The sequence below is a fragment of the Alishewanella aestuarii B11 genome (assembly GCF_000280055.1).
GTDB lineage: Bacteria > Pseudomonadota > Gammaproteobacteria > Enterobacterales > Alteromonadaceae > Alishewanella > Alishewanella aestuarii.
On sequence record NZ_ALAB01000010.1, the window covers coordinates 1 to 57,671 of the forward strand.

Genomic DNA, 57,671 nt, shown 5'->3' on the forward strand with positions numbered 1-57,671 from the left:
TTGTAGACAAGATGAGCCTGAAATTACTGCTGAACTTCAGGCCTACGGGGTGTAAGAGTGCTAACAAGGCAATCAAAAAGAAATTTGCTGCGGTGCTGCCCACGCGGTTTATCGCAACGTTAACGACCGCTTTTCGCTCATTCTCGCCAGTAGATCTCGGCTGCCTGGCGGCTAAGTGCCATTTTCGGTCGTTGGTGTTTGGTAGTTTGGATGGCAGCTTTTTAGGTAAAGCGGGCTTTGGGTGGTAAAGCAATTCGGATCCGCTTCGGACAATTTTGGGGTATGTAAAGCTGGTATAAAAGGCAGAATTAGCTAAGTGAAATGCGGGATTATGGTTGGCTTGATAACTTGAGATTACTTTTTTTATCTGTATAAATAATATGTAGACACTATCAAGGAAATACATCCAATGCGAAAGTCATGGCTAGAAATGCAAACAGATGAAGAAGTATGGAATAAAGCGCATCAGTTTGCTACAGAAAGTCGCAATGCCATTCATAATGGTATTGGAGAGTTCTGGGCTGACACCATTAAAAAGTATCACGATGACCCAGACAAGCGCCTTACAATAGCTCTCGATAACCTACCCTTACCGGGCGCTTTTCGCGAGGCAAAGATTGCTCTCAGAGCCACGATACGTAGTAAACGGAAGTCAAAGCAAGACTACGCCGACGAACTAGAACTAATTTATCGGTTAGCCGTAATTGAATCATTTAGTATCCCTTACAGTAAACGTTTAAAAATGCCCGGTTATAATGTCATTGAGCATACACCGGGAGGAAAATTAAATTCTCTCCCGTTTAACTACCAGAACACTGGATATAACAAACTAGATCTCACTAAAACAGACATCAAGTGGATTGTAGAGCAATGGGGTGAACCCAAGCGACACTCAACACTTCACAAGGATTATCATGACCTTTGGGTGGAGCAGGAAGATAAATTCTCTTCTAACTTTGATCGAAAGCTAAAAGAGCTTTCAGTGTTGGCAGGGTTTGCCAAATAGCTTTTTAAAAAGAGTACACCTTCTTAGAAGCATTGCCTTTAATGGATAAAAAGTATGGCAAAAAAACGTGATCAGCACATCGTGCCGAGGTGCTACCTAAAACACTTCGTAGATAGCTCTTCCTCTGTAAATAACAAAAAATATGAAGCTGGTGTATACGTAAACACTTCTGCTCTTGATAGAGCTTGGAAAATGAAAGGACTAAGAAACAATATCTTTACTAAAACTAGATTTTATAACTTAAAATCTGATGATCCTGATAAGCCCTTAGTCGAAGAACATCTTGCCAAAATAGAAAGCTTTTACAGTAAGGGGATTACAAAACTACTTAATGGAGAGTTTTCAAATGAGATTCTTTCGATATTCACACTTTTTGTAGTTACTCAATTTTTTAGAACCGAGAAAGTCCTTAAAACCCACCAAAAATCATGGGATAGAGTGGCATTGTATGCAGACATGTTTGAAGGAGGGAATAGCAACAGAAATATTTATGATGAAATATCAAAACAGCAGATTTTGTATTTAGCTACACCTGAGGCTCTAAACCCAATTCATAGAAAATCTGGGATAATTATTAACTGCACTCAAATCCCCTTTCTTACATCTGACAAGCCCGTAATAAAGGAGTTTTTTAATCAAGAAGACATATCGAGAATTTTTCACCCATTACAGCAAAAAAAATATATAGATGATCATTTTGAATCACTTTTCTACTTTATGCCTTTAACTCCGTGGCTAGCATATGTATCTCATAGTAGTTTTGAAGGTGAAACGAAAGGATACGAATGTTCACACGAAAGCGTAATTTCGCAGTTAAATAACATGATGCTATTAAATGCCAGTGAACATATATACTCCTCTATGGATAATCCCGTCACTAGCCTACCAGTCAAAATTAAACAGGAAGGTAATCTTAACTTTCTTGCCAAGATTTTTACCGGTTCGAGAAGGCTAATTTTAACGGTGAAAAGTTATCATCGCGATAACTCACTACTAACGTTGACTAGCGAAGATGTATGTGTGAGCGATGAACTTTTTGAAAAGCAGAAAGTGCATTCCGTTGAAGTGTTTGACACAAATTTTAGCAATATTATTGGGGTTGTCCGTAGCAGAGACTGCACTGTCAAAGCCATCGATAAATTAAGTGGAAAGATTGTTTTTGAAACTAAACATGGCTTATAGCTGGGATGTCCGCTGTTTGTCTGTAGCGGACTATTCCGAGCTAACTATCAGATATCCGCAAATCGCTCATTCCCGACAGTAGACCTCGGTTGCCAGGCAGCTAAGTGCCAAAAGCAGACGTTTGTTGTGTTCGATTTTATGTTGTATTGGTTGATTTCTCATCTGTTACACCACATATCGGTTATTTTGAACTGGTATTTATTTTCTTAGTGGCTCAAGTGAGTCTAACGTTTGAACGCAATTAAGGGCGACATTTTGAGCGACGAAAAGAAGCCTAGAAGCGAGATTATAACCTTTGAAACTAAAGGTACGGTGTCTAAAATAACTGTTGTTTATGACTCGGTGCATGGAGTATTTCATTTTCCAGAAGCTGAACCAAAATCCCTTTTCTTGGAAAGAAGTTACCAAAGAAACTCAGGAAAGCCTAAAGTGTTAACCTCTATGGCCGCGCGCAGTAACAACGCATCGTTTGATCCTGATAAATTTTTGCAAAATAATTACGACTACGCGATTAGCATTGATACTAATACCAAACAATATAAGGGACATAAGATCAGTATATGTACGTGCTATCACGTCCCCAAAAGATTGAGTGCGTATGGTAGTGATATACCGTTCTCTCATTTGGTGAGTTATGTAATTTTATCACCAATAGATGGAGTTAACCCGGAGCAGATAGGATGGTCTTTAGTTATCGAAAATAATATTCGACCTGCCAAGAATCCTTCTAGAATAGCCGTGATTGTAGATAGCGAGAAAGACGCGTTGCCCAACTATAATCTTCGAGAAAAGCCATATTTTGCTGAATATTATTTGCCTGACAATACAACAATGCATTATGCCTCGGATAAAGACAGAGATTCCTTGGCAGGTCAGATGTTGAAGATGTGTCACAATGCTGCGAATCAATTACATAACTACATGTTAGTTAATGAACTTTCAATGCCATTGTTACAAAATGCTTGTGAATACCATAAAGGCTACTTTCGAGTGAGGGTAAGTCAATATAAATAACATCTACTAGCTCACAAAAGCGCATAGCTGAATGCTTTTAGTTGTTGAGCCTGAATTTAAACGTTGTGGTGCGAAATAATTGCAACGAGTGGTAAGGTCGGCCACAAAACTAGTCATAAATGTGGATGATCTTATACAGCTAAGGTTAAAATATAATGTTTTAGCCCAGGGTAAGATTACGAGTGGTCATTTAATAACCACGCTCATTCCAGCTTCAAGCACCGCATCCAGATAAGCCTCATTCATCAATGCCTGACGCTGCTTTCTTCTGATACTCATTTTTCGCTTCTCAGCGCGTAACATATTCAAACCAAAGTGTCGCATCGTGGCAAGATTAGTCGCTGCATTACCACGATATATCTGGCACGCATCCTCACCTAAACTCACATCCAGCACCCAGTGTAACTGGTTTTCGATACTCCAATGCTCGCGAACTGCGCTGGATAGCCGCTCGGCACTAAGCGCGGCTGAGCTGATAAAATAACGTTGTTCTAATACTGCTCGCTTGTCCTTTTCCACCCGATAGGTGGTTGCCATGCCCAAGGTTGTCAGCGCAGGCCACGCAGCTTTGAGTTTTTCCGGTAATTCACTGGCATCACATACCTGGAATTCTCGGTACTCCAAGCGCCCACGGTTCTTTTCCAGTGACTGCGCTGCAGTGTCTTTGTGCGCTTTACCCGCAAAGACTTGTTTTACTGCATCATGCAACTGCCCTTGGTTGCCTTTAACCGTCAACAGGTAGTCAGCTTCTTTATCTACTATCTGCTGCGCTATCTCTTTCTGGCATCCCATGGCATCCAAACTGACCAAGCATCCTTTAAGCTCCAGCAAGTTAAGTAGCTGAGGTATCGCCGTAATTTCGTTGCTCTTCTCGTCCGTTTTAACCTGGCCCATTACCACGCCATTGGCACTGGCAAAAGCGCTAACCATATGAATAGAAGAGCAGCGGTCTTCGCGGTTGTAAGAGCTGCGCAACGTTTTGCCGTCAATCGCTACCACCTGACCATCAGTAAGCTCTGTACAAGCCTGCATCCAACTGGCAAAGCAACGCTGTAAAGCTTCGCTGTCCAGCAATGACATCACCCGTGCGATAGTGTCGTGTACCGGCAAGCCCAGTTTGAAAAAACCATGTTCTTGCAACCAGTCAAAGCGGTTTTCACCGAAATCTTCAATATCTTCCCAGCCCTCACAGCCTGCGATAACGGCACACAGCGTTAAAAATACCACGTCAAACAAGGGGTAAACGACCTTAGATGCTTGCCTTGGGTCTTCTAATTCTGAAAAGTGCTCTGCAAAAATATCGATGTTCATAAACTGGCTCCGCGTAAAAGCCAGTATCTGATCACAACGGAAGATCGCGGTCAATCAGTTATGTTAAAGTGCGCGTTAAATGTTCGTGATCTTGCCCTGTGTTTTAGCCCTCGATCAGCGTTCACTAAAATGCTTCAAAACTTTGTAAGTGATTTCCGTATTTGTTGCACTGATTACTTCCAAACGAGCTCCAGCATAACCTATGATGTTACTTTCGTTTAGGTCATATTCGACATCGGTACTAAAAGCAGCTCTAGCCATATCATTGCTAAATTCGCGGTAGCTGATTTTTAGTTTATTACCGACTTTTCCGCTGTATAAAAGTGTTCGCCTGAAACTATCATTTGTGAAAACGGTTTCTTTTGAGCGTGTGAAGTTTACTTTCCCGCAAACTGTTATGTCGGCAGGCCTATTAACGCAGAATTCGCCTGTATTTTTCTTAATTTGAACTGTAGCGTGAGGTTGAGGTGTGACCGCTATTAGTCCAGCATGAATAACATATCCGGCAAGTAGGTCTTGAACGAAGAACTCGGATTTTTCATCTTCGCCAATTTTAGATAGCTTTCCCTTTTTAATATCATAAGCAGAAATTTCTGCCTCTTCAGTCACTTCAATTATATCTCTTTTAACAACTCGGCCCTGATCCATTAAGGGTTCACCTAATCCTACCGACACAACAGTTTCTGGTTCTGGTATCGAGAAGCGGCTAGACTCAGGAGTGTAGTTATATTTTACAGTGCTACAAGAAGTTAAGGTTAAACAAAATAGTAGACCGATGTATTTCATCGTAATTCCTTTTAAAACATGTTGCCAATTTCGTGTATGTGGTTTTTAACCTGAATGACCCAAAATTTGGAACGAGATAGGTTAGTCTAGAAGAATTTCTGATCAATTGCATTTTATTTACCATCTGATTGCAGCAACTGCTTACCACCAGCAGCAAATCTATGTCTCCAATGGTGGTAAAGGACTTACCAGAGAATAGTTATCCTCAGTTCGTAGCTCTGGGCAAAATCTAGGGCTGATCCTGCTGTGTGCGTTATGTCCGCTTTTCGCTCAAAGCGGCTATTTAGCTTTCGGTAAATCCACCCAACTGGTCGTGTACAGCGGTGATAGCATACCGCGTTTCATTGACCAGTCTTGCTTTATACCTTGGCTAGCAAACCAGATCTTGCCTTTGCCACTGCCGTTTAGTTTATCGATTACAGTCATCAGCGCTTTGCTTTGATAGCTTGGCGGTTCAGGTTCAAACAGGCAGCCTTGATGCACACCTTCATCATAAAAATCTGACAGCATCACTCCGGCCTTGGCGTAGCGATATCCGTCACGCCAGATCTTATCAAGTAGGTTGATTGCAAGACTGATGAAATCACGAGTGTCAGCGCTTGGCGTTACAAGCGAGGTACTTATACTATTTGAATAGTACGGGTCACGTTCTTTATCGCTAAATGGGCTGGTTCGTAGAAAAACACTCAATTGCTTGGCTACTTGTTGCTCTTTACGCAATTTTTGGCAAGCACGACTAACATACTCACTTATGGCCTCCTGCATCTGCTGTTTGCAGGTGATCCTTTCACCGAATGAGCGAGAACTCACAATCTCTTTTTTGGTTGGTGCTACCTGTTCCAGCTCCAGGCACGACTCGCCATTGAGCTCCTGCACAATACGCGATACCACTATAGAAAATTGCTGGCGCATAAAAGCAGGTTCTGCATCAGCTAGGTCAAGAGCAGTATTGATCCCGAGTTTGTTAAGTTTTGCCGTTAATTTGCCACCAATTCCCCATACTTCACTAACAGGCAGCAAGCTCATTAACTTGCGTTGTCGTTCTTTATTTGTCAGATCAACAACACCGCCTGCTTTAGTCCATTTCTTAGCTGCATGATTTGCTAACTTAGCCAGTGTTTTAGTCGGTGCGATGCCAACACATACGGTAATGCCGAGCCACTTTTGGATTTTACTGCGTACTTGCTGACCAAATTGAGTTAGGTCAAGACAATGACTCACGCCCGTTAGATCAAGAAATGCTTCATCAATAGAGTAAACTTCAACAGCTGGCGCGAGTTGCTCTAGTGTTGTCATCACTCGCGCTGATAAATCAGCATACAGTGCGTAGTTAGAGGAGAAAGCCAGCAACTTACCGTTCTCTATGAGCTCACGTATCTGAAAAGCGGGGACACCCATTTTAATGCCGAGTGCTTTAGCTTCTTTTGAACGCGCTACAACACAGCCATCATTATTCGATAGCACTACAACAGCAGCATCTTTAATGTCCGGTCGGAATAGCTTCTCGCAGCTGGCGTAAAAGTTATTGCAGTCAACAAGAGCGAAAGTTTTCGTTGTCATGGCCTTCGTATTTTTCGTACCACGTTAGTCACCACACCAAAAATTTCTAACTCGTTATCTGAGGTAATCTCAATCGCTTGATACTTCGGGTTGTGTGGTAACAATCTGATAGTCGGTTTTAAGCATAATTCTTTAACTGTGAACTCATTGCTCAGTGCAGCGACGACAATATCTCCATGTTTAGCCTCAAGGGCACGATCCACTACCAGAATATCACTGTCATATATACCGGCGTTCTGCATCGAATCGCCACTAACCTTAACGAAAAACGTAGCCGCAGGATGCCTAACACAAAGCTCGTTTAGGTCTAGCGTTTTCTCAACGTAATCTTGTGCTGGAGAAGGGAACCCAGCTGACACCCGATTGTTGAAAAGTGGCAGCAGAATAGCATTGCATAACGATGCTTGACCGAGTACTTCAACTGTCATATCACACCTCGTCATATGTATATATATACAGTATATAGCCGATAAAACAAAAGCGGTAGTGTAAGTGTTATTTGGATTATCGTTTGAAAAGTAGGTTAGATTTATCTACATTTATGTAACGTAAAATTTAAGGTGGGTTCTTAGTATGGAAACGTTAGAGGTTAATGAAGCGCAATTTAGGCAGCAGCTGTGGAGATGGAAATCTGTCGGTCGAACTCTCTTCAACCTTCCGAAAATTGAAATACGAAATCACAAACTTAGAATTTCTGTTGTTAGCGTCGACAATATAGCGTGCTACACACTTAAGAAATCGTTTGATAGTTATCAGCAGTTACTGAACTGGTATGGGAGTTTGCTCGATGAATTGGAGCCGTGTTAGCTTCCAGTAGCCATTCGGTGTAACAACGCAACGAAATGGCGTTTAACACTAGCCCAGTTAGGAAATTCAGCACTCCCATAGTGAATCAGTTGCCCTTGAAAATCCTCCTGACCAAATCCTGCAGTTTTATCGTCAATCAAATAGTCGCCCCTGGAAAGACCTTTGTGAGCGCTGATAATCAGCCGGTGGCAATGTTCAAATCCAAAATGGCGCTCAACCCAGAGCCGTTTTTCGGTATAGCAGAGCGGGTTATGTACTGACGGCGCGGTTAGCAGCAACACCAAAAACTCAGGTTGCTCAAACAACCAACTAGCAGTCTCGATCGCATACTCATAGGGTGGTAGATTCAGAAAAAATCCCTCCTGACTCTGAGGATAGAGAATATCTGGCCTCAAGCTCCTAGCCGCATCGTAACTACTTTTGTAATCGCACAGTGTATCGTCTAAATCAATGTAAATTATGTGTTTCACTTTCAATTTGCCCGAATTTCAGTTCACCTCAATCAGTTTAGCTAATTTAATCGACGTGAACCACCGGAGGTAAGGTACTGTTATGGTGTGTATACGATGCATTTCACACTAATTCAAAGTTGGGCTATGCTCAACTCTGCCGGGGCGTATTCGGGAGGACGCATGAGTTATCGGGTAAAAATTGGTCGTCATAATGAGGTAGAACTGCCAGATACCCTGTGCCAGGAATTAGGGGTTAAAATCGGTGATATTATGGTTTTCGAGGCATCACCTGATTCTCAGGCACTCACAATAACCAAACACAATGATCAAACGCTTACCGATGATCAAATTGCGGCTGCAAGAAATCTCTCGCGGATAATCCCGTACCCTCTAGAGCACGAATAACATGAGCAGACCACCAATAGCAAATGATCAAGAACTTGAAGAAGTGCTAAGTGCCATCGAATTGTTGTTAGAAGCCGAGCCTGGCACACCAGAAGATGATGAATTACAGGCTTTAAGCATATTAGTCGATGAATACGAGGATATTCATTACCCAATGGGCTAATCATTAAAAGTCACAAAGGCATCGCCTGGTTGTTCAAGTTACCCATATTTCGATCGTCCTCATCTTATAGTTGTATCATAGAGATAGGCGTTTCTAAAGTTTTAGGGAAGGTCTAGGGCATGAACCGATATACTAAGGATTTGAGAAAATTTTTATGGAAAGAGTTCCATAAAAATCCTAAATATTTTAACGATTTAGCTAAAAAATATAAAGACTATACATTAGGTAAGTGGCCTAAAAAGTTTGTTGATTGCGTTTTCCAATATGACTTCCACCATTTTGTAGATATTTTTGATATTTACATACTAGCTTATATTACAACGCTGTTAAGGCATCCAAATCGTAAGCTAGCGGTTTTTCAATTGCCCGTAGGGGCAGAGCCGTATCCAGACAAAGAAATAGAGTTAAACCAACAGCAGCTAAACATGTTAAAAGAACCCTTTAGCGGAGAATTTTGGGGGGGAAAGCAAGGTGAAGATGGCTATGTAAAGTGGTCTAGACCTATTCACTGTTTAGCACGCGAAAACGAGGGTCAGCTTGCATGGGTGGTTATTGAGGCTAATAAAGCACCACTTGAAGTTGGATATAACGATAGCGGTAAATTTTATCGGTATTTGATCGAAAATGGTATCTGCGCTCGTTGGCCTTATGGGCAGTCTTACATAACAGTATTTGTTAACCTTGAATTAATTAAATTTTACTCTACTAATTCAAACAACTTTAAAGAAGTATTAGAGAGATCTGGTGAATCTATCGAAGTTTGTCTTGAGTTAGAACGAAACCCATTAGAAAACTGGAAAATCTAGTACTTGAAATATTTGTAAGCTAGTGGGCTGTAAAATGTAAAAATAACTAAATCCATAATGCTGCGCATTTCTTTCCTCGATTGTGAAACGATAGCAGCCTATACATAGGCATTGCCTACTAAACAGGGCATTTTAGTAGCCCACTAAAAATTAGTTTAATCTTGGGCAGTTTTTCACAAACACCCTAAATGCATAACTATGCTCAAAAAAACGATGCACTGAATATGCACCATATAGCTAGAATACATTATTTTATAAAAATTTACGGTGCACAGTAGGTGCATCGAAAAAAGTTGTTGCACAACTTAAAGAGAATAAGTAAAGTGCGCACCACTTAAGGGATGAGAGCGGACTGGCTAGTCACTCACTCACTCACTTAGTATAAATCAGCCTGATATAAAGGTTCGAATCCTATCGGGCGCGCCATTTGGCGAAAAGTTTCTAAAATGTGGTGGTTGTAGCTCAGTTGGTAGAGCCCCGGATTGTGATTCCGGTTGTCGTGGGTTCGAGCCCCATCATCCACCCCATCCCCCTTTAAGTCGGTGATTGGCGCAGCTTGGTAGCGCACTTGGTTTGGGTCCAAGGGGTCGCAGGTTCAAATCCTGCATCACCGACCACTTTATCTTCCCACAGCATTACTAAATCTACAGTTAGCTCAGAGCATTATTGAATCGTCGCATTCGTTTTATTGCCGTTTATAAAATTTAAATTCCGTATTTCCAGTGTCCGGATGCACCGAGTTAGGTATGCGTAACGATGAGCAATAGTAGCGTTGAGATTGGGGCAGCGCCCTTAGCAGGGTAGTAATTTTCTCCACCGGCTTCAAGGATCACATCCCTGTGCCCTTTCAGCCTCCGCAGCATCCCTGCTGCTGTTACGAAAATTCTACCGCAGCTAAGGGCTTAAAGAGCATCGGTTAGGCATCACGACAATATACTATTGGCGGCACGATCGTGAACGAGGCGGTAAATGCAGAGTACACTTTTCTGGGGACGTCTTTCGCATGGATGCGAAAGGGGAGCCCCCAGGGATGGGTTCACGGCGTGCCCCAGGAAAGTTGTACGGCGCGTTTAGCCGACGGATGCACCGAGATAGAACCTGCGTAACGATGAGCACCAGTAGCGTTGAGATTGGGGCAGCGCACTTAGCTGGGTAGCAATTTTCTCCACCGGCTTCAAGGATCACATATATGTACACCTCAAAAAAGTCCACCGTTTGGCATGCAATTTTAATGTATTAACGGATTAAGCTGCCTACGTATATCCGGCCTTTTTATTGAAGATATCTTTAGCTCTTCTGGCCCAAATGAGAACCGCGCCTCTGCTGCTTATCGTCCCTACGGAGTTTAAACTCCTGCGTGATCATCAGCGTTTGCAAAGGCCGGTTTAACCTGTTAATTCATTTTCATTACTTGCCTGGTGGTGTGAACTCGTTTGTTTTAGCCTGGTTGATACTCTTGCTGGTGATAAAGTACGGACCAGATAATTCGAGCGAGCTTGTTGGCTATAGCAACAACTGCTTTGTGCTTACCGCGACGTTCAGTTACTCTTCTCGCCCAGCTTGATAGCCTATCGTTATTGTTGTCGGCATTACGCAGAACGCTCCAGGCCCCTTGAATCAGCATATTGCGTAAATAGGCATTACCACGTTTGGTTATGCCTGCCAATTTTTGCTTCCCTCCGCTGGAGTGCTCTTTAGGGACTAATCCAAGATTAGCCGAAAAGTGCCGACCATTTTTGTAAGCTTTACCATCACCCGCAAATGCGAGAGCTGTCGTAGCCGTCTTTTCACCTACACCACGAATGGTCATCAATCTCTTGGCATTGGGGTTGGTTTGGGCCTGAGTTTTAATATGTTTATCTAACCGGTCAATAACCGCATCTAGTGATGCCCATTCTTGTTGGATATCACAGATAAGTGCTCGTGCCGCGCTAGTAAGGCCATTTTCTGCATCTTCCAATAAATCAGACAACGCATTTTTTAACGACGTTCTGTCGGTTGCGAAGATAATGCCATATTCATTTAACAAGCCGCGCAGTTGATTTATCAAAGCCGTGCGAGCATCCACCCGACGTTTCCGGAGTTTATGCACTATCATCATATCGGTTTGCTCAAGACTACGGGGTCTGACGAAGTGCATATTGGGGCGCCTTGCCGCTTCAGTAATCGCGAAAGCATCATTACGGTCATTTTTGTTGCCTTTGACAAAAGGCTTTACATGAATAGGCGGGATAAGTAACACCTTAAAGCCAAGCGCTTCTAAAGTGCGCCCCCAGTAATTTGAACCAGAGCAGGCTTCCATTGCAAAGGTTGCATCTGGGTAATCAGCTAATAAGGCCAGCAAATCCTTACGTTTAATCGTACGATTAAAAACGGCTTTACCTGCCTGATTGACGCCACAGAGCTGAAAAATACTTTTTGCTAAATCGATTCCAATTAGTGTAACTTTCATGTTGGACACCTCATGTAAACTTATTGACGGTTAACACATCAATAATGGCGCATTGTGACGCCGATTTCACTTGAGGTGTCCATCTCATCATCCCTGTGCCCTTTCAGCCTCCGCAGCATCCCTGCTGCTGTTACGAAAATTCTACCGCAGCTAAGGGCTTAACTAATATCGGTGAGTCATGACGACTCTCAGAAATCGAACGAGGTGGTAAGCATTCCGTTGATCCACACCGCTATACCCAACATTTCGCAAATCAATACCAGACTAAGCTGCCCACCGATCCTAGGCGGCACTCAAGCCGCAACATAGCCACTAAATTTGTAATTTAATTACAGTTTTCGCTATTTTTTATCGTCTATTAAAGCAGCAAGGTTTTTGTGGTTTGATGCTAAATTTATGAATAATAATGCTTATGTTGAAACGTGAACGCGATGCAAATTGTAACCAAGGTGGTGCCGGGTTACAGTTTTTGCTAGAATAGCCAGCGGAACAACCAATGGAGGAGTTATGCTTAAGCCATCCTGGCGCAGGGTAGTACTGAAAGTCGGCAGTGCCCTGATTGCGCCGGACCAAGATGGATGCAGCGAAAGATATTTGCGTCCTATTGCCGAATTTATTCAACAATGTCGTCAACTTAACCGGGAAGTGATCCTGGTTTCTTCAGGTAGCGTCGCTGCCGGTCGCCATCATTTTCAGTTTCAACATCAGCGGGTGCCAATCGCACTGAAACGGGCTATGGCTGCTGTTGGTCAAACCGAAATGATGAATTTCTGGAGCCGCTGCTTCGATTTCCCCTGTGCCCAGGTATTACTGACCCATGGCGATCTCAGTGATCGGGTGCGGCATATTAATGTTAAAAATACCCTGAAGCGGCTGTTAGATCATGGTGTTTTACCGATCGTTAATGAAAACGATACTATCGCTACCGATGAGCTGAAAGTCGGTGATAACGATAACCTGGCTGCGATGGTCGCCAGTGTGGTTCAGGCTGATGCCTTAATTATTTGCTCAGATGTGAATGGTTTATATACCGCCGATCCAAACAAAGATCCCGCCGCCAAACTGATCCCGGAAGTAAGGCAAATTACCCCGGAGATCTATGCGTTGGCAGGTGGCGCCAGCTCGCGGGTCGGTACCGGCGGTATGCGCACCAAAATTGAAGCGGCAGAAAAGGCCACCGCTCAGGGGGTGGATACTCTGATTGTCGATGGTCATCAGGCAGCAACCTTTCAGTGTCTTTTAGCGGGTAACAATCCGGGCACTATTTTCTATGGTCAGAAAATACCCTTACCGGCTAAAAAACATTGGGTTAGACATACCCTGCGTGCCAAAGGCGAAATTTGGGTTGATGACGGCTGTGTTGATGCGTTGTGCCAGCATGGCGCTTCATTATTGAGCAGTGGTATAGTGCGGGTGACGGGCGATTTCGCGCCGGGCGATGCAGTGATTGTGCGTTGTTCAGTTAGCAAGCGCTCGATTGCCAAAGGGGTTAGCCGTTTTAGTGCCAGCCAGTTATTTTCGATCAAAGGCCAGCACAGTGAAAAAATTGCCTCTTGCCTGGGTTTTTGCCCCAATGGCAGTAATGCGGTGATCCACCGCAGTGAAATGATGTTACTGGAGAAATTATGATTAGCGATGTTGCGGCCAGTTTAGCCGCCGGTGCCGCTCAGGCCGCCAAAGCGGTTGCGACCTTGAGCACCGCTGAAAAAAATACGGTATTACAAGCTTTTGCCGACAAGATCCGCCTGGCTACGCCTACCATTCTGGCAGAAAACCGGGCTGAAGTTGCCGAAGCGGCGGCGAATGGCACCAGTGCAGCCATGCTGGACCGTCTGACCTTGACCGCAGAACGTATTGAAGCCATGGCGGCGGCCATTGAGCAAATTATTCAGTTGCCGGACCCGGTCGGGCAAAGCCGCTTTATCGAGCAGCGGCCAAATGGTATTCAGATTAGTAAGCGCCGTATTCCGCTGGGCGTAATTTGTATGATTTATGAAGCCCGGCCGAATGTCACGGCCGATGCCGGGGCCTTGTGCTTTAAAGCCGGTAATGCGGTGATCCTGCGTTGTGGCCGTGAGGCGATTAAAACCAGTCTGGCGATTGCCGGTGCGATGCGTCAGGCATTAACCGAGCATCAGTTGCCGCCCGAGGTGTTGACGATAGTGCCGGATCCAGATCGTAACCTGCTGTTAGCCTTGTTAAAGCAGGAAGAGTATATCGATTTAGTGATCCCGCGCGGTGGTGAGGGCCTGATCCGCTTTGTTACCGAGCAGAGCCGCATTCCGGTGATCCAACATTTTAAAGGTGTCTGTCATCTGTATGTTGATAAGGCCGCCGATCCGGCCATGGCGCTGAAACTGCTGTTAAACGGCAAGGTGCAACGTCCCGGCGTCTGTAATGCGCTTGAGGGGTTGTTAGTGCATCAGGCGATTGCGGCCGACTTCTTACCATTGGCTGCGCAGGCACTGGCCGAACATCAGGTTAAGGTGCATGCCTGTCAGCGCAGTTTGCCTTACTTTAATGGTGCTTCGCCGATTGCTGATGACGAATTTGGTCAGGAGTATCTGGCACCGGAGATTGCAGTACGGGTAGTGGATGATTTGACTGCGGCTCTGGCACATATTGATCGCTTTGGCAGTCAGCATACTGAAGTGATTTGCACCGCTGATCAGGCCGCAGCTGACCGCTTCCTCGCCAGTGTAGATACTGCTGTAGTCATGCATAATGCGTCGTCGCGTTTTTCTGATGGTGGTGAGCTGGGGCTGGGCGCAGAGATTGGCATCTCTACCAGTAAATTACATGCCTATGGCCCGATGGGACTGGAAGCCTTGACCACTGAAAAATTTGTGGTCCAGGGGGAGGGGCAGACGCGCGGCTAACGGATCGAAATAAATCTGACTTGTTGTCGCAAAAAATGCAGAAAAAACGGGCTTTTCGTTTAACGAAAGCCCGTTTTTTATTAGCTCTTACAAACACTTAAAGACTGTAAATTGAAGGGCTCGACTCGCGGCTTCTAGCCCGCTATAATGCCGCGTCCAATTATTAACAGGTCAGGTTCATCCTAAGTTTGTCGACACCCGGCCAAGACAAAACGGCGTATCCAAGGCGCCTGACATTGAATTTGAGGTAAAACGATGCAAGTTTCTGTTGAAACCACCCAGGGTTTAGAGCGCCGTGTAAATATTACTGTGCCGGCTGCAACATTAGATAACGAAGTAAAAAGCCGCCTGCGTGACGTAGCAAAACGTCAGCGTATCGATGGCTTCCGTCCTGGTAAAGCGCCTATTTCAATCATCCAAAAACGTTTTGGCCTAGCGGTACTGCAGGAAGTGGCGTCTGAGCAAATGCAGCGCGCTTTTTACGAAGCCATTATCGAACACAAATTAACCCCAGCTGGCGCGCCAACCTTTGCACCAGAAGCGCTGGAAAGCGGTAAAGATTTGGCTTTCACTGCCACCTTCGAAGTGTATCCGGAAGTGACTGTTGCTGCACTGGATAAAGTGGAAGTGACTAAGCCAGTGGTTGAGATCTCTGAAGACGATCTGAGCAAGATGCTGGAAACGCTGCGCAAGCAACACGCCAAGTGGGAAGCCTCTGACGCCGCTGCTGCTGCCGGTGATCGCGTAACGATTGATTTCGTTGGTTCTATCGACGGTGAAGAGTTTGAAGGCGGTAAGGCCTCTAACTTCGTACTGGAGTTAGGTCAGGGCCGGATGATTCCAGGCTTTGAAGATGACATCATCGGCAAAAAAGCCGGTGAAGCGGTAACTGTTAACGTGACTTTCCCAGAAGAGTACCACGCTGAAAACCTGAAAGGTAAAGCTGCCAGCTTCGCCGTAACGGTAAACAAAGTTGAGCAACAAGTACTGCCTGAACTGAACGACGAGTTCGCAGCGCTGTTTGGTTTAACTGAAGCCACTGTTGACGCACTGAAAGCTGAAGTGCGTAAAAACATGGAACGCGAGCTGAAGCAAACCATCAAAGGTAAAGTGAAAGAGCAAGTTATCAAAGGCTTACTGGCAACTAACGAAGTTGAAGTACCAAAAGCCCTGATCGCCAGCGAAGTTGACGTACTGCGTCAGCAAGCGATGCAGCGTTTTGGTCAGAATGTAAATCCAAAGCAATTACCAGAGCTGCCCGCTTCTCTGTTCGAAGAGCAGGCGAAAGATCGCGTTAAAGTCGGTCTGTTATTGGGCGAAATCATCAAGACTAACAGCCTGAAAGTTGACGAAGCTAAGGTACAAGAGCTGATCGATAACGTCGCTTCTGCCTACGAAGATCCGGCTGAAGTTGTGGCTTACTACAAAGGCAACAAAGAGCTGATGCAAAGCATGCGTAACGTGGCTTTAGAAGAGCAGGCGATCGAAGTGGTGCTGGCAGCTGCTAAAGTAACTGAACAAGCTGCTGCTTTCGATGAGATTATGAACCCGAAGGCCGCTAACTAAGATTGACTTCTTAGGCTGGCACGGTTTTAATGGCTCGGACACCTGTTCGGGCCATTTTATTTTGTGGCACCGCTATTTTCGACACCTTACAGCTTTAGAGAAGGGATCCCAGATTATGCCAATGTCTCGTGACATGAATGAGATTGTCAACGCCTTAGTACCCATCGTCATTGAACAAACCGCCAAGGGTGAACGCTCTTTTGATATTTACTCGCGTCTGTTAAAAGAGCGGGTAATATTCCTGACTGGTCAGGTTGAAGACCATATGGCGAATCTGATTGTCGCCCAATTATTGTTCCTTGAATCTGAAAATCCGGAAAAAGACATCTATATTTATATCAATTCACCGGGCGGTTCGGTCACGGCGGGTTTATCGATTTATGATACGATGCGTTATATCAAGCCGGATATCGCTACTGTGTGTGTTGGTCAGGCAGCCAGTATGGGCGCTTTCCTGTTATCCGGTGGTACCAAGGGTAAACGTTACTGTTTACCTAATGCCCGGGTGATGATTCACCAGCCGTTAGGGGGCTTCCAGGGCCAGGCAACGGATTTTGAGATCCATGCCCGGGAGATTTTAAGTATCAAAGAGAAGCTAAACCGCTTAATGGCGGAACACTCAGGCAAGAGCTATGAGCAAGTGTGCAAGGATACCGAGCGCGATAACTTCTTAAGCGCGCAGCAAGCCTTGGACTATGGCCTGATCGATGCCATATTAACGCAGCGGGATGCGAAATAATTTAAAGCAGGCCGGGTTTTGGCCCGGCTGGTTGAACAAGAGGTAGTTACATGTCTGATCACCGCACTGACGGCGATAAGAGCGGCAAATTACTGTACTGCTCTTTTTGTGGCAAATCACAGCATGAAGTGCGTAAGTTGATCGCAGGGCCACAAGTTTATATTTGTGATGAATGCGTTGACCTATGCAACGATATCATTCGGGAAGAGATTAAAGATATCTCGCCGAAGCGTGATACCGAGAAGTTGCCGACGCCGCGCGAGATCCGCAAACATCTGGACGATTATGTGATCGGTCAGGAGCATGCGAAGAAAGTTCTGGCGGTAGCGGTTTATAACCACTACAAACGCCTGCGTAGCATCCAGCAAAAGCAGGATGTGGAACTGGGTAAGAGTAATATTCTATTGATCGGTCCTACCGGTAGCGGTAAAACGCTGCTGGCTGAAACCCTGGCGCGTTTACTGGATGTGCCTTTTACCATGGCCGACGCCACCACATTAACCGAAGCTGGTTATGTTGGTGAAGACGTGGAAAATATCATTCAGAAACTGCTGCAAAAATGCGATTACGACGTCGAAAAAGCGCAGCGCGGTATTGTCTATATCGATGAAATCGACAAGATCTCCCGCAAGTCTGATAACCCGTCTATTACCCGTGATGTGTCCGGTGAGGGGGTACAGCAGGCGCTGTTAAAGCTGATTGAAGGCACCATTGCTTCGGTACCACCACAAGGTGGTCGTAAGCACCCACAGCAGGAGTTTTTGCAGGTTGATACCTCTAAAATTCTGTTTATCTGCGGTGGCGCTTTCGCAGGTCTGGATAAAGTGATTGAACAACGGTTAGCTAAAGGCTCAGGTATTGGTTTTGGCGCTGAAGTGAAAAGCAAAGAAAGTAGCCGCAGCCTGACCGAAAGCTTCCGCGATGTAGAACCGGAAGACTTAGTGAAATACGGCCTGATCCCGGAATTTATTGGCCGTCTGCCGGTAGTTGCTACATTGACCGAGCTGGACCTGGATGCGCTGATGCAGATCCTGAGTCAGCCAAAGAATGCGCTGATCAAGCAGTTTGCTGCCTTGTTCGCGATGGAAGAGGTCGATCTGGAGTTTCGCGATGATGCCTTAAAAGCCATCGCGCAAAAAGCCATGGACCGTAAGACCGGCGCCCGGGGTTTACGCTCTATCGTCGAAGGCGTGTTGCTGGATACCATGTACGAATTACCGTCGATGCAGGATGTCAGCAAGGTTGTTATCGACGAGACAGTGATCCGCGGTGAGAGTCAGCCCATACTTATCTACGAGAGCAGTGAGCCGGCGGTAGCCGAATCGCATTAAAAAAGGGAGCTGCAAAGCTCCTTTTTTATCTGATGAATTGAAGTTTCCGGAAAAAGCCCCATATACTGGCTTATATCGCCTGCAGTTATTAATTTCGAGAGCTATTTCATGACCACAGAACACCAAGAAACCTTGCATATGCCGGTATTGGCATTGCGGGATGTCGTTGTTTACCCGCATATGGTGATCCCACTTTTTGTTGGCCGGGCGAAGTCTATTAAGTGTTTAGATGCGGCGATGGACAATGATAAGCAGATCTTTTTAGTGGCACAAAAAGACGCCACTCTGGATGATCCTACCGAAAAAGATTTGTATCAGATCGGTACCGTTGCCACTATTCTGCAACTGTTAAAACTACCGGATGGCACCGTTAAGGTGTTAGTTGAAGGCGGTAAGCGCGCAAAACTGAGTAAATTTACTGAGACCAAAAACAGCTTTGCGGCCTTTGTCGAGCTGGTGCCAACTCAGGACATCGATAGCCGTGAGCAGGAAGTATTCCTGCGTTCGGCAATTAACCAGTTTGAAGGCTATATCAAGCTAAATAAAAAGATCCCGCCTGAGGTACTCACTGCGCTAAGTGGTATCGATGATGCGGCCCGTCTGGCTGATACTATGGCGGCGCATATGCCGCTGAAAGTCGAAGATAAGCAAAAGGTACTGGAGCTGACGGACGTGACCGAACGGCTGGAGTATCTGATGGCGATGATGGAGAGCGAGATCGATATTCTGCAGGTCGAGCGCCGCATCCGCAGCCGGGTGAAAAAGCAGATGGAGAAAAGCCAGCGCGAGTACTATCTGAACGAACAAATGAAAGCAATCCAGCGCGAGCTCGGTGAGCTGGAAGATGCGCCGGATGAGTTTGAAACCCTGTCGAAAAAAATTGCTGAGGCGAAAATGCCGGCTGAAGCAGAAGCCAAGGCTAAGGCTGAGCTGCAAAAGCTGAAAATGATGTCACCGATGTCGGCAGAGGCTACAGTGGTGCGCAGCTATATTGACTGGTTAACTCAGGTGCCGTGGCAGACACGCTCTAAGGTAAAGAAAAACCTGGCTGCCGCTGAGCAAATCCTGAATGCCGATCACTATGGCCTGGAGAAGGTCAAAGAGCGGATCATGGAATATCTGGCAGTGCAGCAGCGGGTTAACAAGTTAAAAGGGCCCATTCTGTGTTTAGTTGGTCCGCCGGGTGTCGGTAAAACGTCACTGGGGCAATCGGTTGCCAAGGCAACCGGCCGCAAATATGTGCGGATGGCCTTAGGCGGGGTGCGGGATGAAGCGGAAATCCGTGGTCACCGCCGTACTTATATCGGCTCGATGCCAGGCAAGATTATCCAGAAGATGGCAAAAGTTGGAGTGCGTAACCCATTGTTCCTGCTGGATGAAATTGACAAGATGGCATCGGATTTCCGCGGTGATCCGGCAGCGGCGTTGTTAGAGGTACTGGATCCGGAGCAGAATGGCGCCTTTAGCGATCATTACCTGGAAGTTGACTACGATCTGTCTGATGTGATGTTTTTCGCCACCTCTAACAGCCTGAATATTCCGCCGGCTCTGCTGGATCGGATGGAAGTCATCCGCTTATCGGGTTATACCGAGGATGAAAAGCTGAATATCGCCAAACAGCATTTGGTGCCGAAGCAAGTCAGCCGTAATGGTTTGAAGCCGTCAGAAGTGCTGATTGAGGATAGCGCCATTATCGGCATTATCCGTTACTACACCCGTGAAGCCGGGGTGCGCAGCTTAGAGCGGGAAATTTCGAAACTTTGCCGCAAGGCAGTGAAGCAAATTCTGCTAAGCAAAGGTTTAAAGCAAGTCGTGATTAACGACGCTAATCTGGAAGAGTTCTTAGGTGTACACCGCTTTGACTACGGTAAAGCCGAAGACAGCAACCGCATCGGTCAGGTGACCGGCCTGGCCTGGACCGAAGTGGGGGGCGATTTACTAACCATTGAAGCGGCGGCTGTCGTGGGTAAAGGGAAGTTGACCTATACCGGTTCACTCGGTGATGTGATGAAAGAATCCATTCAGGCGGCGATGACGGTGGTACGCAGCCGTGCTGAGGGACTGCGGATTAACGAAGACTTCTACGAGAAACGTGATATCCATGTGCATGTACCGGAAGGCGCAACGCCAAAGGATGGCCCCAGTGCCGGTATTGCGATGGTCACAGCGCTGGTGTCGAGCCTAACCGGTAATCCGGTGCGGGCAGATGTCGCTATGACCGGTGAAATTACGCTGCGCGGTGAAGTGTTACCGATTGGTGGCTTAAAAGAGAAGTTACTGGCCGCACATCGAGGCGGCATCAAGCGGGTATTAATACCTTTTGATAATGTCCGCGACCTGAAAGAAATTCCGGAAAACGTGAAAAGTGCGTTGCAAATCACGCCGGTAAAATGGATTGAAGAGGTGCTGGAAGCCGCATTGCAAGAGCCTTTGGCACGGGTAACAGTGCCAAATACGGCAAAAAATGCAGCAAAAAGCAAAAAAACCGAAAAAAATCCGGTTTAGGGGCTTTTCATTCCCGTTGGCTGTGCTAAGTTATGGACAGTTTCGGCTAAGCCCTTGTGTTGCAAGGGCTACAGCCTAAGCCAAAAAAGATTAGTTTTAATGTTTCTGCTGCTTGCAAGCAATGTCTTTGCTTGTTATAACAAGCAGGCAAGGATTAAACCTAATAGCTTGTAGTTGTAGAAAATAATAACAATTGAAGGGGATGATATTGTGAACAAGTCTCAACTGATCGACAAAATTGCTGCGAATGCAGATATCTCTAAGGCCGCAGCAGGTCGTGCTTTAGACGCGTTCATCGACGCTGTTACCGAAGCTCTTAAGGAAGGCGACTCAGTAGCTTTAGTTGGTTTTGGTACTTACAGCGTACGTGAGCGTGCAGCCCGTACTGGCCGTAACCCACAAACCGGCGCTACTATCCAAATCGCTTCTGCGAAAATTCCTTCTTTCAAGCCGGGTAAAGCGTTAAAAGACGCAGTTAACTAATAGAATTTCCGACCGGCGCGCCGGGGGAGTTCCACAAGCCGGTAGCTTAGCTCAGGCTTCTATAAAAAAGGCGCATCTGTTAAGATGCGCTTTTTTTTTAACACAACTTTTGTGTCACGACATAACAGAGAAAGCGCAACGATGTTAGAACGAATCAGAGAAGGCTCACAGGGTATGACCGCCAAGATCATTCTTGGCCTGGTGATCCTGACATTTGCATTGGCAGGCGTCGGCGGTTACCTCAGCTCACCCCGTGAGGCGATAGTCGCCGTGGTGAACGGCGAAGAAATCAGTCAGGCACGCTTCGAGCAAGCACTGCAAAGTGAACGCTCGCGGATGCAGCAGCAGTTTGGTGAAATGTACGACATGCTGGCCGCTGACCCGGGTTATATGGCCAATTTTCGTAGCGAAGTGTTAGAGCGGCTGATTGACGACACCTTGCAAAAGCAGTTTGCCCGTCGTTTGGGTTTGCGGGTTGGCGATGATCAGGTGCGTGCTGCGGTGGTGAATCTGCCGGAATTCCAGGTCGATGGCGTCTTTAACAATGACCGTTTTATTGCCATTCTGCGTCAAGCGGGCTATCAACCAGCCGAGTTCCGTGAACTGATCCGCGAAGATCTGTCAGGCAGTCAGTTGATGCAAGGTCTGCTGGGCAGTGAGTTTGGTCTAGCCGGTGAGATTAATCAGTTACTCGCTCTGCAACAGCAAACCCGCGACATTCGCTACCTGACGATACCGGCTGAGCGTTTCCGTAGCCAGTTAAACCTGAGCGAAGAACAAATACAAAGCTATTATCAGCAGCAAATTGCGCGTTTCATGACGCCCGAGCAAGTGGCGGTTGAGTATGTGGAGTTATCAGCAGCGGCTCTGGTAGCGGATATCGAAGTGACGGAGCAGCAGGTGGCTGACTACTATCAGGCTAATCAGGCGCGCTTTGGTAGCGCCGAGCGGCGCGAAGTCGCGCATATCATGTTGGAAACCGAGCAGGACGACAGTGCGATCGAGCAGCAGGCTCAAGCGTTATTAGCTGAGTTAAAAGCGGGCGCAGATTTCGCTGCCCTGGCGCAGCAGCACTCAGCTGATACCTTCTCAGCCCAAAACGGCGGTGAATTGGGTCCGCTGGTTGCCGGCCAGATGGATGCGGCCTTTGAAGCGGCGGCGATGGCATTAGCGGCAGAAGGTGAGCTGTCGGGTGTGGTACGTAGCGAGTTTGGTTATCATATTATCAAACTCAGTAAATTTACCCCTGCGACAACCAAGACCCTAGCTGAGGTAGCAACTGAAATCCGTAATCAGTTACAGGCCGACCAGGCAACAGCACTGTTTTACGACTTGCAGCAGCGATTGGCGCAAACCGCTTTCGAACAGCCGGATAACCTGGAAGATGCAGCCGAAGCTATCGGCGTGAAGGTCCAGCACACGACCTTATTTAGCCGCGACACTGCACCTGCCTTATTGGCGCAGCCCGCCATATTAAGTCGCTTGTTTAATCCGACCTTTATTGCTGAGCGTTTAAACAGTGATGTGATTGAACTGGCGCGGGATCAGGTGTTGGTCGTGCGGGTGAAAGAGCATCAGGTTGCCCGCACCCTGCCACTGGATGAAGTACGCCCAGAAGTTGAAGCAGCGGTACAACAGCAAGAGCTGGCCAGATTAACCGCGGCCTATGCAGCTGAGTTACTTGCGGCGAAAACGGATCTGGACAGTCTGGCAACTCAGGTTGCGGTAACCATTAATGACCATCCAGCAACACCGCGTTTTGGTGGCGCTCTGGGTACTGAGATCCGTGCCAAAGCTTTCGCTATGCCAAGACCAGAGAGTGGCGTTACCAGCCTGGATTCAGTGCAACTCGCCAATGGCGATGTCGTTCTGGTAGCGGTATCGGCAGTAACGGACGCTGAGATCAGCAGCGTACCGGATGCTGGTCAGTTGGAAGCTATTGCCCGTCAGCAAGCGGAGCAAAATTATCAGGCGTTATTGGCAGTACTGCGGGCTGATGCGAAAATCAGCCGTCAATTGCGCAATACTACCCAACCTGACGATATTTAAATCTCAGCTAGTACAAGCCCCGGATATCCGGGGCTTTTTTTTGCTATCACACACTCTGCTATTGAGTGTCGCAGCTGCCGATACTATCACCGTTTAGTTGGCAATACTGCAGACTAGTTTCAACATCCAGTCCCAGAGTAAGGACGCCAAGCTGACGGCCATCAGCAGCGATTACCGGGATACTGAGCTGGGTCAGAAAGCGTGCGGTTGAGGCATCAAACTGTACCTCATCCAGAAAGTAGCTTTGCTTAGTGCCGAAGACTTGCTGATATTTCGCTTCGTCACCCTGCCAGAAATCTGAGGTGATCTCGCTGATGGCGACATTACGCCCCTGCACATCCATCAGGATAATCTCCGCAATCTGCCCGGCAAAACTGTGTTGGAACTGTTGTAGTTGCAAGGAAAGTGGGCTTAGTAACATTTGCTTTGCCAGGGTCGCGATACCCAGTTCCACTTCTTCGATCCATTGTTGATCCTGTTGCAGGATCTGCTGTTCGGTCCACAGCTGCTGCTTGGCAGCGCCTAATGCCTGCTGCACATCCTGACGGCGGCTAAGTGCCTGCGCCTGCGGCAAAAAGCGTTGCAGTATTAACTGCTGTTCCTGCGGTGAGAGCGCAAAACTCTGTTGGCTGCAGCCCGCGATCAGGGCGTTAAAGCGGTTGAGAAACTGTGGTCTGAGTTGCAAAAACTGATTTGAGAAATAAACCCCCAACGGCACATAACGGAAAAAGCTTAGCTGGTAGTCGCTCTGATTCAGACCCAGGCGTTCAGCGTTTAACTGAAATGCCTCTAAATCCATCAGGATCCGATCGACGCGCTTTAATTGCAGCAGGCGGACCAGTTCCTCATCGGTATTGACTTCGGTAGTAACGGTTTCTGCCATCAGTTGAAACCATTTTTGCTGGTGACTGCCGCGCACCGCCCCCAGCGCCTTTTCCTGACCGGCCAGTTTTACCGACTGAAGATGTTCAATCCAGTACCAGTTTTCCAGATACAGCGGCGCTGAGAGTTCGCCAAAGGGTTCCATTTCGCTGAGCAGAATAGCGCTAAAATAGCCGTCAAGGCGATTTAGCCGGACTTCCTGCCGCGCTCTGAGCCAGGGTAAACTTACTAGCTGGTAGGATTGTTGCAATCGTTGGAAAATGCAGTCGATCTGCCGCCGGCTGGCATCCTGATTGTCCAGTGGCATATTGGTGGCCATTTGCGCCGGCGTTATGGTCTGGATGCTGAGAATGAAAAGTGCTGTAAGCATAAAGTATCCTGCAAGCGCAACTATCCCTGAGTTGTAGTAGGGCGTGTTAACGTTTGCTGCTTGTTTTTGCAGCAATCGTTAACACGCCCTAATTATAGCCGTACTTTAGAGCAAGCTATTAAGTAATTTACGGGTGTAGTCATGGCGCGGCGCACGAAAAACCTCGGCCGTGGGGCCATAATCCGTTGTTTCGCCTTCTGACAATACCAACATATCATCACTCAGATGCTGTACCAGCTGCAGGTTATTGGTAATCAGCAGATAGGCCAGATCGTTTTTTTGCTGTAATTCCAGCAGCAGATTAACGATTTGGGCGCGCAGGGATGGGTCCAGTGCCGACAGGGCCTGATCAAGAATTAACAGCTTGGGATCGAGGATCAGGGCTCTGGCCAGTGCGACCCGTTGTAGCTGCCCGCCGGAAAACATATGTGGATAAAACTCCGCATGTTCGTCTAATAAACCAAGCTGACGCAGTGTCTGGCGGATCTTGGTGCGGCGTTGCGTCGGGTCGAGAATGGTGCTGAACCGCAGTACATCTTCCAGCATCTGACCGACTTTCTGCAATGGGTTCAGTGATTGACTGGCATCCTGAAAAATAAAGCGGATCACATGGTTATATTTTTTATAATGGCTGATCTCCACCGGCTCGCCAGCCAGGCGGATCACCCCGCTATCCGGTTTTTCGATCCCAACCAGTAACTTCGCCAGGGTACTTTTACCCGAGCCGGTTTCGCCGACTATTGCCAGGGTTTTGCCAGACTGCAAACTAAAGCTGATATCGTGTAACGCCTGGATCCGTTTACGCCGGAATAAACCTAAATGCTTGACGTAGGTTTTAGACAGCTGTTCAACTTCGAGTAAGTTACTCATTTATCACCTTTACCCTGCAGCGGAAAATGACAGCTAAAAAAATGATTTTGTAAGCGTTCCTGCTGCGGTGTCTTTACACATTCCTTGCGGGCATTCGGACAGCGGGGGCCGAGCCGACAACCGATAGGCAAATGCTGTAACGTTGGAATGCTGCCATGTAGGGCATAGAGCGGACTTTTGGGGGCCAGCTCGGGTTGAAACTCCGGTACGCTTTTAATCAGGGCGTCGGTATAGGGATGCAAAGGCTGTTGCAGCAAGCTGGCAGTGTCACCACTTTCAACCAGCTGCCCGCAATACAGGACGCTTAAATTTTGGGTATAACGGGCAACGCTTTCCAGTTCATGACTGATCAGCAGCACTGCCATACCTTTTAACTGATTAAAACTGGCCAGTAACCGAAATAGCTGTGCCTGGGTGGTGCTCTCCAGTGCCGTGGTGGGTTCATCGGCAATTAATAGTTTCGGGTTTTTCGCAATCGCCATCGCGATCATAATTTTTTGACACACCCCTTCTGATAACTGAAACGGATAACTTTGCATCACATTTTGGTGATCGCGGATCCCGACTTTGTGCAGTAGGGCAATAGCGCGTTTTTTACGCTCAAAGGGTCTTTGCCACCAACGACTCTCCAGCAGATGGCTTGGAATCGCCTCTTCCAGCTGCTCACCGATTTCTGCGGTCGGATCCAGGCTGCGGCTTGGCTCCTGATAAATCATCGCGATGTCGCGGCCGATAATCTGTCGCCGCTGCTCGCTGCTGATCCTGAGTAAGTCTTGCCCTAACCAGTTAAAACGGTCAGCATGCACATGCCAGCGCCGGTTTAACACGCCGACAATGGCCTTGGCCACCAGACTTTTTCCCGAGCCGGACTCACCGACCAGGCCACGGGTTTCGCCCTCTTTTAATGATAGACTGACCCGGTCAACAGCCCGGATCAAACCATCCGGGGTCTCCAGCTCTATGGTCAGGTTTTTAATATCCAGTAGTAGCATCAGCCTTCCCGCCTGCGTTGCATCGCGATTTTCAGGCCATCGCCGACCAGATTAACGGAGAGTACAGCAGTAAAAATCAATAAGCCTGGGATCGCAACGCTGGCTGGTGCCAGATAAATCAGATCCAGCGAGTCATTGATCATCGCCCCCCATTCCGCAGTTGGCGCCTGGGCGCCCAGGCTGAGAAAGCCCAGCGCCGCGATATCTAGAATGGCGGTGGATAAGGCCATCGAACACATAATGGTGACTTTCTCCCAAATATTCGGGATCACCAACCGGGTCAGAACCTGCCAGTTATTGGCGCCGTCCAGCCGGTAGGCGGTAACATAGTCCTGCTTTAGTTGTTCAGCAATAGCATTACGAATGCCGTGCACAAATTGTGGCAGTAGCGCCAGACTAACAGCCCAGGCGGTGTTCGCCAGGCCGGGGCCTAATACCGCGACAATAATAATCGCCAATAGTAGCGACGGGATGGTCAGGATTAAATCAAGTAAATGATTAAAAAAGCTTGATTTAACGCCACGGCTCATTCCTGCCAGTGCGCCCAGTGCCAGACCGGCGATTAAGGCTCCCAGCACCGTGACCAGTGCCAGACCGAAGGTATAGGTGGTGCCTTTGAGCATTCTGGACAGCAAATCCCGCCCCAGATCATCGGTACCAAAGGGATACTGCACCAGACCTTGTTCTGACCAGGACGGCGGTAACAGTAATAAATGGTCAGCCTGTAGATAGGGGTCATGCGGTGTCAGCAGCGGCGCCAGAATACTCAATAACAAAAAACCGGCAAACAAGGCCAGACCAAACAGGGCACTGTGCTGGCGCGCAAATTCACGCCACAGCTGCACCAGAGGGGAGCGGTTATTTTCTTCAAAATACAAGCGAAACTTCTGCATCTTAACGCTTCCTGGCCAGCGGGTTAAAGAACGTATGCAGGATTTCGGTCAGCATATTAACCGTAATCACCAGTACCGAAATAATCATTAATCCGGCCTGGATCGCCGGGAAATTGCGCTGATAGATGCTGTCGATCAGCCAGCGGCCAATACCAGGCCAGGAGAAGATCACTTCGGTTAGCATGGCAAGTGTGATCAGGGTGCTAAACTGCAGGCCGATTTGCCGGATCACCGGTAACAGGGCATTGCGCAGACCATGGCGGTACAGCACCTGCAAGCGGCTTAACCCCTTGGCTTTTGCGGTTTTAATATAGCTTTGCTCCCAGACATCCAGCATCGCATCGCGCACAAAGCGGATCATCACAGTGGTTGGAAAGGTCGCCAGCGCTAGTGTGGGTAACAGCAAATGCCGCAAGGCATCCTGCAGCGCCGCCTGGCGGTAGCTGACATCGGACAACAGAATATCGATCAGCATAAAACCGGTTTGCGGCGGGATCTCGTAGAGCACGCCAAGGCGGCCACCGGATGGAAACCAGCCCAGACCCACTGCAAATACCATAATCAGCAACAACCCCCACCAGAATATGGGCAGCGAATAGCCGGTAATGGCGATAGCCGAGATCGCTTTACCGATCACACCATCTGGTTTGATTGCTGCCAGAATACCAAGCGGTATGCCGACAAAAAAGGATACCAGCAGGGCGTAACTGGTTAACTCCAACGTTGCCGGTAATACCTGCCTGATCTCAGTTAACAGCGGTTGCTGGCTGGCGAGAGAGAGTCCCCAATCGCCGTGCCAGAGACGCTGAATAAAAGCCAGATACTGCTGTAAATAGGAGCCGTCGAGCCGGTATGCCAGGGTCAGCTGTTCACGTGTGCTGTCATCCAGATAGCGTAAACCGGAGAAGTTTTGCAATGGCTCGCCGGGAAACAGGTAGCCGAGGCTAAAGGCGAAAATACTTAAACCCAGTAATACGGTGCCAAGTAAAAACAGCCGGCGCAGCAGGTAAATGGTCATGGTTGCACCCGTCTGGCCTGAAATAAGGCAATACCACCATAGGGGTTAATGCTGACGCCCTCTACCTGCGAGTTCAGCGCCTGGATCCGCTGCGAATGCGCCATAGCAACCAGAGGGAGCTCGTTATGCAGATATTGTTGGGCTGCCAGGTAGTAACTACGTCTTTGCTGCTGATCACTGGTTAGCAGCGCCTGATTAATCATGCGATCAAAGACCGGATCACACCACAGGGCACGATTAGAGCCGCTGTCTGCGGCGGCACAGCTAAGCAGTGGCCGGAAAAAGTTATCCGGATCGGCATTGTCCGCGGCCCAGCCAATCAATACGGAATCATGCTCGCCCTGGCTTAGCCGGCGGCGGAAAGCATTCCACTCGTAGCTGACAATACTGGCATTAACTCCGATCTGCGCCAGGTCGGCCTGCAGCAATTCAGCCATTTTCAGCGCATTGGGGTTGTACAAACGTTGTACCGGCATCGCCCAGATGTTCATATTAAAGCCATTGCCATAACCGGCCTCGGCCAGCAGCTCGCGTGCCCGTTGTGGGTTATATTCATGCAACGGAATTTGCGGGTTAAAGGCCCAGGAAGTCGGCGGCAGCACGGAGCGGGCGGCGGTGGCCTGATTAAAATACACGGCTTGCAAAATCGCCCGTTGATTAATCGCCAGCGATAGCGCCTGGCGCACCTTAACATTGTCAAAGGGCGCTTTACGGGTATTAAAGGCCCAGAAACCGACATTCATACTGGTGCTTTCCTGCACCCGGACATCAGGCCGTTCGGTGATCAGCGCCAGCTCGGCCAGTCGCGGATAGGCAATAATGTCGCACTCATGGGTTAACAGCTTGGCCATTCGTCGGGCGTTATTCGGCACTATATCAAATACCAGCTGTGCCATCGCCGCTTCACCGCGCCAGTAGTTGGCATGCCGGTAAAAGCGTACCAGAACATCTTTTTGGTACTCGCGGAAGAAAAACGGCCCTGTACCAACCGGCAAACTATCAATTTGTGCCGGCCGGCCGCTGGCCAGTAATTGCCCGGCATATTCAGCCGACAGAATAGCGGCAAAATCCGTAGCCAGATTAGACAGGAAAGAGCTGTCAGGCCGGCTAAGCTGAAACTGCACGGTAAGCGGGCCTGTTGCCCGCACTTCGGTTACCAGAGCTGTCCAGTCAACACTCTGAAAATAGGGATAGACAGCACCGCCGACAGCATGGAAGGGATGGTCTGGCTGTAAAATACGATTAAAAGTAAAGACCACATCGGCTGCCTGCAATGGTCTGCTGGGGGTAAAATAATGTGTCTGATGAAACTGCACATCGGGCCTTAGCTGAAACTCATAGGTTCTGCCGTCGGCAGAGCGCTGCCAGCTGCTGGCCAGAGCCGGCAGCAGATCGCCACTTTGCGGGTCAATATCCAGCAGCCGGTCGTACAGTTGCTGGCTGATAATATCAATGGTGGTGCCAGAGGTCACCCGCTGTGGATTAAAATGTTCCGGTGAGCCCTCTGCGCAATAGACTAAACCGCCCTCACGCAGCGGGCCCTGATCCCGGCTGCAGCCGCCGAGCAGGGCAACACAAAGCAGGCTTAAACAAGACAGATATTTCACTGCTGACTATCCAGTAACTGATATTTTTTCATATACCCCCTGAGCTGATGATAGGTCAGTCCCAGCACATCGGCGGTTTTTTTCTGATTATACTGACAAGCTGCCAGTGCTTGCTTAATTAAGCGCACCTCAAAGTCCTGCGACAGCGTTTTAAAATCCAGGTTGCCGGAAAAATCAAACTCTGCGGCAACGCCTTGTACTGCCGCCGAGCCGGGCTGTAGGGCCGATGCCAGGGGCTGCGTTGCCTGCGGTAGCGGCTCAGATAGCACCCGGCTCACTGGTGCTTTGATCCTTTTCTGTGGCCGGTAGGCTGATTCAAAGGGGTCGAGCTGAATAGTATGTACCGGCACATAGCCATTATTGTTGCGGTATACGGCGCGCTCAACCACGTTTTTCAACTCCCGTACATTACCGGGCCAGTCGTAGTCCAGCAGCGTTTTCTTAGCTTTTTCAGTAAAGCCGCTGAATAACTCCAGCCCCAGCTCGCGTGCCATATTGATCGCAAAGTGCTCCGCCAGCAGCAGAATATCCTCCCGGCGCTCGCGCATCGGCGGCAGAGTGATCACATCAAACGCCAGACGGTCCAGTAAATCTGCCCGAAATTCGCCTTGTTCTGCCATCGAGGGCAGATCTTCATTGGTGGCGCAGACCAGGCGCACATCCACCCGCACCGGCCGGCTGCCACCAACCCGCTCAAATTCGCCATATTCAATAACCCGCAGCAATTTTTCCTGCACCATGGCCGGGGTATTGGCCAATTCGTCCAAAAACAGGGTGCCGCCATTGGCGCGCTCAAAGCGGCCCTCATGGCGTTTACTGGCGCCGGTAAAGGCTCCGGCTTCATGCCCGAACAGTTCGCTTTCTAATAAATTTTCGTTTAAGGCAGCACAGTTCAGCGTAAGATATTGTTGATCCCAGCGCTGCGACAGAAAGTGCAGACGGGCTGCAATCAGTTCTTTACCGGTACCGCGCTCGCCAATGATCAGCACCGGCTTATCCAGCGGCGCCAGTTGTGACACCTGATCCAGCACGTTTAAAAAACTGTTGGCCTGGCCTAGCAGGTTATCTTGTTGGAACTTCCTATTCATGAGCAGCCATAAGTTAGCGAAAATTACTAATAAATAGTGTATTTCATAACGTGACTAAGCGATAGTTGAATTTTAAAATAAAAAATAATGTTTAATTTCAATTGATTAATCTGATTTTGCAAGTTGGCAAGAAACCTGAATAACAAAAGGTGTCGATGTCAGTCATCATTAAACAGAGGTAATTATTATGGGTATTTTTTCACGCTTCTCCGATATCGTGAACTCCAATATCAACGCTTTACTGGATAAAGCGGAAGATCCGGAGAAAATGGTCCGCCTGATTATTCAGGAAATGGAAGATACACTGGTCGAAGTTCGCTCTTCTTCAGCGAAAACCATCGCGGAGAAAAAAGAGTTACAACGCCTGATCAACCGGCTGCAGGAAGAAGCCGCAGACTGGCAGGCGAAGGCCGAACTGGCATTGTCAAAGGAACGTGACGATCTGGCACGCTCTGCCCTGATTGAACGGGAGAAAGCCAGCGAACAAGCCGATGCAGTTGCCCGTGACATTGCTAATCTGGATGAGCATATCAGCAAGTTACAGGACGAAGTCGCCCAGTTACAGGAAAAGCTGGCCGATGCCAAAGCACGGCAAAAGAGCATGTTAATGCGCCGTCAGACCGTTGCTAACCGTCTGGAAGTGAAGAAAACACTGGATAGCAACAAAATTAACGATGCGATGTACAAATTTGAGCGTTACGAGCAGAAAATTGATACGCTGGAAGCTCAGGTTGAAGCCTATGATTTAGGTAAGAAATCGTTAAAAGACGAATTTGCTGAGCTGGCTGCGCAAGACAAAATTGACCAGGAACTGGCTGCTCTGAAAGCCAAAATGCAGAACAAAGACGCCTGAGTACAGGCGTCCTTTTTGAAGGACTAACGAATGGATATTCATGAGATTATTTTTGTGCCACTGATCCTGTTTATGATCTTTGTGGCACCGCTGTGGGTGATTATGCACTACCGCAGTAAAAATAAGATTAAACAGGGCCTGAGTGATGCTGAGTTGAACCAGTTGAACGAGTTGACCGTCAGAGCTGAGAAAATGGCCGAGCGGATCAAAACCCTGGAAGCCATTTTAGATGCCGACAGCCCAAGATGGAGGAATCAGCATGGTCAGTAAAAAGCGTGAACTGTTACGGGACGACGAGAACGGCAAAATCGCCGGGGTCTGCGCCGGTATTGCGGATTACTTCGGCTGGGAATTGTGGCTGGTGCGGATCATTACTGTCTCGGCGTTCTTCCTCGGCGGTGGTGGCATTGTACTGGTGCTCTATATTGCGGCCTGGGTGGTGCTGGAAAAAAAGTCGAAAGCGGCTTTTGCCGCCGGCTCGACTGAGGCTAGCCAGGATTATGCCAATAAGCCGGTGGAGTTAAAAACCCGGGTTTGGCAGCGAGGTGAGTCACCACGTCAGGCGTTGCAACACCTGAATCATCAGTTTAACAGCATGGAGCTGAAATTGCGGGATATGGAGCGGCATGTCACATCCAGCCGCTTTCAGCTGAACCGTGAATTTAATAACCTGTAACCCCTGACTGTCGGACTGCGCATGAGTTGGTTGGAAAGTATTCAGTATCACGGCCGGCAACTTGGCCATCGCACTCTGGACCGGCACCTGCGGCTTGGCGTTACCGGGCTGAGCGGTGCCGGCAAAACCGCCTTTATCAGTTCACTGGTGCATCAGTTGACTATCGGCGACCAAACAGCGCATCTGCCTTTTTTTAGCGTGCTACAACAGGGGCGTTATCTCGGTGGCCGGCTGGCACAAAACCAGCCGCTGGCGATCCCCCGCTTTCCGTATGAGCAGAATTTACGCTATCTGAGCGCTGAGCCAGCGCAATGGCCACCGTCAACCACCGGCTGGAGCCAGCTTAACCTGAGCTTGCGCTACCGCCCGCAGGGCGCTATTCGGTCACGGTTGCAGCAACATAGCGAGCTGCAGCTGGAAATTATTGATTACCCGGGAGAATGGCTGCTCGATTTGCCGCTGCTACAGCAGGATTACCGGCAATGGTCAACATTTTGCTGGCAACTGTTTCAACAGCCACACCGTCAGGCCAGCAGTGTGGCGTTTAAAGCACTTTTGCAGCAGTGTGATTTACAGAGCCTGTCTGAGGTACAACTGCAAGAGCTGACAGAGAGTTACCGCAGCCTGCTGCTGCAATACAGTCAGCAGAGCGGTTGTTATCTGCAGCAACCCGGTCGGTTACTGATCCCCGGTGAACTGGCCGGCGCGCCGATGCTACAACTGTTTCCGTTATTGCCGGAGCAACTGGAAACAGATTCGCCGCTATTGCGTCGCATGACCGAGCATTATCAAAGCTACTGTGATTATGTGATCAAGCCTTTTTACCGGCAGCATTTTTCAAGGCTCGACCGTCAGGTGGTGCTGGTGGACTGTCTGGCTGCATTAAACGCCGGTTACAGTGCGGTACAGGAGTTACAGCAGGCACTCGGCTTGATAATGCAAAGCTTTCGCTATGGCCCGGCCAGCTTGCTAAGCCGGTTATTTCAGCCGCAGATCAGCAAGGTACTGTTTGCCGCCAGTAAGGCGGATCATGTGACGCCGGACCAGCATAAGGCCCTGACGTTATTGCTGCAGCAGTTGTTGCAGCAACCGATCAAACAAAGCGTCTATGCCAGTGCGGCCACTGAAGCGATGGCGATTGCAGCTGTGCGCGCCAGTCAGGCTGGCTTTGTGTTGCAGCAGGGGCAACGCCAGCCTTGTATCAGCGGCCGTGATCTGGCAACTGGCGAGCCGGTGACCCTGTATCCGGGCGAAGTGCCGGCGCAGATCCCGCCGGCCGGTTTGTATCAGCAACATCAGTTTCAATTTCCAGCCTTATTGCCGACAACGCAGGCCGCCGCCTTACCTTTACCCCATGTCCGGATGGATCATGTGCTGGAATTTTTGCTCGGAGACAAACTACGATGAAACCCTTAAAGTCGGCCCAGCATTTTAGCCAGGAGCAGATAGCTGCAGTGGAAATCCCGAAAGCCCGTCAGCAGTTAGAACCTCAGCCGCTGTTACCGCTGGATGACATGGCGCCGCCAGAGCCTTCCGCCTCCAGCCGGTTCAGTGCGTTATGGCTGGCGGCACTGTGCGCGTTGCTGGCGTTAATCTCACTGGGGCTTTGGCAGTGGACAGCCTGGCTGACACAGCAATGGCAGCAAAGCCTGCTGGCCGGTACTCTGGTTAGCCTGTTTACCGGCGCTGTGCTGACCATCCTGCTGGTGCTGTGTTACCGCGAGTGGCGCTTGTGGCGGCAGCTGCAACGTAATCAGCAGTGGCAGCAACAGGCGCAGCGCATTGCGGCGAATGTGCAATTTGGAGAGGCCTTACCGCTTTGCGATGCCATTTTGCGCGCTTTGCCGCCGGATGCGCTGACGCAAACTGCAATAGCTGACTGGCGTGCTGCGATCAAGCCTGAACACAGCGATACCGAGATCCTGACCTTATTTGAGCAGCAACTGCTGCAACCCTTGGATCGGCAGGCGCAACAGCTGATCTGGCGCGGTGCCACCGACAGCAGTCTGGCTGTCGCGATCAGCCCGTTCGCGCTGGCGGATATGTTACTGGTGCTGTGGCGCAGCAGCCGGATGTTACGCCAGCTGGCCAGGCTCTACGGCGCACCTGTTGGCCAGTTGCGTAGTCTGGTATTAATCAAGCAGGCGATAGCAACCTTACTTTGGGCCGGCAGCTCAGAATTGGCGCTCGACATGGCGGCGGATGTGTTAAGCAGTGAATTAACGGCAAAACTCTCTGCCCGGGCCGGGCAAGGCGTGGTTGCCGGTTTATTGGTGGCGCGGCTGGGCAATATCGCCATGATGCAATTACGGCCTTTACCCTTAGCGCAAAGTCAGAAAATTCAGCCCGCACAGCTGGCAAAAGCCCTGGTTGGACGTTTTAGCCCGGCTGAGCCGACTGCCAACAAAAGCTGATAGCGCCGTCTGCCAACAAAAGCTGACAGCGGGCACTGGTCAGAGTTTTTATTACTTCAGACAGCAAGCCGTCTGGCTTGCTTCCCATTTTAGCGTTTTCTGTTAATGCTGAATAAAGTTGCAGTCATTAGCAGAACACCCTTATGAAAAATAATAATAAACATGCTGAAACCCTGTGTATCCATGCCGGCAAAACCAAACAGCCGTATGGCGCGCTCAGTACACCGATTTACCAAACCTCGACCTTCGTGTTTGACAATGCCGAGCAGGGCGCAGCCCGTTTCGCCGGTGAGCAGGACGGTTATATTTATACCCGCTTAGGTAACCCGACTACCCGTGAGCTGGAGCTTAAGGTGGCAGCACTGGAAGGCATGGCAGATGCTGCAGCGACGGCGACCGGTATGGGCGCCGTGGCAGCCGCGACACTGGCGTTTTTACAGCAGGGTGATCACCTGATTGCCAGTAAAGCCATTTATGGCTGCAGTTTTGCGCTGTTTAGTCATCAGTTTGCCCGCTATGGTATTGAAGTCAGTTTTGTTGATATGACCGACCATGCGGCGGTGGTGGCGGCCATTAAGCCTAATACCAAAATGCTGTTTGCCGAAACGCCGATTAACCCGCATTTGGTGGTATTGGATCTGGCTTTCTTATGTGGTCTGTGCCGGCAACATAATATCCTGTCGGTGATTGATAATACCTTCCTGACGCCACTGTTACAGCAGCCGGCGAAATTTGGCGCTGATATTATTATCCATAGCGCGACTAAATATCTGAATGGCCATGGTGATGTAGTGGCCGGCATTATTGTCTCGGATGAAGAAAAAATCCGCACCATCAAATTGACCACGCTAAAAGATATGGGCGCCACTATCAGCCCACACGATGCCTGGCTGATTATCCGTGGTTTAAAAACGTTATCGGTACGGTTAGAGCGGCATTGCAGTAATGCGCAAAAGGTCGCCGAATATCTGGCGGCGCACCCGGCGGTAGCTGTGGTGCATTATCCGGGCCTGCCTGGTCATCCGGGCTATCGCTTCCTTGGTACGCAGATGCAGGCCGCAGGTGGCGTGCTGGCGTTTGAGCTCAACGCTAGTCTGGAGCAAAGCCGGGAGATGATTAACCGTTGCCGTTTGCTTAGTCTGGCAGTCAGTCTGGGCGATGCCGAGTCGTTAATTCAGCATCCGGCCTCGATGACCCATAGTCCCTATACTGCAGAAGAGCGGGCCGCCGCCGGGATCAGCGATGGCTTGATCCGGATCTCTGTCGGTCTGGAGCATGTTGACGATATTTTGGCCGATTTGGAGCAGGCACTGGCGCCGTTAACGCAACAAAGCACAAAAGTTAAGCCAAAGCTTGCGTTAAATCCAAAACAGGAACCGGAAAGCTGCTATAACTAACATGAGTGTCAAGTTATTGCAGGGAAATATCGATGAGCAATTTGCTGAATGCGGTAAATCAGCGTACCAATCTGGCCGGGCAGAATCGTTTCGAGTTGTTACTGTTCCGGCTCAATGGCCCGCAGCCTTTCGGAATTAATGTCTTTAAAGTACGAGAGGTCATTCAGTGCCCACAGTTGACTGAAATGCCTGGCTCGCATCCCTGTGTTAAAGGTATTGCGCATTTGCGGGGTGAACCGGTGATGGTGCTGGACTTAGCCGAAGCGACCACCGGCAAGGGCATAGGTAAAACCGAAAATGCCTTTGTGATTGTTACCGAGTACAACCGCAGTGTGCAGGGGTTTCTGGTATCCAGTGTCGATAAGATCGTGAACATGACCTGGGAGCAAATTAAACCGCCACCACAAGGTGCTGGTAAATCACATTATCTGACTGCGGTTACTGAGATAGAAAATAAACTGGTGCAAATTATTGATGTTGAAAAAGTTTATGCTGAAATTATGCCCGTTGATGAAGAGGTTAGTGATGATACCAAGGCCAAATCGCAGGGTTTAGCCTTGGATAAAATCCTGGTACTGGTAGCGGACGACTCCGCTGTAGCGCGTAATCAGATCAAAAGAGCGCTGGACAGTATTCAGGTTAAATCCGAGTTGGTTAAGGATGGTCAGGAAGCACTTGATTGGTTACGTAACAAAGCCAAAGAGTGGGGCGATGACGTCATCCGGCGCGTACCGCTGTTGATTTCAGACATAGAAATGCCACGGATGGATGGTTATACCCTGGCGGCAGAAATTAAAGCTGAGCCGGCACTGCGCCCGATCCATATTATTTTGCACTCTTCGTTAAGCGGTGTGTTCAACGAGGCGATGGTGAAAAAAGTCGGCGCCGATCAATTTATTGCCAAGTTTCACCCGGATGAATTATTGACTGCCGTCAATCATTGGTTAACAGCAAGTCAGCACGCTTAGTCCTGCGGGGCTGCATTGCCCCCGTCATCACCGTGAAAAGCGATTAGGGTGTAATGCTTTTGTTACACTTTAGCCGTGGCTTTTTCCGGGACCAAAGATTAACACCGTCGTCACTATCGTCTAGTATCCGCTGCATCGGCTCCCTTTTATAAAAATCAAAATACTGAGCCAGCAGCCCTGTGCTGTTAACGATCAAGACAACAGGTAGTGTATGACTAAGACCAGTAAATATGTGTCGCGCCAATCGGATGCCAACGGCATTATCCATTGGAGTGACGAAGAAAATCAGATTTGGCACGAGTTGATCACCCGGCAGCTGGGTGTGATCGAAGGTAAAGCCTGTGATGAATATATGGCGGGGCTGCAACGCCTGAATTTACCCACTGATCGCATTCCGCAATTGGAGGAAGTCAGTAAGGTATTGCGTGCAACCACTGGCTGGGAATGCGCTGAGGTGCCGGCATTGATTAGCTTTGATCGCTTTTTTGAGTTGCTGGCCAATAAGCAATTTCCGGTAGCGACCTTTATCCGGAGCCGCGAAGAATTCGACTATCTGCAAGAGCCGGATATATTCCATGAAATTTTTGGCCACTGCGCGATGTTAACCAACCCGGCCTTTGCAGAGTTTACCCATATTTATGGTCAGCTGGGTTTAGCGGCGAATAAGCAGGATCGGGTGTATCTGGCCAGACTGTACTGGTTTACCATTGAGTTCGGTTTGCTGCAAACGCCGGACGGGCTTCGCATTTACGGTGGCGGTATTCTGTCATCGCCGGGTGAAACCCGTTATGCGCTGCAATCCGAGCTGCCAGAGCGTAAGCCGTTTGATGCCTTGGATGTACTGCGTACACCGTACCGAATCGATATTATGCAGCCGATTTATTTTATGATTAACCGCATCGATGATCTGTTTGATATCGCCCATCTGGATCTGATGGCGCTGGTTGAACAGGCGCGCGCTCTGGGTTTACATGCCCCGAAATTCCCACCTAAAGAAAAGCAAGCAAGCTAGGAAACCAAGCATGACCGAATTAACTGCAATGAAATGTGAAGCCTGCCGTGCTGATGCACCAAAAGTATCAGAGGCCGAGTTGCCGGAATTAATGCGCCAGATCCCGGATTGGACGCCTGTGGTCCGTGACGGTATCTTACAGCTGGAACGCGAGTACAAATTTAAAAACTTCAAACAAGCCTGGGCCTTTCATAACAAAGTGGCCGAAATGGCGGAAGCAGAAGGCCATCATCCGGCGCTGCTGCTGGAGTGGGGCAAGCTGACCGTAACCTGGTGGTCGCACTCGATCAAAGGCCTGCACAAGAATGATTTTATTTGTGCGGCTAAGACGGATGCGCTGCTGGCAGCCTAAGCCTACTGTCTTATTGTAACAGGACGCCCGGTGCGTCCTTTTTTGTTCATAATTCTTTACAAAAAAACTGGTCTGTCTGCTTTAATTTACCGTATGATGCAGCATCGGTCAGGCCAGAGGTGTAAGGCGGCTATGCGTTTAGAAATACAGTGTCAAAATCGATTAGGGCTGGCGCAAGATGTCCTCAATGTGCTGGTTAGCTATCAGTTGGATCTGCGCGGTATCGAAGTCGATCCGTCGTTAAACAAGATCTATGTGTCTTTCCCAACCGTGAATTTTGAGCAGTTTCAGGAATTGATGGCCAGGATGCGCCGCATCCAGGGTGTGGAGGATGTGAAAACTACCGCCTTTATGCCGTCTGAGCGTGAACATAACGAAGTGATGACGCTGCTGCGCACCTTGCCCGATGGTTTGATTGCCATTGACCTGAAAGCCAATGTTACTGTTATCAATGAGGCAGCATTAGAAGCCTTGTCGGTGAGCTACGACGCTATCATCGGTCAGTCATTACAAGGTATGGTGAAAGGCTTTAATTTCCAGCGTTGGCTGGAGGGCGAGGATGTACTGGCGCAAACCCGACGTTTAGAAATTCATGGCAAACGCTTTATCGCCGATATTTTGCCGGTATTGGTGCCGGATGAAACCGGCCAGGACATTTTAGCCGGAGCGGTAATTAACCTGAAATCGGAAAGCCGGCTCGGTCAGCATATGATTGCCTTTAAAAAAGGCGATGCTGAGAGTTTTAACAGTATACAGGCCAGCAGCAATACCATGCGCAAGGTGGTACGGGAAGCGCGGCGCATGGCGCAGCTGGATGCCCCCATTTTAATCGTCGGCGAAACCGGTACCGGTAAAGAATTGTTAGCGCGGGCCTGTCATGCTGCTGGTGGCCGCAATGGCAAACCCTTTTTAACGGTACCCTGTGCCTCGATGCCGGATAATGTGGCCGAGTCTGAGCTGTTTGGTTATGGACCTAATGCCTTCCCCGGCACCGCTGAGGGCAAGAAAGGGATCTTTGAACAAGCCAATGGCGGCACGGTGTTTCTCGATGAAGTCGGTGAGATGTCACCGCAACTGCAAACCAAATTACTGCGCTTTTTGCAGGATGGCAGTTTCCGCCGGGTGGCAGAAGAAAAAGAAGTGCGGGTTGATGTGCGGGTGATCTGTACTACCCAGAAAGATTTGCCGGCGATGGTGCAGGAAGGCAAATTCCGTGAAGATCTGTTTTATCGTCTGAATGTGCTGACACTAAGCATACCGCCGCTACGTGAGCGCAAACAGGATGTCCTGCCGCTGGCGGAGTTCTTTATTGCCCGCTACGCGGCACGACTCGGGCGCAAAGCCCCGAAACTGACCGATAATTGCAGCCAGTTTTTGCAGCAGTATCCGTGGCCGGGAAATGTACGGCAGCTGGAAAACGCGCTGTATCGGGCCGTTACCCTGCTGGATGGTAATGAGCTGGAAAAGCAACATCTGCAGCTGCCAAGCTATACCAATGACTTTGGCTATCTGGAGCAGGATTTTGATGGCACCCTGGATGAAGCGGTAAAACGTTTTGAGGCCAATCTGCTACGTAAGCTGTTTCCGGCTTACCCCAGCTCACGGCAGCTGGCGAAAAAGCTCGGTTTAAGCCATACCGCTGTGGCGAATAAATTGCGGGACTATGGTATTAATCGCAAGACTGTAAAAATTTAATTACGCTTTGTTTTGGCTTTTGTACGCCATTTTGGCCGTCGCTGCACAACGACGGCCTTTCCATTCATGTTGCTGCCGCTAAATTAGCCACTGTATCACTAATTTTACACTTGCCAGGCCAGCACCTGATATCGCAACAATAATGCCGCCTCTTCCTTTTTTTTGGCGCTACCGCATGATAGCGCTCAAGCGCATGGCGCCAATGATAAAGATAGGAGTAGACACATGACCGATATGATTAATCCACTGGGTACCGATGGTTTTGAATTTGTGGAATATACCGCAGCCGATGCCGAGGGTATTCAGAAGCTGAAAGACTTATTCAGTTCACTCGGTTTTACTGAAGTGGCGAAACATCGCTCGAAAGAAGCCTGGTTGTATAAGCAGGGCGATATCAATTTTATTATCAATGCCGAACCGAATTCACAGGCGGAAGAATTCGCCCGTAAACACGGCCCGTCAGTCTGTGCAATGGCATTTCGGGTAAAAGATGCGGCGGCGGCACTGAAACATGCTTTAGCTAACGGTGCCAAAGAATATAAAAATCAGATTGGCCCGATGGAGCTGAATATTCCGGCCGTGTATGGCATCGGCAGTAGCCTGCTGTACTTTGTTGATCGCTATGGTGCCAGCTCAGTTTATGATATTGACTTCAAATATTATGATAACTGGCAGGTCGAGATGGCCAAACATGGCGTGGGTCTGGAGGTGCTGGACCACTTAACGCATAACGTGATGCGCGGCAATATGAACCTGTGGGCCGGTTTCTATGAGAAGATCGGTAACTTCCGTGAAATCCGCTACTTTGATATTGAAGGCAAGCTGACCGGCCTGGTATCTCGGGCGATGACTGCACCTTGTGGCAAGATCCGCATTCCAATTAACGAATCCTCTGATGATAAGTCACAGATTGAAGAATTTATCCGCGAATACAAAGGTGAGGGTATTCAGCATATCGCCCTGACTACCGATGATATCTATCAGACGGTACGTACCTTACGTGAGCGCGGCATGGACTTTATGCCAACGCCGGATACCTACTATGCCAAGGTCAATGAGCGGGTTGAAGGCCATACTGAAGATCTGGAACAGTTAAAAGAACTGCGTATTTTGATTGACGGCGCACCGATGAAAGACGGTATTTTGTTGCAGATCTTTACCAAGACGGTCATTGGCCCGGTGTTTTTCGAGATTATTCAGCGTAAAGGCAACGAAGGCTTTGGCGAAGGTAACTTTAAAGCCTTGTTCGAGTCGATCGAAGAAGATCAGATCCAGCGCGGAGTGCTAAGCAATGCGTAAATGGGCGTCCTTTCCATTAAAAGAAGGTGATGTATCACGTCAGGCGCATGCCGATTTACCCGAGCAAGCGATTTACGAGCGCGAAACCGGCCGTAGTGGCTTTTTCGGCCCGGCTACACACTTCCATCACCGCCATGCACCAACCGGTTGGAGTGACTGGCAGGGCCCATTACGGCCTCGCTTGTTTGATTTTAACAACCTGGAAGTGAGTACCGACTCACCCTGGGCAGTCCCTTTGCTGCTACATAATGCGCATTGTAAATTCCGCACCTGGCGCTTGAGCGATAAGATGACCCGGCTGGTGCGTAATGCTGATGGCGATGAATTATTGTTTATCCATGAGGGCAGTGCCGAGCTGTATTGCGATTATGGTCATCTGACCCTGCGCGATGGCGACTATGTAGTCATTCCACGCTCCACCATGTGGCGGTTAGAGCCGCTAGAGCCGTTGTATGTGGTGCTGATTGAGGCCACTAACGACAGCTATCAGTTGCCGGAAAAAGGCCTGGTTGGCAATCATGCGATCTTTGATCCGGCGATGCTGGATACCCCGAAAATCGATGCTGCCTTCAAAGCTCAGTACAGTGAAGAGAGCTGGCAGGTTGAGGTAAAACGCCATGGCCAGGTGTCAGTGATTACTTACCCCTATAATCCACTGGATGCCATTGGCTGGCATGGTGATTTAGCCGTGATGCGGATTAACTGGCGAGATATCCGGCCCTTAATGAGCCACCGCTATCATTTACCGCCATCAGCTCATACGACTTTTGTCGCGCAGCGCTTTGTGGTCTGTACCTTTGTACCCCGGCCAATTGAAAGCGACCCGGGCGCCTTAAAGGTGCCGTTTTATCACAATAATGATGATTACGATGAAGTGCTGTTCTATCATGCCGGCGATTTCTTCAGTCGCGATAATATCGAAAAAGGCATGGTCACCTTCCATCCGGCCGGTTTCACCCATGGTCCGCATCCGAAAGCCTTTCAGGCGGGTTTAGAGTACCGGAAAAAGTTTACCGATGAAGTTGCAGTGATGCTGGATACCCGGGATGCGCTGGAAGTCGGTGAGGCGGCCTTGGCTACCGAAAACCCGGAATATGTGAATAGCTGGAAAGTTAAAGCCTGAGCGCTCAGTTAAGGAATTGAGATGAAGTTCGCAACGTTAAAAAATCAGACCCGTGATGGGCAGTTAGTGGTAGTAAGCCGAGATCTGAGCCGCTGTATTGCTATTCCGCATATCGCCGCCACCATGCAGCAATTATTAGATCATTGGTCCAGCCTGGCGCCGAAGGCGGCTGAAATTTATCAGGCATTAAATGCCGGCACAGTACCGGGTGAGCAACGTTTTGTGCAGGCCGACTGTGAGTCGCCACTGCCACGTGCTTATCAGTGGGCAGACGGCAGTGCCTATGTTAACCACGTCGAGCTGGTGCGTAAGGCGCGTAACGCCGAGATGCCGGAAACCTTCTGGACGGATCCGCTGATGTATCAGGGCGGCTCGGATGATTTTATCGGCCCGCGCGATCCTATTGCTGCCGTCAGTGAGCAGCACGGGATCGACTTTGAAGGTGAAGTGGCCGTGGTGACGGATGATGTCCCTATGGGCATCAGTGCCGAACAGGCATTAAGCCGGATCCGGTTACTGATGCTGGTCAACGACGTATCGCTGCGCGGTTTGATCCCAAATGAACTGGCCAAGGGCTTTGGTTTTTTCCAATCCAAGCCGGCATCCAGCTTTAGCCCGGTGGCCGTGACGCCGGATGAATTGGGTAAATACTGGCAGGGGGGGCGCTTGCATCTACCACTGCTGTCGCATTACAACGGCATTGCTTTTGGTAAACCTAATGCTGGCCTTGATATGACCTTCCACTTTGGCGAGTTGGTAGCGCATGCGGCGAAAACCCGCAATCTGGGCGCCGGTGCTATTATTGGTTCGGGTACGGTATCGAATAAGCAAGGTACTGCCTATGGTACTTCTATTGAAGAAGGTGGCGTCGGTTATAGCTGTATCGCCGAAATCCGGATGATTGAAACCATTCGGGATGGCAAACCCAGTACCAACTTTATGCGCTTTGGCGATAGTATCCGCTTGGAAATGCTGGATGAGCAAGGCCAGAGTATTTTTGGCGCCATTGACCAGCAAGTGGTGGAGTATCAGGGGCAATGAAACTCTACAGCTACTGGCGATCTTCTGCCGCTTATCGGGTGCGGATCGCCCTGAATCTGAAGCAGCTGAGCTTTGAAACCATTCCGGTGCATCTGCTCAAAGACGGTGGTCAGCAGCATAGCAGCGCCTATCAGGCGCTAAATCCGGCTGAGCTGGTACCAACCCTGGTCGATGAGCAAGGTAGCCTGAGTCAGTCACTGGCGATTATCGAGTATCTGGATGAAACCTATCCCGAGCCGCGCCTGTTGCCGCAAGAGCCGTTTGCCCGTGCTAAAGTGCGGGCACTGGCGCTGGATATTGCTTGCGATCTGCATCCGTTAAATAATCTACGGGTGCTGCAGTATCTGACCGGGGAGCTGGCGTTGGATGAAGCGCAAAAGCTGCGCTGGATCCAACATTGGCTGACACTGGGCTTTAATGCGCTGGAGCAAAAGCTACAGCAAACGGCAGGTCAGTATTGCTATGGTGATGACGTTAGTCTGGCGGATCTGTGCCTGGTACCTCAGGTTTATAACGCGCTGCGTTTTAACCTGGATCTGAGCCGCTATCCGCTGATCAGCCGTATTTATCAGCATTGTCTGCAACTTGCTGCCTTTGCGTTGGCGGCTCCCGAACAACAGCCTGACGCACAACTTTAAAAGCTGGCGCCCGGTATGGGCGCCAGCTTTTATCTATCACATTGCAGACCTATTCTGAAAGCTACTGCAAACATATTGCCGCCGATTGTGTCCCGCACCGGGATCCGCTAAGCTGTGGTGTGGCTGTCATCTGCGCTGTGTGGCAAAATTCAGCCCGGTATGCCACAACCTGGTTACCGCAGTCAGTCTATTGCAGTTGTCATTTCTGAACAGGCAAGGAGTTACTAGTCACGGATGTCAATTATGGATCACTTTAGCTGGTGGCGTCAGGCGCCCTTTGCCAGTGCGCTGTTTCAGGATCTGCCCGCCAGTACCACGCAGAATCATTGTATCGCTGCCAATGCAGTATTTAAAATTGTTACCGGGCTGGATGAGCAGCAACTGGCGCAGGCGCCGGCTGAAAACTTCAATGTCCGGGCAGTATTTTATTCGGCAAACACCCATCTTTATTATCAGGTAAACAGCTTTGCGCCTGAGCCGGGCTATCAGTTAGTCACCTTACACCAGTTGCCGGAGTTACCGGTCAGCCGTCAGGCTAGCATTCAACCTGACGCGGCTCGCCTTAGTGCCACCTTATTGGAAATTACCGAGCGTTTTATCGGTTTGCAGCCTGCTGCTGTGCCGGCAATGCTGCAACTGACGTTACAGCAGTTAGGCGAAGTGGTGCGGGCTGACCGGGCCTATTTGTTTGATTACGATTTTATCCGGCAAAGCTGCTCCAACACCTTTGAATGGTGTGCACCTGGTATTGCGCCCGAAATTCAGACATTACAACAAGTACCGCTGGCGGCCATTCCTCAGTGGCTAAATACCCACCGACATGGCCGGGAGATGTATCTGCCAGATGTACCCTCTTTGCCCGATGACGATGCACTAAAGCAGCTATTGCAACCGCAGGGGATAAAAAGTTTATTGACGATACCTATTGCTGATGAGCAGCAGTTATATGGTTTTGTCGGTTTTGATTCTGTTCGTCAGTATCACTACTATACTGAACAGGAGAGGTTGTTGTTAGGGATGTTTGCCCGCATTTTGGTTAAGCTGAAACACCAGGCCGCTGCTTTAGGGGAGGAGTGACGATGCTAAGATTTCCACAACGTTGGTTAAACCGGCTGTTATGTTACGTTGGCTTGTTTGGGGTGCTGTTTCAGCTCACTGCCGCCTTGCATGCCTGGTGGCATCAGATCCCGTTACCCCATTTCTGGTTGTTGCTAGTGGCGCCGTTGTTATGCCTGGTGTCCGGACTCTGGTCGCCATTACAGCCACAGCAAGAGCCGCAGTCGTAATAATTCAGCGTCGGGGTTTAAACATACCCTGGACGGTCACATCCTTTACTCCGTTCTGGTCGAAAATAAAGTTAATTTGTCCCGGGCCACGGCTGAAATAAAATATCTCACCATCCAGCTTTAACACATAGCGACCACGTGCGGTGCGGGCCAGTGGATCCCGGCTAACTTCAAGCCGGCGCTCAGCAATCTCCAGGGTAAAGGCACGTAATGGCTGCTGACTGAAATCAGTGACAAAAAGATCCTCATCATTTTGCAAAATAATATAGAGCGAATATTTTTGCGGTGGCGCCGGCAGCCGGGTTTGTTGCTCGCCGATACTAAACAGGTAACTGCCCTCTTCCCGAAACAGCGTTAACGGGAAGGTTTTTTGTATTTTCTGACCATCAGCCTGTTCAAGTTTGAGTTTGCCTTCAATCACAAAGTCTGCTGCTGCGCTAAAGCTCAGTAATATCGCCATTAACGCCAACAGAACTCTGATCATGGGGCTTGACCTCAACAATTAGACAGCACCAGCGTCGACTAACAAGGTGAGTTGTTGGCCAGGCTGTAGAAAGTTTTCTGTATTAATATTATTCCACTTTACAATATCTGCCACTGATACGCTGAATCTTTGCGCGATTTTCGATAACGAGTCGCCAGGCCTGACCCGATAATTGAGCGTGCGGGTTGTCGCCAGCACCAGAGGTTGCTGCTTGCTGTAAATGGTGAGCTGCTGACCTTCACGAAGGGGCGCGCCAGCGGCAAGCTTATTCCACTCCCGGATCTGGGCTACGGTCACGTCATATTTTCGGCTCAGATCCCACAGCGTATCACCGCGTTGGATCTGATGCTTAACTGCCGTTGCCGGGGTCTGACCGCTGGTATTTGCCAATTGTGTCTGTTGCTCAGTATCAATGTTGTTGCCTCTTGGAAGCAACAGATTCTGGCCAATTCGGATATTGTTGTTTGTCAGATTATTCAGTTTCTGTATCGCTGCGACACTGATGCCATAACGTTTGGCGATCGCACCGAGGGTATCGCCGCTTTTAACCTGATACGGCTGCCACTGCATCATTTTTTCTACCGGCGTTTGGGCTAGCTGGGCAGAGAAATGTTCGGCTTTTTCTACCGGTAATACCAGTTGGTGTGGTCCTTCCGGTGCGGTTGCCCACTGGCTGTAGCCGGGATTTAACGCCTGTAAATCGGCAATACTAATGCCAGCCAGCTCCGCGGCGACGACCAGATCCAATTGCCGGCCGGCATCGACTATTGCAATCTTGGGTTCGTTAGCAATAAATTTCCAGACAATTTCAAACTCTTCCGGTCGCTTTAGAATGTCAACCAGTGCCAGTAATTTTGGGATATAGGCGGTAGTTTCAGCGGGTAAGTCAAGCGACCAGAAGTCTGTCGGTAAGCGCCGCTTTTTGTTAGCCTGGATCGCCCGCATAATACGACCTTCACCGGCGTTATATGCGGCAATAGCGTTGAGCCAGTCATGCTCCAGGGTGTTATACAGATACTCTAAATAATCTAACGCCGCCCGGGTAGATTGCACCACATCTTTACGGCCATCGTACCAACTATTTTGCGCTAAACCAAAACGCTTAGCGGTGGCCGGCATAAACTGCCACATACCGGCAGCACGTGATGGCGATTGGGCGTAAGGGTCAAAGGCACTCTCAACGATAGGCAATAACGCCAGTTCGAGTGGCATTTGCCGTTTTTCCAGCTCTTCGACGATAAAAAACAAAAAGGGTTGCGCCCGACCGGCAATCCGATCCAGATAACCCTGGTTATCGGCATAAAAATTACGTTGCTCAATAATAGGGCGCGTTTGCGGAACTTTAAAAGATAACTGCGCCTGGATCCGTTGCCAGAGGTCTTCCAGCTCGGATGCCTCCAACAATTGCTCCTCACTGAGGCCGGCACTCCACAAGCGTTCAGCAATCAATTCGGCAGATGCAGTATCTTTATGAAAATCAGTGGTTTTGGGTTTTACTGCAGGCTGAACCGCAGTAACAGCCGTGTTATCAGAGTTAGACCCTGTCGTGCTGACACAGCCAGTAAGCAGTGCCAGCAATACAACGGCAGAGATTCTTACAGTCATAACATGGTTCCAAATGTAAAAAGACGATATTACCTGTCTGACCAGACATTGCAAGTCAGGATTTAAACTGATCTTTGGCTTGTCTTAAGTAAGTAAACAAAGCCAAAGCCGAGTTTTGATTAAATTTCCGTTGTAGCCTACTGTTTTCGCAGCGTAAAAACGGATTAACTTTTCTCTCAGTCGCCAATAGCGCTGGCAGGGTAGGCTCAGATAACTGACGTTTTTGCTGGCAATGCTTTAGGTGCAGCTGCAAATCAGAGTTATCTGGCTCTATGCTCAGGGCAAAGGCTATATTGGCAAGGGTATATTCGTGAGTACAGCAGATTAGCGTATCGTCCGGCAGTGCCGCCAGGGATTGCAAAGACTGATACAGCTGCTCTGCGGTCCCCTCAAATAAGCGGCCACAACCAACGCTAAACAGCGTATCACCACAAAACAGAACGGGCGCTGAATAAAAACCAATATGACCTGCGGTATGGCCGGGAAGGTCGAACACCTGGCACTGCCAGTTTAGCTCAGGTACACTTAACAGGTCTCCGCCGGACACTAGCTGTTCAAGTCCTTGAATTCTGGATTCTTCTGCAGCGGGGCCGATAATCCGACAAGCTGGGTAGTGTTGTTTTAATTGCCGGATACCGCCGGTATGATCGGCATGATGATGAGTAATGAGGATCGCCGCAGGTATTTTTTGCTGTTGCTGCAGAAACGGGATCACGGCTTCAGCATCACCCGGATCGACAACCAGGCAGTAGGGGTTGTGTTGCTCGGTCAGAACCCAGATATAATTATCATTAAAGGCAGGTAGCGGGATCAGTTCTGGCATTTGAAGGCTCCATGCATCGCAAAGAAGGCTGCACCTTAACATGAAACCGGCATTACGTGAAAATCAGCTGCAAGCGCCGAAACACTGGCAAAGTTTCCGGCAGGGACCGGCCTTGGCCGCAGCATTAGAACAGCAATTGGCACCCTGGTGGCAGCAAATCTTTGGCTATTATTTGTTAAAAGTTGGGGATCTCAGCTGCCAACTGAGCACGCCGGAATGCCGGGTGCGTTATCAGTTACGGCTGGGCTCTGCCAGTATTACCCCTGATGTTGTGGCAGAGCCGGATGCGTTGCCGATCGCTTGTAGTAGTGTCGATGCGGTATTGCTCAGCCACTGCCTGGAGTTTCAGAATGATCCGCATCATGTGATCCGTGAAGCACACCGGGTGCTGGTTGCGGACGGCTATTTGTTGCTCAGTGGCTTTAACCCACATAGCTGGTTAGGGTTATGGCGCTGTTTACCGGCGTATCAGCAGCAATTGCCCTGGCAAGGACACTTTTTTAGTGCAGCCCGGATCAAAGATTGGCTACACCTGATCGGTTTTGAAGTCATGGCTGAACAGCGATTTTTTTGCAGCGCCATGCTGGCACAAGAGTTTCGGCAGAGTAGCTGGCAGAAGTTTAATGAACGCTTTCTAAACCTGTTTGCGTCCAGTTACTTATTAGTGGCGCGCAAACGAGAATTACCGCTGACTCCGATCCGTCCGAAGTGGCGGGTACAAAGTAGTTTTAGCCCGGCGCAGCAGGGCATCCGCGCCAGAGAAAAACTCTAGCCAACGCCTAAAGCTACGCCCGCAATAGCGGGCGTGCTCTGGAGATGAGAGGGTTCTGATTTATTCCGTCAGTTGTGTCAACTGATATCCCTGATCAGCGAGTAACTTCAATAAGCCGTCTTTGCCTGCCAGGTGCAAAGCGCCAACCAGTACCATTACGTTGTTTTCTTCCAACGCCGTCAGCGTTTTCATCCAGGCGTGGTTGCGATCAGTTAGTAGTATGGCTTCCAATTCAGGATATTGCTGCATATCTTTTAAGAATAGCGTTTCGAGCTGGCCAACATCGCCCTTTACCCAGGCCGTTTTCATCTCACCTAACATCCCCTCCAGCTTATCCAGATCGTTTAAGGTCGAGCTGATCACCAGATTCGCATCGAGTTGATTCATGGCGTTTAACACGGCAAGGTGCTCATCAAGGGTTTCCAGACCGGCCAGCGTCTTATTTTGTTGCTGTCCCAACTGCCAGTAATGCATATCAACGCCGGTACCGGCGGCTCCCAGCCGTTGCAATTCCAGTACTGACATGGTCATTGACGCAAAGGCAGGTTTAAATTGCTCTAACGAGGTCAGTGGCCATTGCCGCTTTTCGGCTTCGGCTTTTAATTTGGCATAGACTTCCGCTGATAAGACTTGTTGCAGACTTTGCCCCGGGGCAAAGGTATTCTGCGACATTAGTTGCATCATGCCTTGCGGCTGGGTCATGGCGCCAAGATCGGTCTCAAACAGCAGCTTAGAGCTGGCATTAAAAGCGGTATCGTAGGCTTTGGGCAGCGGAAAATCACTTTCACTAAGTAGATGTACTGTACCTGCCAGATAAAAGGTTTTCTCACCCTTGCTGACTTGCCAAACCGACGCGGCAAATAGTGACTGGCTGAGGAATAGACCTATCAGCAGGCTAAACTGGATTAAAAACCGCATACTCTTGCTCCTTCTGTTAGCGGTACCTTTGAACTGATGTTTACCACATCAGATCATCAGGGATTTGGTAAGCAGCATAGGGATCGTCCTCTGCTGCTACCGCGTGGTCCTGGCGGTTGTTCAATAGCACTACACTCTCGGGTTGACGCTGTTGAATTTTTTCAGCGATTTGTGCCGGGACTAATGCATAGTGTTCACCCAGCCGGGCAATGGCTAGTAAACCACGGGTTAATTCACTATGCAACTTATCATTAACGTAAAGCCGTTTCACCAGCTTGCCATCGGTAAAGTTAAACACCACTTCACCACTCATCTTAATCTGATTGGTTTCGATCAGCTGTTTCACCTGGGCGGCGATGGCTTTTTTCTGCAGTTCAGCCTGCTTTTGCCGGTTTAGCTCCTGATCCCGGGCGACCTGTTCCTGCCGACGTTGCTCGGCCAGAATACTGGCTTCATTAACCACTTTTTGATTTTTCGGCGCCTGCACCCGTTGTTGATGCTGCTGTTTTTTTACGGTTTTTAGTTTCTTGGCATCGGCCAGGCCAGCTTTTAACAGTTGTTCTTTCAGAGCATTACTCATCGTTAATTCATCACAGTAGTGCGTAAGGTGACGCTATACTAGCGCGATGGGCGGTGGCAGACAATTAGGGTATACTGGACACCAGATTTTTGGAGACAGATATTTTGCAATTTCAGGATATGGGGCTGGACCCGCGTTTGCTGCGGTCTGTTCAACATTTAGGCTTTGCCCGACCTACCGAGATCCAACAGGAAGCCATACCCGCAGTGATGGTGGGGCGCGATCTGCTGGTATCGTCAAAAACCGGCTCGGGTAAAACGCTGGCTTATTTGCTGCCGATGATGCAACGGTTGTTAAAAAGCCGGGCCTTGTCGAAACAGGATGCGCGGGCGCTGATTTTAACGCCGACCCGCGAGCTGGCAAAACAAGTCTATGCCCAGTTACGCCTGTTTGTAGCCAATACCCCGGTGACTGCCGTGCTGCTGGTGGGGGGCGAGAATTTTAATGATCAGGAAAAACTGCTGAAACGCCAGCCTGATATTATTGTGGCCACGCCCGGCCGCTTTGTTGATCACCTCGAGCATAAGTCGGTATTTTTACAGGGCCTTGAAATGCTGATTCTGGATGAAGCGGATCGGATGCTGGATCTGGGTTTCTTACCGCAACTGACCATCATTAATAAAGCCGCCGATCATCGCTTACGGCAGACCTTGTTGTTTTCTGCCACGCTGGAGCATACCGACTTAGATGCGTTATCACTGGCGCTGTTAAAAAATCCGTTTCGGGTTAGTGTAAATAGCGGGCACGAGCTACACAGTGATATCAGCCAGCGCTTCTATTTTGCTGATCATTTAACGCACAAAGAAGCGCTGCTAGCGAAGTTGTTACAGCAGGAAAGCCTGAAGCAATTGATTATCTTTACCGCAACCCGCGACGATGCCGGCCGGCTGGCCGAGTTTTGTCAGCAAGCCGCTTTGCCCGCTATCGGGCTAAGTGCGCGTTTAAATCAGGCACAGCGTAATAAAGTGATGCAGGATTTCGCCAGCGGCAAGTATCAGGTGTTGGTAACGACTGATTTGGCCTCCCGTGGTCTGGACCTGTTGCAAGTATCACATGTCATCAATTTTGACCTGCCGAAACATCCGGAAGAATATGTACACCGCATCGGCCGTACCGGCCGTGCCGGTGCCAAGGGTACCGCAATCTCGCTGGTGGGTCCAAAGGATTGGCAGGCACTGCAAAAAATCGAAGCCTTCTTACGACGGCCGGCAGAATTCAGTACCCTGGAGGGGCTTACAGCGCGCTTTAATGGTCAGCCGGTAGTGAAAGTGGCGCCGAAGAAAGCCGCACAAACTAAGCTGACTAAGCCAGGTGCTGGCAAGGCAACACGGGTAGTGGCAAAACCTGAAACCAGCCCAACTGCAACAGCCAAACGTTTCTTTCAGGGCGGCGACGATGGCAGTGCACCGGTGCGGCGGAAAAAAATTCAGCCAGAGTGATTATTTTTTCAACATCTGCTGCTACACTCAAAAAGTGACATAGCAAAACTTGCCATGTCGCCGGTACGGCCTGTGCAGCAACGAAAGTTCTGTTCGCTCCGGTATTTATGTTGACCACAACATCAGCGCCACTGATAATGCGGTTGAATATCTATCAGCTCGATTACCTGGCCGGTAATATTTAAGACGCCGGAGCTCCGGCAAACTTTTGTTTAAGTAAGAGAATGTTATGTCACAGTTAATTTCTGGTACAGTGAAGTGGTTCAACGAGGAAAAAGGTTTTGGTTTTATCGCCCGTGACGGCGGCAAAGACGTGTTTGTACACTTCCGCGCCATCAACGGCACTGGTCGTAAAACGCTGGTTGAAGGCCAGAAAGTAACTTTCGAAGTTACTGAAGGTCAAAAAGGCCCACAGGCTGAAAACGTCACTGTTACCGGTTAATTAGTCTCGTTTTTGTAAAAGAGCCGGCCTAGCGCCGGCTTTTTATTGCAGCCGACTTTATTGCCGGTTTAGTTGGCACTGCTGCTATGCTTTAAACCTGCTGGCTTAACCAGGCAGACAGACTGCACTATTATTAAATTCATTAGGATGCGTTAGCGCCACCTCAAATGGCAGGCTTAACTGCTCTTCGCACTGTGTTTTAAAGCCCAATTGCAATCCCAACAGGCGAATACCCTGATCCGCGCGTCTTTGCCAGGCCTGTGTTAACAGCTCGTTTAGTAATACCGGATCCAGATGCTGGCTTTGCGTCTCGACTGTGGTCAGCCGAAAATCACTAAACTTTAATTTCACGCCGATTTTGGCCAGTAAATGCGCCTTGCCGCTTTGCTCGAGCCGGCGTTGTAAATCCGGCAATAACTGTTGCAGCATCTGCTGGGCGTCGGTCAGCTGGTGTAAATCGCTGGCCAGGGTCCGCTCCACCGCAACCGATTTACGCTCCCGGCTCGGTTGCACCTCGCGCAGATCGATACCCTGACAGCGTTCTAACAAACTGGCGGTTTGACTGCCGAACTCCTTGAGTAGGGCGCTTAGTAACGGCAGCGGCACTTCACCACCCGGCGGTACAATATCGCGGCAAAATTGTAGTCCCAGCCTGGCCAGCTTCTCCGCTGCCTTCGGGCCGACGCCGGGAATTTTGCGCAGCGGTAGAGCGGCGACAAAGTCGGCTACCTTAGCCGGCGTTAACACAAAGAGCCCATCCGGCTTATTTTCATCACTGGCAATTTTCGCCAGAAATTTATTTGGTGCCACCCCGGCGGAGACGGTCAGACCGGTTTCCGCTAATACGCTACGGCGGATATCTTCAGCAATCAACGTGGCGCTGCCGGCAAAATGTGGGCTAGCACTGACATCAAGATAGGCTTCATCAAGAGATAGGGGTTCGACTAACGGTGTGTAGCGCAAAAAGATCTGGCGGATCTGCTTACTGACCGCCTGATATTTATCCATATTGCCGCGGACAAAAGTCAGCTGCGGGCAACGCTTTAATGCCTCATGACTCGACATCGCGGAGCGCACACCAAAGGCCCGCGCCGGATAATTACAGGTGGCGACAACACCCCGTTTACCGTCACTGCCGATGGCGAGCGGAATATCACGCAGCCGCGGATTATCGCGCATCTCCACGGCGGCGAAGAAGCAGTCCATATCCAGATGAATAATTTTCCGCGTCGAAGTCATCGCTAATCAAGGCGCTGTATGAATAACCAGTAATGTAGCTGATGGCTGCGGCTTTGGCAACTTTGCTGCACATTTTTAGCCTGGTAAAAACGGTGCGGGTGGCAGATTTTGTTTTGTAGAAGTCTGGACGGCTGTTTTTTCGGTGCAACAATTTTTATTTCAGGGTAGAATAGCCGCCAGTTTTTCAAACTGTCGTTAACGTTAAGCGTGATAGCCGCGCCCAGGAGAAAGCATGTTAAAGCGTGATATGAATATTGCGGATTTTGATCCGGAATTATGGCAATCCATGGTTCAGGAAACTGAGCGGCAGGAGGCTCACATTGAGCTGATCGCGTCAGAAAACTATGCCAGCCCCCGGGTGTTGCAGGCGCAAGGTTCACAATTAACCAATAAATATGCTGAAGGTTATCCGCACAAACGTTACTACGGCGGCTGTGAATATGTGGATATCGCGGAAGATTTAGCCATTGCCCGCGCAAAAGAATTATTTGGTGCTGACTACGCCAACGTGCAACCGCACTCAGGTTCGCAGGCGAACTCTGCGGTATTCCTGGCCTTATTAAATGCTGGCGATACCATTCTGGGCATGAGTTTGGCCCATGGCGGTCACCTGACGCACGGTGCCACAGTAAGCGCCTCTGGTAAGCTATATCATGCGGTACAGTACGGTCTGCATCCTGAAACCGGTGTGATTGATTATGATCAGGCTGAAGCCCTTGCCTTAGAGCACAAGCCGAAGCTGATTATTGCCGGCTTCTCGGCTTACTCAGGTATTGTTGACTGGCAGCGCTTCCGTGATATCGCGGATAAAGTCGGTGCCTACCTGATGGTGGATATGGCGCACGTTGCTGGTCTGGTGGCGGCAGGTCTTTATCCAAACCCGGTACCTATCGCCGATGTGGTGACCACCACCACCCATAAAACCCTGGCCGGCCCACGTGGTGGTCTGATCCTGGCCCGAAAGAACGAAGCCATTGAGAAGAAACTGAACTCAGCGGTGTTCCCGGGCGGACAGGGTGGCCCGTTAATGCATGTCATCGCGGCGAAAGCGGTAGCCTTTAAAGAAGCGCTGCAGCCGGAATTTAAAGTTTATCAGCAGCAGGTGCTAGTGAATGCGAAAGCCATGTGTGCTGAGATGATCAGCCGTGGCTATAAGATTGTATCCGGTGGTACCGAGAACCATCTGTTCCTGATGGATCTGATTGATAAAGATATCACCGGTAAAGATGCCGATGCCTGGTTAGGGCAGGCGCATATTACGGTAAACAAAAACTCAGTACCGAACGACCCGCGTTCGCCATTTGTTACCAGCGGTCTGCGCATCGGTACCCCGGCCATTACCCGCCGTGGTTTTAAAGAAGCCGAAGCGCGTCTGGTTGCCAGCCTGATTTGTGATGTGCTGGATAGCCGTGGTGACGAGGCGGTAATTGCCAAGGTTCGGGCTCAGGTGGCTGAAGTCTGTGGCCGCTTCCCGGTTTATGCCTAAGGCATAACTCGTGCTATGCTGTGATGGCCGCTAATGCGGCCATTCTTTTATGCAAAGCGCCGGCTAAACAGGCTGTTAGCGCCTTGTCCTGAACAGTTAGCTAGGGGGTAAAAGGTCAGTATGTATTGTCCCTTTTGTAATGCCGATGATACCAAGGTCATTGACTCGCGTCTGGTCGCCGATGGTCATCAGGTACGCCGTCGTCGCGAGTGCCTGGCTTGCCACGAACGCTTTACTACCTTTGAAGCGGCAGAGCTGGTGATGCCACGAATTATTAAACGTGACGGCTCCCGCGAACCCTTTAATGAAGATAAGTTACGCAGCGGTTTATTACGCTCGCTGGAAAAGCGACCGGTGGCGACTGAACAAATTGAGCAACTGATTAATAAAATTAAATCTCAGCTCCGGGCCACCGGTGAACGTGAAGTCGCCAGTAATTTGCTGGGCAATCTGATTATGGATGAGCTGGTGAAAGTTGATAAAGTTGCTTATGTGCGCTTTGCCTCGGTGTACCGCTCCTTTAAAGATATCCGCGAATTTGGTGAAGAAATTGCCCGTCTCGGAGAGCAATAAGGTGAGTTTTAGTCAGGCCGATTATGCTTTTATGCGCCGCGCGCTGGCGCTGGCAGCACAGGGCCGTTTTACTACTGATCCCAACCCCAATGTGGGAGCGCTGGTGGTTAAAGATGGCCAGGTGCTCGGCGAAGGCTTTCATCAGCAAGCCGGCGGCCCACATGCTGAAGTCTTTGCCTTGCAACAAGCCGATAGCGCCGCCCGGGGCGCGACCTGTTACGTGACGCTGGAGCCATGCGCCCACTATGGTCGCACGCCACCTTGTGCGGAAGCCCTGGTAAAAGCCGGTGTCGCCCGGGTGGTGATTGCGATGCTGGATCCGAATCCGCTGGTCGCCGGTAAGGGCGTCGCCATATTGCAACAAGCTGGCATTAGCGTTGCGCACGGTTTATTAACTGAGGAAGCCAGAGCGCTTAATCCGGGTTTTTTAAGCCGGATGGAGCGGCAGCGGCCTTATCTGTATCTGAAACTGGCGGCCAGTCTGGATGGGCGTACTGCCCTGGCGAATGGCCAGAGTCAATGGCTAACCAGTGACGCCGCACGCGCTGACGTGCAGCTATGGCGGGCGCAGGTTAGCGCGATTTTATCCACTGCCAGTACCGTACTCGCCGATGCGGCACGTTTAACGGTACGGCAAAGTAGCGATGCCGCTGCAGAGCCGGCAGCCTTGATCCGGCCGCTCGCCGATGGCAGTTTACGCCAGCCACTGCGGGTGATTCTGGACCGGCAGCAGCGGTTAAGCGGCAACGAGCCGCTATTCAATGAAGGTGGTCCGGTGCTGCTGTGTTATGCCGCTGACGCCGCGCCGCGTAAGTTAGCTGTGACAAAGGTCACAGTGGAACAACTGCCGCTGGCGTTAAGCGCTGACGGTCAGTTGGACCTGGTTCAGCTACTAACACGACTCGCAGCGCGACAGATTAATAGTCTGTGGACCGAAGCCGGCGCGATATTAGCGGGCAGTTTGCTAAAAGCTGGCTTAGTCGATGAATTACTGCTGTATCAGGCCCCGCTGCTGCTGGGCGAACAAGGCCGGCCATTGGCGGTACTGGGTGATTTTCAGCAACTGGCGCAGACGCCAAAACTGGCGTTTAATGAGGTTATTAGTCTGGGGCCGGACCTGCGCCTGCGCGCCGGCCTTAGCGAGGAATAAGATGTTTACCGGTATTATTGAAGCCACTGGCACCCTGAGCCGGCTTAGCCCTAAAGGCGGTGATCTCAGTGTCACCATCCAGAGCAGTAGTCTGGATTTTAGCGACGTCAAATTGGGTGACAGTATCGCGACGAATGGCGTCTGTCTGACGGTCACTGCGCTGGGTAGCCAGTCTTTTAGTGCCGACTTG

57 protein-coding genes and 2 tRNA genes (1 of these 59 running past the window's edge) are annotated in these 57,671 nt (G+C 49.5%); 40 read left to right on the forward strand and 19 right to left on the reverse strand.

The window, feature by feature from the left end; translation table 11 throughout:
- The 4 genes from AEST_RS04975 to AEST_RS04990 form a co-directional block, all read left to right on the forward strand.
- A partial coding sequence (locus AEST_RS04975) for a hypothetical protein (RefSeq protein WP_039925128.1) occupies window positions 1-248 on the forward strand: 248 nt, incomplete at its 5' end.
- Window positions 249-409: 161 nt separating this feature from the next.
- A complete protein-coding gene (locus tag AEST_RS04980; RefSeq protein ID WP_008607493.1) occupies window positions 410-1,006 on the forward strand; it encodes a hypothetical protein in 597 nt (198 codons plus the stop codon).
- A gap of 54 nt (window positions 1,007-1,060) precedes the next feature.
- Window positions 1,061-2,188: a DUF4238 domain-containing protein gene (locus AEST_RS04985; RefSeq protein ID WP_008607494.1), complete on the forward strand. Its 1,128-nt coding sequence runs from the start codon at window positions 1,061-1,063 to the stop codon at window positions 2,186-2,188.
- Between the two features lie 255 nt (window positions 2,189-2,443).
- Window positions 2,444-3,202 carry a hypothetical protein gene (locus AEST_RS04990; RefSeq protein ID WP_156803869.1) on the forward strand — a complete coding sequence of 253 codons (759 nt, stop codon included), beginning with the start codon at window positions 2,444-2,446 and terminating at the stop codon, window positions 3,200-3,202.
- A 186-nt stretch (window positions 3,203-3,388) separates the two neighbouring features.
- Here AEST_RS04990 and AEST_RS04995 read toward each other — a convergent pair whose 3' ends face one another.
- The 5 genes from AEST_RS04995 to AEST_RS05020 all read right to left on the reverse strand — a co-directional run bounded on the left by AEST_RS04995 (window position 3,389) and on the right by AEST_RS05020 (window position 8,061).
- On the reverse strand, window positions 3,389-4,513 hold the full coding sequence (locus tag AEST_RS04995; RefSeq protein ID WP_008607496.1) for an ISAs1 family transposase: 1,125 nt from the start codon (window positions 4,511-4,513) through the stop codon (window positions 3,389-3,391).
- Window positions 4,514-4,627: 114 nt separating this feature from the next.
- Window positions 4,628-5,299, reverse strand: a complete 672-nt coding sequence (locus tag AEST_RS05000) for a hypothetical protein (protein ID WP_039925131.1) — start codon at window positions 5,297-5,299, stop codon at window positions 4,628-4,630.
- Window positions 5,300-5,578: 279 nt separating this feature from the next.
- Entirely contained in the window at window positions 5,579-6,859 is a 1,281-nt protein-coding gene (umuC, locus tag AEST_RS05005) for a translesion error-prone DNA polymerase V subunit UmuC (RefSeq protein WP_039925132.1), read from the reverse strand.
- The gene (gene umuD, locus AEST_RS05010) at window positions 6,856-7,287 is read right to left on the reverse strand and encodes a translesion error-prone DNA polymerase V autoproteolytic subunit (RefSeq protein WP_039925133.1); all 432 of its coding nucleotides are present in this window, start codon (window positions 7,285-7,287) and stop codon (window positions 6,856-6,858) included. The genes umuC and umuD overlap by 4 nt, the downstream gene beginning before the upstream one ends.
- Before the next feature lie 375 nt (window positions 7,288-7,662).
- Window positions 7,663-8,061 (reverse strand): 5' nucleotidase, NT5C type, encoded by a 399-nt coding sequence (locus AEST_RS05020; protein ID WP_202948012.1) that lies wholly within the window; start codon window positions 8,059-8,061, stop codon window positions 7,663-7,665.
- A gap of 237 nt (window positions 8,062-8,298) precedes the next feature.
- Here AEST_RS05020 and AEST_RS05025 point away from each other — a divergent pair, with 237 nt between their 5' ends.
- From AEST_RS05025 to AEST_RS05040, 5 genes are all read left to right on the forward strand, one after another.
- Window positions 8,299-8,523 carry a hypothetical protein gene (locus tag AEST_RS05025; protein WP_156803870.1) on the forward strand — a complete coding sequence of 75 codons (225 nt, stop codon included), beginning with the start codon at window positions 8,299-8,301 and terminating at the stop codon, window positions 8,521-8,523.
- A 1-nt stretch (window position 8,524) separates the two neighbouring features.
- Window positions 8,525-8,686 (forward strand): hypothetical protein, encoded by a 162-nt coding sequence (locus AEST_RS17135; RefSeq protein WP_156803871.1) that lies wholly within the window; start codon window positions 8,525-8,527, stop codon window positions 8,684-8,686.
- A gap of 119 nt (window positions 8,687-8,805) precedes the next feature.
- A complete protein-coding gene (locus AEST_RS05030; RefSeq protein ID WP_039925139.1) occupies window positions 8,806-9,492 on the forward strand; it encodes a hypothetical protein in 687 nt (228 codons plus the stop codon).
- 451 nt (window positions 9,493-9,943) lie between these two features.
- Window positions 9,944-10,019: transfer RNA gene (locus AEST_RS05035), tRNA-His, on the forward strand.
- A gap of 13 nt (window positions 10,020-10,032) precedes the next feature.
- Window positions 10,033-10,109: transfer RNA gene (locus AEST_RS05040), tRNA-Pro, on the forward strand.
- An 821-nt stretch (window positions 10,110-10,930) separates the two neighbouring features.
- On the opposite strand, the gene AEST_RS05045 is transcribed toward AEST_RS05040, so the two are convergent.
- Window positions 10,931-11,944, reverse strand: coding sequence for an IS110 family RNA-guided transposase (locus AEST_RS05045; RefSeq protein ID WP_008607507.1), 1,014 nt, complete (start codon window positions 11,942-11,944; stop codon window positions 10,931-10,933).
- Window positions 11,945-12,451: 507 nt separating this feature from the next.
- On the opposite strand from AEST_RS05045, the gene proB reads away from it, so the two are divergent.
- The 8 genes from proB to AEST_RS05085 all read left to right on the forward strand — a co-directional run bounded on the left by proB (window position 12,452) and on the right by AEST_RS05085 (window position 23,496).
- Window positions 12,452-13,573, forward strand: a complete 1,122-nt coding sequence (gene proB, locus AEST_RS05050) for a glutamate 5-kinase (protein WP_008607508.1) — start codon at window positions 12,452-12,454, stop codon at window positions 13,571-13,573.
- The gene (locus AEST_RS05055) at window positions 13,570-14,823 is read left to right on the forward strand and encodes a glutamate-5-semialdehyde dehydrogenase (RefSeq protein WP_008607509.1); all 1,254 of its coding nucleotides are present in this window, start codon (window positions 13,570-13,572) and stop codon (window positions 14,821-14,823) included. The genes proB and AEST_RS05055 overlap by 4 nt, the downstream gene beginning before the upstream one ends.
- Window positions 14,824-15,078: 255 nt before the next feature.
- Entirely contained in the window at window positions 15,079-16,389 is a 1,311-nt protein-coding gene (tig, locus tag AEST_RS05060; protein WP_008607511.1) for a trigger factor, read from the forward strand.
- Between the two features lie 133 nt (window positions 16,390-16,522).
- Window positions 16,523-17,128 carry an ATP-dependent Clp endopeptidase proteolytic subunit ClpP gene (gene clpP, locus AEST_RS05065; RefSeq protein ID WP_008607512.1) on the forward strand — a complete coding sequence of 202 codons (606 nt, stop codon included), beginning with the start codon at window positions 16,523-16,525 and terminating at the stop codon, window positions 17,126-17,128.
- A gap of 50 nt (window positions 17,129-17,178) precedes the next feature.
- Window positions 17,179-18,459, forward strand: a complete 1,281-nt coding sequence (clpX, locus tag AEST_RS05070; protein ID WP_008607513.1) for an ATP-dependent protease ATP-binding subunit ClpX — start codon at window positions 17,179-17,181, stop codon at window positions 18,457-18,459.
- A gap of 108 nt (window positions 18,460-18,567) precedes the next feature.
- Entirely contained in the window at window positions 18,568-20,964 is a 2,397-nt protein-coding gene (gene lon, locus AEST_RS05075; RefSeq protein WP_039925141.1) for an endopeptidase La, read from the forward strand.
- Between the two features lie 210 nt (window positions 20,965-21,174).
- Window positions 21,175-21,447, forward strand: a complete 273-nt coding sequence (gene hupB, locus AEST_RS05080) for a nucleoid-associated protein HU-beta (protein WP_008607515.1) — start codon at window positions 21,175-21,177, stop codon at window positions 21,445-21,447.
- A 141-nt stretch (window positions 21,448-21,588) separates the two neighbouring features.
- The gene (locus AEST_RS05085; RefSeq protein WP_083840392.1) at window positions 21,589-23,496 is read left to right on the forward strand and encodes a SurA N-terminal domain-containing protein; all 1,908 of its coding nucleotides are present in this window, start codon (window positions 21,589-21,591) and stop codon (window positions 23,494-23,496) included.
- Window positions 23,497-23,554: 58 nt separating this feature from the next.
- Here the strand turns inward: AEST_RS05085 and AEST_RS05090 are convergent, their stop codons facing one another.
- The 7 genes from AEST_RS05090 to pspF form a co-directional block, all read right to left on the reverse strand.
- Window positions 23,555-24,748: a transporter substrate-binding domain-containing protein gene (locus AEST_RS05090; protein ID WP_008607517.1), complete on the reverse strand. Its 1,194-nt coding sequence runs from the start codon at window positions 24,746-24,748 to the stop codon at window positions 23,555-23,557.
- Between the two features lie 105 nt (window positions 24,749-24,853).
- Window positions 24,854-25,618: an ATP-binding cassette domain-containing protein gene (locus tag AEST_RS05095; RefSeq protein ID WP_008607518.1), complete on the reverse strand. Its 765-nt coding sequence runs from the start codon at window positions 25,616-25,618 to the stop codon at window positions 24,854-24,856.
- A complete protein-coding gene (locus AEST_RS05100; RefSeq protein ID WP_008607519.1) occupies window positions 25,615-26,610 on the reverse strand; it encodes a peptide ABC transporter ATP-binding protein in 996 nt (331 codons plus the stop codon). The genes AEST_RS05095 and AEST_RS05100 overlap by 4 nt, the downstream gene beginning before the upstream one ends.
- On the reverse strand, window positions 26,610-27,503 hold the full coding sequence (locus AEST_RS05105) for an ABC transporter permease subunit (RefSeq protein WP_008607520.1): 894 nt from the start codon (window positions 27,501-27,503) through the stop codon (window positions 26,610-26,612). Before AEST_RS05105 ends, AEST_RS05100 begins: the two co-directional genes overlap by 1 nt.
- Before the next feature lies 1 nt (window position 27,504).
- Window positions 27,505-28,521, reverse strand: a complete 1,017-nt coding sequence (locus tag AEST_RS05110; protein WP_008607522.1) for an ABC transporter permease — start codon at window positions 28,519-28,521, stop codon at window positions 27,505-27,507.
- Window positions 28,518-30,128, reverse strand: coding sequence for an ABC transporter substrate-binding protein (locus AEST_RS05115; protein ID WP_008607524.1), 1,611 nt, complete (start codon window positions 30,126-30,128; stop codon window positions 28,518-28,520). Before AEST_RS05115 ends, AEST_RS05110 begins: the two co-directional genes overlap by 4 nt.
- Window positions 30,125-31,216, reverse strand: a complete 1,092-nt coding sequence (pspF, locus tag AEST_RS05120) for a phage shock protein operon transcriptional activator (RefSeq protein WP_008607525.1) — start codon at window positions 31,214-31,216, stop codon at window positions 30,125-30,127. Before pspF ends, AEST_RS05115 begins: the two co-directional genes overlap by 4 nt.
- A gap of 187 nt (window positions 31,217-31,403) precedes the next feature.
- On the opposite strand from pspF, the gene pspA reads away from it, so the two are divergent.
- From pspA to AEST_RS05200, 16 genes are all read left to right on the forward strand, one after another.
- Window positions 31,404-32,069: a phage shock protein PspA gene (gene pspA, locus AEST_RS05125; protein WP_008607528.1), complete on the forward strand. Its 666-nt coding sequence runs from the start codon at window positions 31,404-31,406 to the stop codon at window positions 32,067-32,069.
- Between the two features lie 30 nt (window positions 32,070-32,099).
- Complete coding sequence (gene pspB / locus AEST_RS05130; RefSeq protein ID WP_008607529.1) at window positions 32,100-32,339, forward strand: envelope stress response membrane protein PspB; 240 nt, start codon at window positions 32,100-32,102, stop codon at window positions 32,337-32,339.
- Window positions 32,329-32,745 carry an envelope stress response membrane protein PspC gene (pspC, locus tag AEST_RS05135; protein ID WP_008607530.1) on the forward strand — a complete coding sequence of 139 codons (417 nt, stop codon included), beginning with the start codon at window positions 32,329-32,331 and terminating at the stop codon, window positions 32,743-32,745. The genes pspB and pspC overlap by 11 nt, the downstream gene beginning before the upstream one ends.
- Window positions 32,746-32,766: 21 nt before the next feature.
- Window positions 32,767-34,152, forward strand: a complete 1,386-nt coding sequence (locus AEST_RS05140; protein ID WP_008607531.1) for a YcjX family GTP-binding protein — start codon at window positions 32,767-32,769, stop codon at window positions 34,150-34,152.
- Complete coding sequence (locus AEST_RS05145) at window positions 34,149-35,159, forward strand: YcjF family protein (RefSeq protein ID WP_008607532.1); 1,011 nt, start codon at window positions 34,149-34,151, stop codon at window positions 35,157-35,159. The genes AEST_RS05140 and AEST_RS05145 overlap by 4 nt, the downstream gene beginning before the upstream one ends.
- A 143-nt stretch (window positions 35,160-35,302) precedes the next feature.
- Window positions 35,303-36,556, forward strand: a complete 1,254-nt coding sequence (locus tag AEST_RS05150) for a trans-sulfuration enzyme family protein (RefSeq protein WP_008607536.1) — start codon at window positions 35,303-35,305, stop codon at window positions 36,554-36,556.
- A 32-nt stretch (window positions 36,557-36,588) separates the two neighbouring features.
- Window positions 36,589-37,524, forward strand: a complete 936-nt coding sequence (locus AEST_RS05155) for a chemotaxis protein (RefSeq protein WP_008607537.1) — start codon at window positions 36,589-36,591, stop codon at window positions 37,522-37,524.
- A gap of 211 nt (window positions 37,525-37,735) precedes the next feature.
- Window positions 37,736-38,536, forward strand: coding sequence for a phenylalanine 4-monooxygenase (phhA, locus tag AEST_RS05160; protein WP_008607538.1), 801 nt, complete (start codon window positions 37,736-37,738; stop codon window positions 38,534-38,536).
- 10 nt (window positions 38,537-38,546) lie between these two features.
- Window positions 38,547-38,888, forward strand: a complete 342-nt coding sequence (locus AEST_RS05165; protein ID WP_008607539.1) for a 4a-hydroxytetrahydrobiopterin dehydratase — start codon at window positions 38,547-38,549, stop codon at window positions 38,886-38,888.
- 132 nt (window positions 38,889-39,020) lie between these two features.
- Window positions 39,021-40,583 (forward strand): transcriptional regulator TyrR, encoded by a 1,563-nt coding sequence (gene tyrR, locus AEST_RS05170; protein WP_008607540.1) that lies wholly within the window; start codon window positions 39,021-39,023, stop codon window positions 40,581-40,583.
- A 225-nt stretch (window positions 40,584-40,808) separates the two neighbouring features.
- Window positions 40,809-41,882 carry a 4-hydroxyphenylpyruvate dioxygenase gene (gene hppD / locus AEST_RS05175; protein ID WP_008607541.1) on the forward strand — a complete coding sequence of 358 codons (1,074 nt, stop codon included), beginning with the start codon at window positions 40,809-40,811 and terminating at the stop codon, window positions 41,880-41,882.
- The gene (locus tag AEST_RS05180; protein ID WP_008607542.1) at window positions 41,875-43,005 is read left to right on the forward strand and encodes a homogentisate 1,2-dioxygenase; all 1,131 of its coding nucleotides are present in this window, start codon (window positions 41,875-41,877) and stop codon (window positions 43,003-43,005) included. Before hppD ends, AEST_RS05180 begins: the two co-directional genes overlap by 8 nt.
- 21 nt (window positions 43,006-43,026) lie before the next feature.
- On the forward strand, window positions 43,027-44,046 hold the full coding sequence (locus tag AEST_RS05185) for a fumarylacetoacetate hydrolase family protein (protein WP_008607543.1): 1,020 nt from the start codon (window positions 43,027-43,029) through the stop codon (window positions 44,044-44,046).
- Window positions 44,043-44,684: a maleylacetoacetate isomerase gene (maiA, locus tag AEST_RS05190; RefSeq protein WP_008607544.1), complete on the forward strand. Its 642-nt coding sequence runs from the start codon at window positions 44,043-44,045 to the stop codon at window positions 44,682-44,684. Before AEST_RS05185 ends, maiA begins: the two co-directional genes overlap by 4 nt.
- Window positions 44,685-44,918: 234 nt before the next feature.
- Window positions 44,919-45,761 (forward strand): GAF domain-containing protein, encoded by an 843-nt coding sequence (locus tag AEST_RS05195; protein WP_039925143.1) that lies wholly within the window; start codon window positions 44,919-44,921, stop codon window positions 45,759-45,761.
- Between the two features lie 2 nt (window positions 45,762-45,763).
- Window positions 45,764-45,970 carry a hypothetical protein gene (locus AEST_RS05200; RefSeq protein ID WP_008607549.1) on the forward strand — a complete coding sequence of 69 codons (207 nt, stop codon included), beginning with the start codon at window positions 45,764-45,766 and terminating at the stop codon, window positions 45,968-45,970.
- A gap of 4 nt (window positions 45,971-45,974) precedes the next feature.
- On the opposite strand, the gene AEST_RS05205 is transcribed toward AEST_RS05200, so the two are convergent.
- From AEST_RS05205 to gloB, 3 genes are read right to left on the reverse strand one after another with little or no spacing between them, the layout of a single operon-like run.
- Window positions 45,975-46,454: an NHL repeat-containing protein gene (locus AEST_RS05205; protein WP_008607550.1), complete on the reverse strand. Its 480-nt coding sequence runs from the start codon at window positions 46,452-46,454 to the stop codon at window positions 45,975-45,977.
- A gap of 18 nt (window positions 46,455-46,472) precedes the next feature.
- The gene (locus AEST_RS05210) at window positions 46,473-48,059 is read right to left on the reverse strand and encodes a lytic transglycosylase (protein ID WP_008607551.1); all 1,587 of its coding nucleotides are present in this window, start codon (window positions 48,057-48,059) and stop codon (window positions 46,473-46,475) included.
- A gap of 55 nt (window positions 48,060-48,114) precedes the next feature.
- Window positions 48,115-48,882, reverse strand: a complete 768-nt coding sequence (gloB, locus tag AEST_RS05215; protein WP_008607553.1) for a hydroxyacylglutathione hydrolase — start codon at window positions 48,880-48,882, stop codon at window positions 48,115-48,117.
- 40 nt (window positions 48,883-48,922) lie between these two features.
- Between gloB and AEST_RS05220 the strand changes: the two genes are divergently transcribed.
- Window positions 48,923-49,654: a class I SAM-dependent methyltransferase gene (locus AEST_RS05220; protein WP_008607554.1), complete on the forward strand. Its 732-nt coding sequence runs from the start codon at window positions 48,923-48,925 to the stop codon at window positions 49,652-49,654.
- Between the two features lie 60 nt (window positions 49,655-49,714).
- Here the strand turns inward: AEST_RS05220 and AEST_RS05225 are convergent, their stop codons facing one another.
- Both AEST_RS05225 and AEST_RS05230 read right to left on the reverse strand, forming a co-directional pair.
- Window positions 49,715-50,572 (reverse strand): TraB/GumN family protein, encoded by an 858-nt coding sequence (locus tag AEST_RS05225; RefSeq protein ID WP_008607555.1) that lies wholly within the window; start codon window positions 50,570-50,572, stop codon window positions 49,715-49,717.
- Between the two features lie 40 nt (window positions 50,573-50,612).
- Entirely contained in the window at window positions 50,613-51,152 is a 540-nt protein-coding gene (locus tag AEST_RS05230) for a DUF2058 domain-containing protein (RefSeq protein ID WP_008607556.1), read from the reverse strand.
- A gap of 104 nt (window positions 51,153-51,256) precedes the next feature.
- On the opposite strand from AEST_RS05230, the gene AEST_RS05235 reads away from it, so the two are divergent.
- Window positions 51,257-52,591 (forward strand): DEAD/DEAH box helicase, encoded by a 1,335-nt coding sequence (locus AEST_RS05235; RefSeq protein ID WP_008607557.1) that lies wholly within the window; start codon window positions 51,257-51,259, stop codon window positions 52,589-52,591.
- 229 nt (window positions 52,592-52,820) lie between these two features.
- On the forward strand, window positions 52,821-53,033 hold the full coding sequence (locus tag AEST_RS05240; RefSeq protein ID WP_008607558.1) for a cold-shock protein: 213 nt from the start codon (window positions 52,821-52,823) through the stop codon (window positions 53,031-53,033).
- 105 nt (window positions 53,034-53,138) lie between these two features.
- On the opposite strand, the gene dinB is transcribed toward AEST_RS05240, so the two are convergent.
- Entirely contained in the window at window positions 53,139-54,272 is a 1,134-nt protein-coding gene (dinB, locus tag AEST_RS05245; protein WP_008607559.1) for a DNA polymerase IV, read from the reverse strand.
- A 232-nt stretch (window positions 54,273-54,504) separates the two neighbouring features.
- On the opposite strand from dinB, the gene glyA reads away from it, so the two are divergent.
- The 4 genes from glyA to AEST_RS05265 form a co-directional block, all read left to right on the forward strand.
- Complete coding sequence (gene glyA / locus AEST_RS05250; protein WP_008607562.1) at window positions 54,505-55,758, forward strand: serine hydroxymethyltransferase; 1,254 nt, start codon at window positions 54,505-54,507, stop codon at window positions 55,756-55,758.
- 120 nt (window positions 55,759-55,878) lie between these two features.
- Window positions 55,879-56,331, forward strand: a complete 453-nt coding sequence (nrdR, locus tag AEST_RS05255; protein ID WP_008607564.1) for a transcriptional regulator NrdR — start codon at window positions 55,879-55,881, stop codon at window positions 56,329-56,331.
- Window position 56,332: 1 nt separating this feature from the next.
- Window positions 56,333-57,481, forward strand: a complete 1,149-nt coding sequence (gene ribD / locus AEST_RS05260; protein WP_008607565.1) for a bifunctional diaminohydroxyphosphoribosylaminopyrimidine deaminase/5-amino-6-(5-phosphoribosylamino)uracil reductase RibD — start codon at window positions 56,333-56,335, stop codon at window positions 57,479-57,481.
- 1 nt (window position 57,482) lies between these two features.
- On the forward strand, window positions 57,483-57,671 hold the start of the coding sequence (locus tag AEST_RS05265; RefSeq protein WP_008607566.1) for a riboflavin synthase. It continues 462 nt past the right edge of the window; only the first 189 of its 651 coding nucleotides appear in the window; it begins with the start codon at window positions 57,483-57,485; its stop codon lies off the right edge, out of view.

Coding starts and splice junctions, on each gene's coding strand:
- AEST_RS04980 (WP_008607493.1), top strand. CDS start 410: ATGCGAAAGTCATGGCTAGAAATGCAAACAGATGAAGAAGTATGGAAT.
- AEST_RS04985 (WP_008607494.1), top strand. CDS start 1,061: ATGGCAAAAAAACGTGATCAGCACATCGTGCCGAGGTGCTACCTAAAA.
- AEST_RS04995 (WP_008607496.1), bottom strand. CDS start 4,513: ATGAACATCGATATTTTTGCAGAGCACTTTTCAGAATTAGAAGACCCA.
- AEST_RS05000 (WP_039925131.1), bottom strand. CDS start 5,299: ATGAAATACATCGGTCTACTATTTTGTTTAACCTTAACTTCTTGTAGC.
- umuC (WP_039925132.1), bottom strand. CDS start 6,859: ATGACAACGAAAACTTTCGCTCTTGTTGACTGCAATAACTTTTACGCC.
- umuD (WP_039925133.1), bottom strand. CDS start 7,287: ATGACAGTTGAAGTACTCGGTCAAGCATCGTTATGCAATGCTATTCTG.
- AEST_RS05025 (WP_156803870.1), top strand. CDS start 8,299: ATGAGTTATCGGGTAAAAATTGGTCGTCATAATGAGGTAGAACTGCCA.
- AEST_RS17135 (WP_156803871.1), top strand. CDS start 8,525: ATGAGCAGACCACCAATAGCAAATGATCAAGAACTTGAAGAAGTGCTA.
- AEST_RS05030 (WP_039925139.1), top strand. CDS start 8,806: ATGAACCGATATACTAAGGATTTGAGAAAATTTTTATGGAAAGAGTTC.
- AEST_RS05045 (WP_008607507.1), bottom strand. CDS start 11,944: ATGAAAGTTACACTAATTGGAATCGATTTAGCAAAAAGTATTTTTCAG.
- proB (WP_008607508.1), top strand. CDS start 12,452: ATGCTTAAGCCATCCTGGCGCAGGGTAGTACTGAAAGTCGGCAGTGCC.
- AEST_RS05055 (WP_008607509.1), top strand. CDS start 13,570: ATGATTAGCGATGTTGCGGCCAGTTTAGCCGCCGGTGCCGCTCAGGCC.
- tig (WP_008607511.1), top strand. CDS start 15,079: ATGCAAGTTTCTGTTGAAACCACCCAGGGTTTAGAGCGCCGTGTAAAT.
- clpP (WP_008607512.1), top strand. CDS start 16,523: ATGAATGAGATTGTCAACGCCTTAGTACCCATCGTCATTGAACAAACC.
- clpX (WP_008607513.1), top strand. CDS start 17,179: ATGTCTGATCACCGCACTGACGGCGATAAGAGCGGCAAATTACTGTAC.
- lon (WP_039925141.1), top strand. CDS start 18,568: ATGACCACAGAACACCAAGAAACCTTGCATATGCCGGTATTGGCATTG.
- AEST_RS05085 (WP_083840392.1), top strand. CDS start 21,589: ATGTTAGAACGAATCAGAGAAGGCTCACAGGGTATGACCGCCAAGATC.
- AEST_RS05090 (WP_008607517.1), bottom strand. CDS start 24,748: ATGCTTACAGCACTTTTCATTCTCAGCATCCAGACCATAACGCCGGCG.
- AEST_RS05095 (WP_008607518.1), bottom strand. CDS start 25,618: ATGAGTAACTTACTCGAAGTTGAACAGCTGTCTAAAACCTACGTCAAG.
- AEST_RS05100 (WP_008607519.1), bottom strand. CDS start 26,610: ATGCTACTACTGGATATTAAAAACCTGACCATAGAGCTGGAGACCCCG.
- AEST_RS05105 (WP_008607520.1), bottom strand. CDS start 27,503: ATGCAGAAGTTTCGCTTGTATTTTGAAGAAAATAACCGCTCCCCTCTG.
- AEST_RS05110 (WP_008607522.1), bottom strand. CDS start 28,521: ATGACCATTTACCTGCTGCGCCGGCTGTTTTTACTTGGCACCGTATTA.
- pspF (WP_008607525.1), bottom strand. CDS start 31,216: ATGAATAGGAAGTTCCAACAAGATAACCTGCTAGGCCAGGCCAACAGT.
- pspA (WP_008607528.1), top strand. CDS start 31,404: ATGGGTATTTTTTCACGCTTCTCCGATATCGTGAACTCCAATATCAAC.
- pspB (WP_008607529.1), top strand. CDS start 32,100: ATGGATATTCATGAGATTATTTTTGTGCCACTGATCCTGTTTATGATC.
- pspC (WP_008607530.1), top strand. CDS start 32,329: ATGGTCAGTAAAAAGCGTGAACTGTTACGGGACGACGAGAACGGCAAA.
- AEST_RS05140 (WP_008607531.1), top strand. CDS start 32,767: ATGAGTTGGTTGGAAAGTATTCAGTATCACGGCCGGCAACTTGGCCAT.
- AEST_RS05145 (WP_008607532.1), top strand. CDS start 34,149: ATGAAACCCTTAAAGTCGGCCCAGCATTTTAGCCAGGAGCAGATAGCT.
- AEST_RS05150 (WP_008607536.1), top strand. CDS start 35,303: ATGAAAAATAATAATAAACATGCTGAAACCCTGTGTATCCATGCCGGC.
- AEST_RS05155 (WP_008607537.1), top strand. CDS start 36,589: ATGAGCAATTTGCTGAATGCGGTAAATCAGCGTACCAATCTGGCCGGG.
- phhA (WP_008607538.1), top strand. CDS start 37,736: ATGACTAAGACCAGTAAATATGTGTCGCGCCAATCGGATGCCAACGGC.
- AEST_RS05165 (WP_008607539.1), top strand. CDS start 38,547: ATGACCGAATTAACTGCAATGAAATGTGAAGCCTGCCGTGCTGATGCA.
- tyrR (WP_008607540.1), top strand. CDS start 39,021: ATGCGTTTAGAAATACAGTGTCAAAATCGATTAGGGCTGGCGCAAGAT.
- hppD (WP_008607541.1), top strand. CDS start 40,809: ATGACCGATATGATTAATCCACTGGGTACCGATGGTTTTGAATTTGTG.
- AEST_RS05180 (WP_008607542.1), top strand. CDS start 41,875: ATGCGTAAATGGGCGTCCTTTCCATTAAAAGAAGGTGATGTATCACGT.
- AEST_RS05185 (WP_008607543.1), top strand. CDS start 43,027: ATGAAGTTCGCAACGTTAAAAAATCAGACCCGTGATGGGCAGTTAGTG.
- maiA (WP_008607544.1), top strand. CDS start 44,043: ATGAAACTCTACAGCTACTGGCGATCTTCTGCCGCTTATCGGGTGCGG.
- AEST_RS05195 (WP_039925143.1), top strand. CDS start 44,919: ATGTCAATTATGGATCACTTTAGCTGGTGGCGTCAGGCGCCCTTTGCC.
- AEST_RS05200 (WP_008607549.1), top strand. CDS start 45,764: ATGCTAAGATTTCCACAACGTTGGTTAAACCGGCTGTTATGTTACGTT.
- AEST_RS05205 (WP_008607550.1), bottom strand. CDS start 46,454: ATGATCAGAGTTCTGTTGGCGTTAATGGCGATATTACTGAGCTTTAGC.
- AEST_RS05210 (WP_008607551.1), bottom strand. CDS start 48,059: ATGACTGTAAGAATCTCTGCCGTTGTATTGCTGGCACTGCTTACTGGC.
- gloB (WP_008607553.1), bottom strand. CDS start 48,882: ATGCCAGAACTGATCCCGCTACCTGCCTTTAATGATAATTATATCTGG.
- AEST_RS05220 (WP_008607554.1), top strand. CDS start 48,923: ATGAAACCGGCATTACGTGAAAATCAGCTGCAAGCGCCGAAACACTGG.
- AEST_RS05225 (WP_008607555.1), bottom strand. CDS start 50,572: ATGCGGTTTTTAATCCAGTTTAGCCTGCTGATAGGTCTATTCCTCAGC.
- AEST_RS05230 (WP_008607556.1), bottom strand. CDS start 51,152: ATGAGTAATGCTCTGAAAGAACAACTGTTAAAAGCTGGCCTGGCCGAT.
- AEST_RS05240 (WP_008607558.1), top strand. CDS start 52,821: ATGTCACAGTTAATTTCTGGTACAGTGAAGTGGTTCAACGAGGAAAAA.
- dinB (WP_008607559.1), bottom strand. CDS start 54,272: ATGACTTCGACGCGGAAAATTATTCATCTGGATATGGACTGCTTCTTC.
- glyA (WP_008607562.1), top strand. CDS start 54,505: ATGTTAAAGCGTGATATGAATATTGCGGATTTTGATCCGGAATTATGG.
- nrdR (WP_008607564.1), top strand. CDS start 55,879: ATGTATTGTCCCTTTTGTAATGCCGATGATACCAAGGTCATTGACTCG.